Source organism: Leclercia sp. UBA7405, from assembly GCF_037152215.1.
Classification (GTDB): Bacteria; Pseudomonadota; Gammaproteobacteria; order Enterobacterales; family Enterobacteriaceae; genus Enterobacter; species Enterobacter pneumoniae.
Genome location: NZ_JBBCMR010000001.1, coordinates 630,040 through 687,710 on the forward strand (window position 1 = coordinate 630,040; position 57,671 = coordinate 687,710).

Sequence of the window (57,671 nt, forward strand, 5' to 3'; positions counted from 1 at the left end):
CCATCACGTCATAAGTACGGCCATAGAGCAGCTGCCCGTGCCCCATCACTTCCATCAGGGTAATGGTGTAGGCCAGAGAAGTACTCTTAAAGACCAGCACCACTTCGTTGGAATAGGAGGAGAGGGCGCGCTTAAAGGCGTACGGCAGCAAGATTGCCAGGGTGTCTTTTTTGCTCATCCCCAGCGCACCGCAAGATTGCCACTGGCCTTCCGGAATGGCGCGAATCGCCCCGTAAAACAGCTGGGTGGTATAGGCGGCGCTATTCAGCGACAGCGCAATCAGCGCACAGAGCCACGGCTCAGAGAGCAGATGCCAGATAACCGGATACTCCTGCAGCGTCGGGAACTGGCCCGGGCCGTAGTAAATCAGGAAGATCTGTACCAGCAGCGGCGTACCGGTAAACAACGTAATATAGCCGCGCACAATCCACACCAGCACCGGCGTTTTTAACGTCAGGACGATGGTGAAAATCAGCGCCAGGATCAGCGCCACAATAATGGAAGCGACCGTTAAGGTCAGGCTGGTGTGCAGCCCTTTCATCAGCTCGGGTAAGTAATCCAGCATCAGCCTGGTCTCCGTTCAAAACGCGTTGCACGCAGGTCAATACGCTTCAGGATGTACTGACTCAGCAACGTGATCACCAGGTAGATGGCCGCCGCCACGATATACCAGGTAAAAGGCTCCTGGGTGCGGGTGGCGATGCTTTTGGTTTGCAACATCAGGTCGTTAACGCTGATCAGGCTGACCAGTGCGGTGTCCTTTAACAGCACCAGCCACTGGTTACCCAGCCCAGGGAGCGCATGGCGCCACATCTGCGGCATTACCAGACGGAAGAAGATGGCGGTTTTCGACATCCCCAGCGCCTGGCCGGATTCCCACTGCCCCTGAGGCACCGCTTTCAGCGCACCGCGCAGAGTCTGCGAAGCGTAGGCGGAGTAGAGCAGGGAGAGGGCAATCACACCGCAGAGGAACGGGCTGACGTCGAAGTTCTCAATCTGCATCTGAATCGGGATCTCGACGATCCCCAGATTGAGGGTAAAGCCGTCAGACAGCGTTAACAGCAGCTGCGACGAGCCAAAGTAGATAAACAGCACCACCAGAATCTCTGGCAGACCGCGCAGTACGGTCACCAGCCCGGAGCCAATCCATGCGACGGGGCGCCATTTCGCTGACTCCCATACCGCAAAGATCATCGCCAGCACCAGGCCGATGAGCAGCGCACAAACGGCAAGGCCGACGGTCATCCCGGCGGCGCTTGCTAATGGAAACATTTCGTTCATCAGATCTTACTTCTGGAACCATTTTTTGTAGATGGTATCGTACGTGCCATCTTTCTTCACTTTTTCCAGCGCAGTATTAAATTTCTGCTGCAGCTCGGTGTTGCCCTGACGTACCGCGATACCCAGACCGGTACCGAAGTAGGCTTTGTCGGTCACGTTCTCGCCAACCGCCGCCAGCTTATCGTTCGTTTTCAGCCACTCGGTCACGACAGCGTTATCACCGAAGACGGCATCAATACGCCCATTCTGCAGATCCAGTTTGGCGTTCTGGTAGCTGTCGTACGCCACGGTGGTGATTTCCGGGTGTTTGTCAGTGATATATTTCTGGTGCGTGGTGCCGTTCTGTACGCCCACTTTCTTGCCTTTCAGCTGATCAACAGAGGTGTATTTTCCCTTCTGACCAATAAACAGCGCGGCGTTATCATAATATGGGGTAGAGAACAGAACCTGTTTTTCGCGCTCAGGGGTGATATCCATCCCCGCCATGACCGCATCAATGCGGCGGAATTTCAGGCTCGGGATCAGGCTGTCGAATGCCTGGTTCGTGAAAGTACAGGTCGCGTCCATCTCTTTACACAGCGCATTGGCCAAGTCTACGTCAAAGCCAACAATCTTGTTGTTCGCATCTACCGCTTCAAACGGAGGGTAAGAGGCTTCTGTCGCAAAACGAATGGTCTGAGCCGCGGCAGCGGAGAGGCTTACGCTTGCAAGCAGGGCGGCAATCACTAGTTTTTTCATTATCGTTCTCTCGATGTTAGTGAGACAGGTAGTTTCTGAAGGCGTCGGTCTGCGGCTCGGCAAAGCAGCGCGCATCCCCTTGCTCGACGATGTGACCGTTTTCCATATAGACCACGCGGCTGGCGGTTTTACGCGCCACTTCCACTTCGTGCGTCACGATCACCTGAGTAATATTGGTTTCCGCCAGTTCACGGATGATGCTCACAATCTGGGCGGTGATTTCCGGATCCAGCGCGGCGGTCGGCTCATCAAACAGCAGCACCTGAGGCTCCATCATCAGCGCGCGCGCAATGGCCACACGCTGCTGCTGGCCACCCGAAAGGTGCAGCGGATAGCGATCGCTGTAAGGCTTCAGGCGCAGGCGCTCGAGGAGTTTTTCTGCACGGGCTAACGCCTGCTCTTTGGTCAGGCCCAGCACGCGGCAGGGGGCTTCAATCAGGTTTTGCTGTACGGTGAGGTGCGGCCAAAGATTATATTGCTGGAAGACCATGCCGACATTTTGACGTAAATCGCGGATCGCTTTGTCCGACGGTGCCTTCGCGAAATCAAAGTGATTGCCGGCAATATCCAGGGTGCCTGAACGTGGCATTTCAAGCAGATTCAGCACGCGAAGCAGCGAGCTTTTACCCGCGCCGCTTGGGCCAAGCAGAACCAGCGTTTCGCCTTCTGGACAGTTCAGCGTGATATCGAACAGCGCCTGGTGTGCGCCGTAAAAGCAGTTAATGCCATTTAGTTGAATACTCATCGGGGCAGTCTTTACTCATCCAGGCAATCTATAGCAATTGAGGCCGCAGATAGTACCGTTGACAGAATAGTTATGCAATATTTATGCGTTAAAAGTTAAATATAAACCGTATTCAGTAGTAAACATAGCACAAAATAGCGAGAGGTCAGGGGGGTGAGAATAAATGTCGGCATTCCAGATGAAATGCCAGACATTTTACGGGGGTTAACGCTTTCCCGGGGCGCGGATAACCTGCTTTATTAGCGGTTTTCGATGGACTGGCGTAGCGTACCGGCAGAGGCGTGGACGCTGCCGCCCAGATAGCGCACATCATCAACGGCCCAGCACTGACCCTCGCGGATCATCAGCACTTCATCCTGCCAGGTCTGGCTACCCTGCGTCAGTTTCACCCGCAGCGGAATATTGCGCGCGTCAGTATTCGGAATGGTCGACGCGCTTTCCACCACGGCGCTATCCGGCAGGGTGCTCTGGCTGGAGAACGGATCGGATTTCAGCAGCGCGCTGTGCTGCGGGTCACGGCTGGCCTCGTTCAACTGTTGCGCCAGCCGATCGCTCAGATATGGGCGAAGGGCGGTAACATCGTTACGGCGGGTCGAGATGCGGGTGTCATAAAATTGTTGAGCGACGGCATCCGGGCCGCCTTCAATGCAGGGGCCGCTGCGGGTGCCAATATCCTTGAAAGCCGGTGTTACCGGCGTGGTGCAGGCGCTGAGCAGCAGCGCGCACGGCACTAAAAGCGTCATAGCGGAGTAGCGCATGTTCATTTCCTTTTGGCTAATAATTAACTCACCTTTCAATGATAGCGTAACGATCCGATAATGGTTTTGATCTTATACGCTTAGGCACAGAATGCGACGAGGATGAAACTGATGAAATATTCAACGACCCCAACCCTGGAAGGACAGCCGATCACCGAGTACTGCGGCGTGGTAACCGGCGAAGCTATTCTTGGCGCGAATATATTTCGCGACTTTTTTGCCGGCATTCGCGATATCGTCGGCGGTCGCTCGGGCGCTTATGAGTCAGAGCTCCGCAAAGCGCGGGAAATTGCGTTTAAAGAGCTGGGCGAGCAGGCGAAGGCGCTGGGGGCCGATGCGGTGGTGGGCATCGACATCGATTACGAAACCGTCGGTAAAGACAGCAGCATGCTGATGGTGAGCGTGAGCGGCACCGCGGTGAAAACCCGCTGATGCGGCGCGCAATTGCACTCGGCGTGCTGGCTTTACTGCTGGCAGGATGCAGCAGTAAAGAGAAGAAGGACGCCGGGCAGGTTATCGTCGATAAAGGCGCCTATGAGCTGGACGTCAGCCGCCAGGCCCAGGCGGCTTATCCCCGTATCAAGGTGCTGGTGATCCACTATACCGCCGACGATTTTGACCGCTCGCTCACCACGCTTACCGGCAAAGACGTCAGCTCGCACTACTTAATTCCGGCTATCCCCACCCTGCATAACGGCAAACCGCGTATCTCCCAGCTGGTACCCGAGCGCGATCTCGCATGGCATGCGGGGGTCAGTTTCTGGCGCGGGGCCACGCGCATTAACGACACCTCTATTGGCATCGAGCTGGAAAACCGCGGCTGGCAGAAAAGCGGCGGCGAAAAGTTCTTCACTCCGTTTGAGCCTACGCAGATCGCCGCCCTGATTCCGCTGGCGAAAGCCATTATCGCCCGCTATGACATCAAACCGCAGAACGTGGTGGCGCATTCGGATATCGCCCCGCAGCGAAAGGTCGATCCGGGGCCGCTCTTTCCCTGGCAGGCGTTGGCTGCGCAGGGAATTGGTGCCTGGCCGGATGCTCACCGGGTAGCGTTTTATCTGAACGGGCATTCCCCTCATGAACCCGTGCAGGCAAGGCAGCTTCTCGATCTGCTGGCCCGCTACGGCTACGAAAATGCCGTTAACGGCACGCCGGCGCAGCAGAAGCGGGTGATTATGGCCTTTCAGATGCACTTCCGCCCCCGGCTGTGGAACGGCTTCGCCGACCGCGAAACCATGGCTATTGCCGAAGCATTGCTGGAGAAATACGGACAGGGGTAATACTTTGGTATTACCCCAAACAGCATGATTCGTTTATTTTATTTAAGATTCATCTTAAGTGAATTGTGGATTCATTTTTAGTTAATTGACTTAAAAATCACCAGGTTTAATATGACTGCATAGCTTGCTAAGCAATGCCAGAAGAAAATTAATTATTTTCATTTTCCGTCAGGATGACACTTATCATTTAATTCAGGTTAAATTTATCTGAACCCACAATGATTTTATTTTTGTGGGCTATTGAAAACTTCAAATACCTTAGAGACAAAAAAATGTTAAGTATCTATGCAAGTAATTTGCGTCCTCAGCCTGAGGTCGATGCTATTGTGTCTGCAACAGCGTCTTTTCCTGAGCGTAATATAAAAAAGTGGCAGAAAATTCCTCTCTACGGCTCGGACTACGTCCATGTGCTGCACAGCGGTGAAATTGAATTACGCCGCACCTCGGACGATCTGAGCATGTTTACCATCAGGAAACAGCTTATTCTGGGCATTAGCGCTATGTTTTATGACAGTGAGCATACCTATGCCATCGCACGAACCAATGCCGTGATTTGTTCAATTAAAAAAGAGGACTTTATTCAGCTTATCACCGAAAAGAATCTCTGGCCGCAATTAACCAAAGTCCTTTCCTGGTATATTTGTGCCATGGGTAAACGTGACGATATTCTCATCGCCCGCAGCGCTTATTCTGTTGTGCGTGAATTTTTACTCGAGATCCATGAGCTGATGGCTAACCATAATCGTGATATTAATATCTACGATTATATTCAGGAATATACCAACCTCGCCCGCAGTACCATCATTAAAATTCTCTCCGACCTGAAAAAAGGTCACTATATCGTGGTTGAAAAAGGCAAATTAGTCTCTTTAAACTCTTTGCCGGAGCGCTATTGAGTCTCCTTCGTGACCTCATCACTGCTTTCATCGGGTGGTGAGGGAACCTTGCCTTGTGCATAGTCCTGTTCTTGCTCTTTCAAAGCCACCATAAAGCGTTCTTTTAACGACGTATCATTACTCTCTTCTTCTGCTCCCGGTAACGGTTGGGTTGAAAGATCGCCGTCGGGCGCCTGCTGCCAGTTGGCCTCGTTATCGACAACGGGCGACGCCATTTGCAGCGGCGGCAAGGTCACGGGTTTCGGTTCCGGGAAGGGCTTCGATATGTATACATAGTGCATCGCCGAAGGGCGGGCCTCGGGCTGAACCACCTTCGCCGGTTTTGGCGCCGGGGCCGGATGGCGAGCCTGCCAGAACATATGCGCATAAAGCCCGGCGATGACCAGCGCGCAGAGCCAGAATGCACCGCCCATCAGGCGGGTGAAGACCTGCCGGGGAGAAGGCAGTCGCCAGGAGAAGTAAACCGGTTCCTGGGTGTAATAGCTGCGCTGGGCAGCCAGACAAATCGTGGACATCTTACCGTTTTCCTTGTACTGACGCGGTGCTGACCGGCGTCAGGATCGCCGGGGTACTGTTATTCACGCGCATTAACGCCATCAACGTTTGTTCGCCGGCGAGGCCATCCACACGCAGCGCCGTCTGGCTCTGGAATGCGCGAGTACGCGCTGCCAGCGCAGCGGTCCAGGTTGTGGCATGGGTTTTCGGCTCATGCAGCGCTTCGCTGAGCTGGTCATCAAGCCAGCGCATCTCCTGCGAATCGCTGCTGGCGCCGATACGCTCTTTGCCCTCCGGCGTCAGGCGATGCAGCAGGGTATAGTTCCCGGTGGCATGCTGCGTATACCAGCTGCGGCTGACTTGCCAGGTGCGGTTATTCATCAGCAGATCGAGGGAATCTTTCCCGGCCCGGACCACGACCGCATAGTTCATATGGTTGCCGCTGTTCAGCTCGCCGATCCAGGGATAGCCCTCTTTTTCAAGGTCAGCGAGCGTGGCGTGGCCCTGTTTACAGGCCAGATTGACGCGGCCTGCGCTTTCGCAGCGATTCTCCTCCGTGGATGCGTCATACCCCCAGACGGTATAGAGCTGGTGCAGGGCATCCGGCTGATTCACCACTTCATTATTAATATCAGGCAGCGCCGGCGCGACCGGGGCAGGGGTATGCAGAGTCCAGCGTGCAGGCACCGACAGCTGAAGCGGGAGCTTCGCGTGAATGGCGGCGGTAAAATGCCAGCCGCAGGCGGCGAACAGCACGGAGGCAAACAGCCCCACCATTGCGTTACGCCGGGTATTGCGCTGGCGCGGCAGCAATTCCCCCGCGGCCAGGCGCAGGTGGCGTGCACCCACCTGCGGAGCGCGCTCTGTCCAGCTGGCGAGCAACGCCAGCTGCGCCAGGGCATTCAGTTTGCCAACGGATCCTTCGGTCAGGGCGTGCATACGGCGGATCCGGGCGGGAACAAAAGGCGAGGTCTCAGCCCCATGATGCGTTACTTGGGCCTGCACATAGCCGATGAATTCGCGGCAGGTGAGAGGACGCAGCGTATAACAGGTATGCAGACGCGATCCCAGAGCTGACGCCTGGCGCGCCCGCGCCTCTTGCTCGGGCGTACCGGTGATAACAATGCTCAGTGGGAAGGCTCTCTCCTGGGCTCGGGTCAGCAACATGCCCAGAACCTCCCAGCCGCCTTCACGCAGGGCCTGTACGGCGCTGATGGCCAGCACCATGCCCTTTTTGCCGCAGGCGGGGAAGGTGTCGAGCCACAGGCTCAGAATGGCATCGATAGCCTGCAGGCGATTTTTGTCCTCTTTTGCCTTCGGGTTTAGCTTATAGAGAAGCGCACTGGCGTTCAGCTTTGGAAAGGCGTCGAGGGTCACCATCGCTCTCTTCTGCAGCTGCAGCTCGGCAATAAAGGCGCCCAGCAGCGTATCGTCGTCAGAAAAGAGTCCCACCACGCCGGGCGCGCAGCTTTTCTCATCCAGCAAACCAAACACATCCTGGTGATAGGGCACCAGGAACTCACCTGGCGCGCGGGTCACCGTCCGGAATGGCTGGCACGTGAATTTGAAATGACTCAGATACATAACGACTCACCGAATAATGGCATTAATAAGGAATAGCGGCTGAAAATAAGGCAGGGGGCGGACGTAAGCAAAATATTCAGCGGAGAAAAATAACCACGCTTTGTCGCTAACATCTGGCTATTTTCGGGTCAACAGATTTCTCAATTAAAGTTAATAGCGAACCCGGTGGAGGTACGCGCAAGCGATATTTACTATTGCCGCCATTGGTACAGCGGCATGCTGTTATTTTTCTGCATATTAAAAGGCCCGTTAAAAATGAGGATGCAGCGTTTTTCCGGACTCTTCACCCCCGTCATCATGTTTATGGTGCTGCTATTTAGCGGGCACCAGGGTTATGTCGTGCTTAAAAACTACAAAAAGGCCAGCGATAACATGAGTGAAGCGGAACAAACGCCCGTCTCTTCTCCGGTCCAGCGTAGCGTATTTACCCTCTTTCAGCCGGCCGTGCAGCAGCGGGCTGAGCAGGCGATCGTCAAACAACCCTTAAACGTGGAAGTCGAAGGCATCATCAGTAGCGATGAGTCCTGGCTGTCGTTTGCCATGGTGAAAACCCCTTCCGGCGTCCAGAGTTATCGGGAGGGGGAGAGCCTGGTGGGGGTTAACGACGCGTGGATTGAAGAGATCAATACCGACAACATAGTCGTCAGTTATCAGGGGGTTGAGCAGAAGCTGGCTCTCAAGCGCCCCGACTACTTTAAAGGGGAGACAGGCACGAAGCCGCTGCCTCGTCCGGCTACCGATGCCGGGCTGGAGAATATCCATCTGAACGATGTTCTGGTTCTGAAACCCTATATCGACCACGGCCAACTCGAAGGCTATCAAATAAAGCCCAGAAATGCCTCCAGCTGGTTCCACGACGTGGGGCTGCAAAAAGGGGATGTGGTCGTAAAAATCAATTCCGTTGATATGACGAAAGAAGAACAGGCGAAAAATATGCTCGCCAGCTGGTCGAAATTAAGAGAGGCCAACGTGGTGGTTAAACGTCACGCTCACCTCGAAAATATTCGGGTTAATGTTATAAACAATTAACAAGTGTAAAGAGATGAAGAAATTTCCCTGGGCGTGTATTGCATTGACCGTCGCGTCACTCTATTCCGGTTCGTTGCTGGCCGCTAATTTTAGTGCCAGTTTTAAAAATACCGATATTCGCGAATTTATCGATACGGTCAGCCGTAATCTGAATAAAACGATTCTGGTCGATCCGTCCGTGCAGGGTACGGTGTCAGTTCGCACCTATAACGTGCTGACGGAAGACGAGTATTACCAGTTCTTCCTGAGCGTGCTGGATCTCTACGGTCTGTCGGTGATTCCTATGGACAACGGGATGGTGAAAGTGGTGCGTTCAAACGTTGCCCGTACCGCAGGTGCGCCGCTGGCGGACAGCAAAAACCCCGGCAAGGGGGATGAGATCATCACCCGCGTTGTGCGCATGGAGAATGTCCCGGTTCGCGAACTGGCGCCGCTGTTGCGCCAGCTGAACGATGCCACCGGCGTCGGCAACGTGGTGCATTTCGAACCCTCTAACGTGCTGCTGCTGACCGGAAGAGCCTCGGTGGTCAATCGGCTGGTGGACCTGGTGCAGCGCGTGGATAAAGAGGGCGTGCAGCGCCGCGAAATTGTGCCGCTGCGGTATGCCTCTGCCAGGGAGCTATCGGATATGTTGAACAACCTCAATAACGAAGAGCAAAAAGGGCAGAACGCGCCGCAGCTCGCCACCAAAGTGGTGGCCGATGATGAGACCAACAGTCTGGTGATCAGCGGGTCGGAAGATGCGCGGGCGCGCACCCGTGCGCTGGTGGGGCAGCTGGATCGTGAGCAGAATAACGAGGGCAACACCCGCGTCTTCTATCTGAAATATGCCAACGCCGCGAAGGTGGTGCCAGTTTTGACCGGCATTGGCGAGCAGCTGAAAGACAAAGCCAGTACGGCGAAAGTGAAAACCACCAGCAGCGCTAACGAGCTGAATATCACCGCAGACGAAGCGACAAACTCGCTGGTGATCACCGCCCAGCCTAACGTTATGAATTCTCTTGAGAAGGTCATCGATAAGCTCGATATCCGCAGACCGCAGGTGCTGGTGGAGGCCATCATTGCCGAAGTTCAGGACGGAAACGGTCTGGATCTCGGCGTGCAATGGACCGGCAAGCATGGTGGCGTACAGTTTGGTTCGACCGGGCTGCCTATCAGCCAGATCAAGAGCGGCACGATGAAGGGGGCCTCCTTCACCGGACTGGCGACCGGCTTCTTTAACGGTGATTTCGGCGCCCTGATGACGGCTCTCTCCACCGGCTCCAAAAACGACATCCTCTCCACGCCGAGCGTGGTGACGCTGGATAACAAAGAGGCCTCGTTCAACGTGGGTCAGGATGTGCCGGTACTGGCCGGTTCCCAGACCACCAGCGGCGACAACGTCTTTAACTCCGTCGAGCGTAAAACGGTGGGCACCAAGCTGAAAATTGTGCCGCAGATTAACGATGGCGACATGATCCATCTGAAGATTGAGCAGGAAGTCTCCAGCGTAGATGCCAACTCTACCGAAGACGCCAGCCTTGGCCCCACCTTCAACACCCGAACCATCAATAACGAAGTGATGGTGCACAGTGGGCAGACGGTGGTACTCGGCGGCCTGATGGAGAATGTCACCAAAGAGACCGTCTCTAAGGTGCCGCTGCTGGGGGATATTCCGCTGGTGGGCCAGCTGTTCCGCTACACCTCGGAAGATACGTCGAAGCGCAATCTGATGGTATTTATCCATACTACCGTGCTGCGCGACGACGATAACTACAGCGCCGCATCGAAGGAGAAATACGACCAGATCCGCGCCCGTCAGCAGCAGCGGATGGAAGAGAAAAAGCTGGGGATCGTCTCTAACGTGGATAATCCGGTGATGCCAGCATACCCGTCTGCGTCTGCCGCAAGCGCGGCCCCAGGCAGCACTAACGCCGCCACGTCACATAACCCCTTTAAAGAGTGAGGGGCAACGTGAACGAATTGACCCAATTTCTCTGCAGCAGCAGCTACGCAAAAGAGAACGGCGTGCTCTATTACCAGGATGAGGTGTATATCCGTGACGATGCCCCGGCCTTTGCGCTGCTGGAGATGCGCCGGGTACTCGGGCGCGCTTACGATCCCGCCATCCTGACGGCTGAGGCCTTTGAAGAGCTGCTGGCTAAAATCTGGCAGCAGAGCAGCGGCGTCTCGCAGCAGCTGGTTGACGATATGGACGCCGACATCGATCTGATGGCCTTAACCGAGGAGATCCCCGACAACGAGGATCTGCTGGATAACGACGAAAACTCGCCGGTGATCCGCCTGATCAACGCCATTCTCGGCGAGGCGGTGAAAGAGGGCGCCTCGGATATTCATATCGAAACTTTTGAACGTACGCTGAGCATCCGCTTTCGCGTGGACGGCGTACTGCGCCCGGTGTTGCAACCGGCGCGCAAGCTTGCGCCCCTGCTGGTGTCGCGAATTAAAGTCATGTCCAAACTGGATATTGCGGAGAAACGCCTGCCGCAGGATGGCCGTATCTCCCTGCGCATTGGCCGTAAGGCGATTGACGTGCGTGTCTCGACCATTCCGTCACAGTACGGCGAGCGGGTGGTGATGCGCTTGCTGGATAAAAGCAACCTGAAGCCGGATATCAACAAGCTCGGGCTGATTGATGAGGAGCTGGAAAAGTTAAAGGGGCTGATTGACCGCCCGCACGGCATTATCCTGGTCACCGGGCCGACAGGCTCCGGGAAAAGCACCACCCTGTACGCCATCCTGTCGGCGCTGAACGGCCACGAACGCAATATTCTGACCGTCGAAGATCCGATCGAATATGAGCTGGAAGGGGTAGGGCAGACGCAGGTGAACCCGCGCGTGGAGATGACCTTTGCCCGCGGCCTACGTGCGATCCTGCGTCAGGACCCGGACGTGGTGATGATCGGGGAAATTCGCGACGGCGAAACCGCGCAAATTGCGGTACAGGCCTCCCTCACCGGTCACCTGGTGATGTCGACGCTGCATACCAACAGCGCGGCAGGCGCCATTACGCGTCTGCGTGATATGGGGCTGGAATCCTTTTTGATTGGCTCATCGTTGCTCGGGGTCATTGCCCAGCGTCTGGTGCGGCGGCTCTGTACCCACTGCCGGACCACCAGCCCGCTGGATGCCAATGAAAAGGCGCTGTTCAGCTTTATGGCGACGCCGCCCAGGGCAATTTATCGCGCGGTAGGCTGTGAACATTGCCGCCAGAGCGGCTATCAGGGGCGGGCGGGGGTCCATGAATTCCTGGTGGTGGACACCGCCATGCGCCGGGCTATCCACGAAGATAAAGATGAAATGTCCCTCGAAACCCAGCTGTTTAAAGAGGCGTATAGCCTGCGTGAAAACGGCTTGCTGAAGGTGATAAGCGGCATTACCTCGCTGGAAGAGGTCATGCGCGTCACCGCCGAACGTGGAGGGGACGAATAATGGCTTTCTACGCCTGGACGGCGACCAACGCGGCGGGCAAAACCCAGCGCGGTACGATGCAGGCCGAGGGGCAAAAGCAGGTTCGCCAGTGGCTGCGGGAACAAAAGTTGCTGCCCGTGAGCATCAGCGAAACGCATCAAACCGCCGCCAGTGGGAAAGCAAAGACCGGGGCAAAACTCTCTACGCCGGTGCTGTCGATGTTTACCCGCCAGCTCTCTACGCTGGTGAACGCCGCGCTGCCGCTGGAGAGTGCGCTGAAGGCCATTTCGAAACAGACGGAAGATAAAAAGCTGGCGTCGATGGTGGTAGAGATCCGCGAGAAGGTGGTGGAGGGGCATACCCTCTTCGACGCCTTTAGCCAGTTTCCGCGCACCTTCGACAAGCTCTACTGCACCCTGGTGATGGCCGGTGAAAAGACGGGCCATCTGGGGGATGTGCTGGAAAAGCTGGCGGAATATAACGAGCAGCGCCAGAAGATGAAGAGCAAGCTGACGCAGGCGATGGTCTACCCCATCACCCTGACGGTGGTGGCTGTCGCGGTAATCAGCATTCTGCTGGTGGCGGTGGTGCCGCAGGTGATTGAACAGTTTACCCATATGAAGCAGCAGTTGCCGCTTACGACCCGTACATTGATTGCGGTCAGCGATTTTCTGCAGGCCTGGGGAATCTACATAGCGGGCGCGCTCGGCGGGGGGGTAATCGGCTTTAAGAGCTGGGTTCGCAACAGTAAAAATCGCTTTCGCTACCACAGCTGGCTGGTAAATCGCTCGCCGATTAAAAAGCTGGTGTGCGCCATCAACAGCGCCCGCTATATCCGCACGCTGAGTATCCTGCAGGCCAGTAGCGTGCCGCTGCTGGAGGGGATGTACATTGCGATGGACGGTATCGAAAACCTCTACGCGCGTCGGGTGCTTGAGCAGGCGGCCGATACCGTACGGCAGGGGGCAACCCTCTATGCCGCCCTGGAACAGGCGAAATTATTTCCGCCCACCATGCTTTATATGATCGCCTCCGGCGAAGAGAGCGGGGAATTAGGCAACTTAATGGATCGCGCGGCAGAAAATCAGGAGTCGGCCTTACAGCACCGAATTACCTTAACGCTGTCGGTATTTGAACCGGCGCTGGTGGTGAGTATGGCGACCATTGTTTTATTCATTGTGCTGTCAATATTACAACCGCTTCTGCAACTTAATAACATGGTAGGTTAATAAATGGCTATGAAACGTAAAAACCTGGCTCGCCAGGCGGGCTTCACGTTGCTCGAATTAATGGTGGTAATTGTTATTCTCGGCGTACTGGCGAGTATGGTGGTGCCCAATTTAATGGGGAATAAAGAAAAAGCCGACGCGCAAAAGGCAACCAGCGATATTGTCGCCCTCGAAGGCTCGCTGGATATGTATAAGCTGGATAACCACCGCTACCCCACCACAGAACAGGGTCTGCAGGCGCTGGTTACCAAACCTGAAATTGCGCCAATTCCAAACGGCTACCGCGCGGGGGGCTATATCCGCCGTCTGCCGCAGGACCCCTGGGGCAGTGATTATCTGATGGTAAGCCCCGGGGAACACGGCGCGATCGATCTCTTTTCGGCAGGACCGGATGGCGAAGCGAATACCGCCGATGACATCACCAACTGGTCTCTCGATAAAAAAGAGAAATAATGAAAAACCAACGCGGCTTTACGTTGCTGGAAATTATTCTGGCGCTGGTGATATTCGCCAGCTGCGCCATGATGGTGGTATCAACAATACCGTCACGCAGCGGCGCCGATATATTTGGCCAGCAATTAAAAGCCGTTGTTGATTATGGATCGGATCGCGCAGTGATGGACGGAAATATCGTTGGGTTAGTTATTACCGCCGAGAAATATCAGCTGGTCACGCTCGAAGATAAAAATGGCGAACGCCTGTGGGCGCCCTTATCCGCGGGCCGTATTACGACTCAGGGCGAATTTTCGCCAGCGATGCACGTCTCGCTCTCCCCCCAGCGGCTGGCCGCCACCACGGACGCCGAGCCGCAGATTGTCTTTCTGCCGGACGGTGAAATCAGCCGCTTCACGCTGGCGCTGCAAAGCGAAGATAAAACGCACGCGTTCCGGGTGGTATCGCAGGGCGCTGCCCCGGTATCGGTTGAAAACGATGAGTAACGGTACAGCAAAGCAGCAGGGGATGACCCTGCTGGAGGTGATGGTCGCGCTGGTGATCTTCTCCACGGCCGCGCTGGCGCTGATGAACTCTGTCACCCTGAACGTGCGCTTTACCCATGGCCTGGCCGATACGCTGCAGGCCAGTTGGGTAGCGGAAAACCAGCTGGCGGAAGCGCAGCTGGAGAAAACCGCGTTTCCTGACGCCGAAGCGCAGGGCAGCGAGATCATGGGGGGCCGCAGCTGGACCTGGCGCAAACAGCGGGTCAAAACGGCGAAAGCGGGCTGGGCCAGTGACATTCGCGTATATGCGGAGGGCGACGAAAGCCAGCCGGTGATTGCCCTGCACATCATTCCTCCAGGAGAGCTGAAGTGAAACCTATGCAGCGCCAGCGCGGCTTTACGCTGCTGGAGATCATGATTGCGCTAACGATCTTTGCGGTGATCAGCACGCTCGCCTGGCAGATTCTGGACGGGGCGATGCGCACCAGCTCGGCCACCGATGCCAGCGCGGCAAAACTGAACCAGCTACAGCGTGCCTGGAGCCTGCTGGAGCGTGACTTCTTCCAGCTGCAGGCGCGCGCGCCGCGCAATGAACCGGGGCGCTTTCGGGAAGAAGAAAATGCCCTTGAGCTGACCACCCTGAGCGGCGTGAGCGGCTCGGTACAGCTGGAGCGCGTGCGCTGGCGGCTGGAAGAGGGGCGGCTGTATCGCGATGTCTGGCCGGCGATCGACAGCCCGGCCGGCGTCGAACCGGACGAGGTGCCCATTGTCAGCGACGTGAAATCCCTGCAGTGGCGCTTTTATCGCGACGGATGGGTAAAAAGCTGGAGCGACAGCGATCATCAGCCCGACGGCGTGGAGTTGACGCTGACCATGAACAATGGCGAAAGCTGGCGCTGGGTTTTCACTACCCCGGGCGACCGGCCGGAAGTGGCAGAGGCGCCGAAACAGCAAGAGCAACCAGCGCCAGGATCGTTAACCCCGCCGCCTCCGGAGGCGACGCCCTCTCCTGACAAGGGAGCACAGCCATGAGGCAATTAGCGAAGCAGCGAGGCGTGGCCCTGCTGGTGGTCTTGATCCTGCTGGTGATGATGTCGGCGCTGGCGGCAAAAATGAGCCAGCAGTTTTGCCGCAACCTGCAAAAAACGCACTATCAGGTGAGTCAGCAGCAGCTGCGCTGGGCGATGCAGGCCCAGGAGAAAGAGGTGAAAACACGCCTGCAGGTGGATGCGAGCGGCGAAAGTAAACCGCTTGATCTCGAGGGGGAGTGGCACCAGCCGCTCCAGACGCGGGGGGAAGATTACACGGTCACCGGCCAGGTTGAGGACGCGCAGGACTGTTTTAACGTCAACAACCTGCTCGCAGACGCGCTGGCGGCGGGGCAACTGCCAGAAAAATCCCGGGCTGAGCAGAGCATGGAACAATTGCTAACTGACGGCGGCATCGGCCAGCACCAGGCGGAAGAGATTTACACCCAACTGATGGATTATCTCGATGGGGACAGCACCACCGTCAAAGGGGGGGCGGAGATCGATGCCTGGGCGGGCCTACAACCTGCCCGCCAGCCAGCGAACCAGATGATGAACAACATTGCGGAGATCAAACTTTTACCAGCATTCCCTGCCGCCGCCTGGCCAAAGGTGAGCAAACTGCTTTGCGCATTGCCGGACAGCGCCAGCAAGGTGGATGTGAATACGCTCCGCCCCGATCGGGCCGCGGTTCTGGCCGCACTGTTTCCCGGCAAGTTAACCGCCGATGACGCCGCGCGGGTGATCGCTGCCCGTCCCGAGGCGGGGTGGGAAAGTGGTGAAGCTTTCAGCCAGGCGCTGGAGCAACTTTTCCCGCAGTTAAAAGACGATCTGCCGCAGGTTGCCCAGCAGATCGCCGTAAATAGCCGCTATTTTCGCGTGAATTATACCGGCAATACCGACGCCCTGACGCTCAGAGTGGTGAGCCAGCTTCAGGTTAACCCTGAAGCGGGCGAGATTGTGACATGGCAGCGTCGTTACCGAATGATTGAATAACCAAAGTTGAACGTTATGAAACAGGTGCTTTTTATTCGTCCCGACCGGGATGAGGGCGGAAAAATAGGGTGGTGTGAATCCGGAAGCCAGCAGGTGGAGATGCTGGATGGTCCGGAGGCGCTGAGCACGCTGGCGGATCATCCTCTCGCCGGACGCGTTTGCGTGTTGTTGCCTGCCAGCGAGTTTATTTTCCGCCACTTTACACTGCCGAAAAAAATCGGTGCCAACGCCTCCGCCCCTTTCTCCTGGATGGCCGAGGAGACCTTGATCGGCGACGTGGACAATCTTCACTGGACGGTGATCGGGAAAAAGGGGCGCGAGGTGGATGCGGTGGCCATCGATGCGTCGCGGCTACGCCAGTGGCTGGCGCCGTTGTACGCGGCGGGGCTTACCCCCGTTCAGGTCTTGCCGGATGCCTGGCTGCTGCCGGCCACGCCGGGAGGCAGTACGGTGGCGGTACTGGAGGGCGAATACTGGGTCCGTTTCCCCTCAGGCGAGGCATCGGTACTGGACGCAGCCTTGCTACCGCTGGTGTTACAGCACGCGGGAGAGAGCGTGCTGCACAGTTATGGCGCGCTGCCTGCAGGGCTGACGGCGCAAGGATCCCTGCCCTGGCAACACCCTCTGGTGCTGATCCAGCCCCAGTGGCAACGCTGCCGGGTCAATTTGCTCCACGGAGCGTTTAGTCCGAAACCGCGTCACCTGGCCGCCAAAAAAGGGATGAGAACGGCGATGATCGCGGCGGGGTTGTTGTCCCTGGCGCTTCTGTTAGGGCCGCGTGCCGCGCTGGCGTGGAAGCTGGTACAGCAGGAGAACCGGGTGCAGGAAGATATTGTGCAGCTCTATCAGCACTACTTCCCCAGCCTGCGCCATCAGACCAACATCAAATACCATTTTGGTCAGAATCTTAAAAAGCAGAGCCGGGGCTTCTTCCTCCAGCTCGACGACCTTGAAGCCGTTAAAAAGGCGGTGCCTGCGATGGGTATTGATGTGCTGGAGTACGACGCCACTCACGACACCCTGACCCTGAGCGGCAGTGCGCAATCGCCCGAGGCGCTGCAGGCCTTTGTGAACCAGGCGAGTGCGAAATTTGATTTTACGCTGCAGCCTGTTTCAAAGGAGGCGCCCTATACCGCCATGATCACCGGAAAATATAAATGAAAGAACGCATCGCGCAATTGACATGCAAATATCAAAATTATAGCGCCAGAGAGAAAGCGATAATAAAACTGTGTGGCGCGGCGCTGTGCTGTGCCGCTGTTTATTATATGGCAATGGTTCCCCTGGATAATATTATTCAAACCGCGCAGTTAAAACTCGACAGACAAAAGGAGACATTAAACTGGATGCGTAACGAAATCGATATTAATCATCTTCAGGTCCAGCAAATTAAAACGGACAATCCCCGCAGCGTGGTTGAAAACAGCGCCCACGAAATCGAGTTACCCCTCAGTAATATACGTCAGGAGGGGCAGACCCTCTCTTTTGTGGTCGAGCGGGTCAACATTTATGTGCTGAAAAACTGGCTGCGAGAGATCAATATCACCTCTGGCGTGCGGCTGGAGAAAATGAACCTTACTCCGGTCGATCACCTGAGCGATGTGAAGGCTGAAATTCAGTTAACCTGGCGAAAAGCCGCGTGAATGGGCTCGCGCTTATACGCCAGAGTTATCCTCTGGCGTTCTGCGGGATGAGCGCGGTGCTGGGGGCGATTGTAGGCAGTTTTCTCGGGGTGATTGCAGAGCGTGTTCCGTCGATGGTGATGGAGGAAGAACACGATAAAAATTTGCTCTTTCCGGCATCGCACTGCGCCGTATGTCAGCATTCACTTCGTCCGTGGGAGAACGTTCCGCTTATTAGCTGGCTGGCGCTGCGCGGGCGCTGTAGCCAGTGCCAGGCCGCCATCCCCTTGCGCTTGTTTCTGCTGGAACTGCTTTGCGCCCTCTTTTATGGCTTCACCGCCGGGTGGGGGGCCGATATCCTCTCCCTGGCATCTCTTTGGCTGCTGATGGCGTTTCTGCTGCCGTTAGCATTGATAGACGCTGAGCATCAGTTGCTGCCCGACTGCCTGACGCAGCCGCTGCTGTGGGCCGGGTTAGTATGCCACGCTCTCGATCATCAGTTGCCCCTGTCGGACGCGCTCTATGGCGCGGTGGCGGGTTATCTGTCGCTCTGGCTGCTGTACTGGGCATTTCGCCTGGCGACCGGGCGTGAAGGGCTGGGCTACGGCGATTTTAAATTACTGGCGGCCCTGGGCGCCTGGTGTGGCTGGCAAGCCTTGCCCGCTATTGTGCTGGTGGCGGCGTTGTTGGGTATCAGCGGATATTTCATCTTTAACCGCCAAACGCATTCCGCCATTGCGTTTGGCCCGGCGTTAGCTTTGGCCGGGATCGCGTTCTATCTCGCACAATTCTTTCTTTAAAAGAAGCAAGTTTTTTTGGTGATTTTTTCGATGAAGGAAAGAAAGGAGATAATTTACCTTCGGCGTATGATCAAAAGATATCAATCTAACAGGAGTTTGGGTTGTCTCTTTTATTTGGAGGACGTGCAACACAGTTAATTTCGCGTAACGGGTTTTCTGTTTTATTACACACATTGCAATGAATGCTTTCAGCCCGATGGAAAGTATGGGCTGTCCCTATCTGAAAAATAAGTTGATCAGGAAATAACAATGAAGTTTATTAAGCCAAAATATCTGGCCCTTTTTGTTGCGGCAGCAACCAGTTCGGCATTTGCCGCGCTGCCGGGTACGCCTTCAATTACCACCGGCAATGACAAATTTGCCCTGGTGCAAGTAGACCAGACGGCCCAGGATTACAATAACCTTATTAAAGTTCACAAAGATGGCGTTGACGTTAAAGTCGAATGGACCGTCTGGAGCGGCGATGCCCCTACCTCGGCCAAAGTGCTGCTTGATGGCCAGACAGTCTGGACCGGCGCGGGTAGCACCGCAGGTAACGCGTCCTTCAAGGTCAAAAAAGGCGGACGCTATCAGGAGCAGGTGCAACTCTGTAACGATAGCGGGTGTTCAACCAGCGCCAGCAAGCTGATTATCGTGGCTGATACCGACGGAAGTCATCTGCTGCCAATGAACACGCCGCTGCTGGAAAATAATAAAACGTTCACGCAGCACACCGACAAGGTGGTGGGCGCCTATTTCCCGGAATGGGGCGTGTATGACCGTAACTTTACCGCCGATAAAATCCCGGTGGCTAACATCAACCATCTCCTGTACGGCTTTATTCCTATCTGTGGCGGCGACGGCATCAACGACAGCGCCAAAGCGTCAGGGGCGCTGGAAGCGCTGAAACGCGCCTGTCAGGGACGCCCGGATTATACCGTGGCCATCCATGACCCCTGGGCGGCCCTGCAGAAGCCTCAGCAGGGCGTAACCGGCTGGGACGAGCCTTACAAAGGTAACTACGGCCAGCTGATGGCGATGAAAAAGGCGCATCCGGATCTAAAGATCCTGCCTTCCGTAGGCGGCTGGACGCTGTCCGATCCGTTCTTCCAGATGAACAACCCGGAACTGCGCGCCCGCTTCGTCTCCTCGGTTAAAGAGTTCCTGCAAACCTGGAAAGTGTTCGACGGCGTCGATATCGACTGGGAATTCCCGGGCGGCGGCGGCGAGAACCCAGGGCTGGGTAACCCACAGACTGATAAAGCCACCTACACCGCGCTGATGCACGACCTGCGTCAGATGCTGAACGAGCTGTCCGCTGAAACGGGCCGGACTTACGAGCTGACCACCGCGATCGGCGCGGGCGGCGATAAGATTGAAGACGTGGACTACAACACCGCGCAGCAGTATCTCGACCACATCTTCCTGATGAGCTACGACTACTACGGCGGCTGGAGCAATACTGAACTGGGCCATCAGACGGCACTGTATGGCGCCTCCTGGAAGCCAGACACCAACTACACCACCGATAACGCGGTCAATGCGATGTTGGCTCAGGGCGTACAGCCAGGCAAAATCGTGGTCGGCGCGGCGATGTACGGTCGCGGCTGGAAAGAGGTGCACGGTTACACCGGCGATAACCCGTTCACCGGCACAGCAACAGGCCCTATTGCAGGCTCCTGGGAAGCGGGGATTATCGATTACCGCGACATCGTCAAGAATATGCTGGGCAAACCCGGCTGGGAATATAAGTACGACGCCGCGGCCGAGGCACCGTATCTGTTTAACCGCTCCACCGGCGAGCTGGTGAGCTACGACGATGCGCGCTCCGTCAAAGCGAAAGGCAACTACGTGCTGAATAAAAACCTCGGCGGGCTGTTCGCATGGTCCATCGAGTCTGATAACGGCGATATCCTGAATGCCATGAACGAAAGCCTGGTAAGCGGCGGCTCTGCGCCGGTGGATCCGGTGGTGACTAACCATGCGCCGGTAGCGTCAGCGACAGATATGAACGTGACAGGCCCGGCCTCCGTAACCCTGGACGGCTCTGCCTCTTCCGACCCGGATGGCGATGCGCTGACCTGGAAATGGACCCAGGTATCCGGCACGGCGGTGACCCTGGCCAACAGCACTCAGGCGATTGCTAACTTCAATCTTCCGGCTGTCGCCAGCGATCAGACTTTCGTCTTCCGCCTGACCGTGACCGACGCCAAAGGGCTGAGCAACCCGATTGATGTGCAGGTGGTGAATAAAGCGCCTAAAGCCAACCAGGCGCCGATCGTCAATGCGATGGAGCCGGTAACGGTTGAGGCGGGTGAAGCTGTCTCCCTGCATGCTCAGGCGACGGACCCGGATGGCGATGCGCTGACTTACAGCTGGAGCGTACCGGCAGATATGAATGCGACCGGAACAGATACCGCTAACGTGCGTATCACCGCCCCGGAAGTGAGCAATGCCTCGACCTATACCCTGAGCGTGATTGTTTCTGACGGGAAAACCAGCGTGCAGTCTAACGTCCCGGTGACGGTCAACCCGAAAGCGGCGCCAGCGCCAGCGGACGAAGAGTCCACGCCATCTGACGAAGGAACCACACCGGCAGACGAAGGGACAGCGACCGGCAACTGCGACGCCCCCGTTGATGCTAACGCCAGCCAATATGCGGCCTGGGCAGCGAATAAAGTCTATAACGCCGGCGATACCGTCAGCTTCGACAACCTGGTGTGGAAAGCGAAGTACTGGACGCAGGGCAATCAGCCTGGATTCGGCGCACAGGCCTGGGAGCTGGTCAGCCAGGTGAAATTCAACTGGCGCTCTGATGTGGTCTATAACGGCGGCGACACCACCACGTACGAAGGTAATCAATACCGTGCGAAATGGTGGACCCGCGGTGATAAACCGGGCAACAGCGATGTCTGGGTGAAAACCGGTCCGGCGTCAGATTGCAATTAATCTCTCTGTAGCACGCAACACCCCCCGGATGGGGGGTGTTTTTTTGTATGTCACCCGGCGCACTGATCTCACCCCAAAGCAGGTACTGATGAAAACGTTACTGCTCATTATGCTCCTCGTCAGCCAGGGCGCTTACGCCAACTGCTGGGACAAAGCCGCACAGGCCTACCACGTCGATCCCTATCTCCTGTACGCCATTGCGCACGTCGAATCCGGGATGAATCCCTGGGCGATTGGCAAAAATGCCGACGGTACCCGGGATGTCGGCCTAATGCAGATCAACAGCATCCACTTTCCGGCGCTGGAGAGTCGGGGAATTAGCGAATACCAACTGATATTAGAGCCCTGCACCTCGATTATGGTCGGCGCCTCTATTTTGTCCGGCATGATTAAGGTGTATGGCAATAACTGGGAGGCGGTCGGGGCCTACAACGCCGGGTTAAAAAAAGAGAATTACCCGCAGCGGATGCTGTATGCCCGAAAAGTCTGGCAAAAATATCAGCAGTTAAAGATGCCTGCCCGCCATAGCTGAGCGCCGCGACCCTTGCCGACGCATCAACGATGCAGCTTACCGTGATCCCGCAGCCATGCGGCCGTGCGCACAATACCCTCATCCAGCGTCACCACGGGCGCATACCCCAGCTCGCGTTCAGCGCGGCTAATATCCAGCGTAAAATCAAAGTTCAGCTTAGAGACGCCGTAGTGGGTGAGGGCGGGCTCTTTCGACGCTTTATTGCCAAGCCGCTCCATGCTGCGGGCAATGATATCCAGCATCGGATAGGGCACGGAGCGGATCCGACAGTGAATATTTAGCTCGTCTATCAGCCGCTGTACGATGCTGCGTAAGGAGCGAGGCTCGCCGTTGGTGATGTTATAGGCCCGTCCGGAGGGGAGAGCGTCGGCGCTGCTCTGACTCGCCAGCCACATGGCATGGACGGCATTTTCGTAATAGGTCATATCCACCAGCGCATCGCCGCCACGTGGCAGCAGCACGCTGCCGTAGTGGTGCATCATCTGCGCCAGGCGCGGAATAAAGACCTTATCGTGCGGCCCAAAGAGACTTTGCGGACGCAGTACCGTAAAGCGGGTGTGGGGATTCGACTGCGCCAACAGATCGATCACCTCTTCGCTGGCCGCTTTACTGCGGGCAAACTCGCAGGCGTAGCGCTGAGGACGAAAGTCCTCTTTAACATCCCGGTGATGGTGATAATCGAAATAGAGCGACGGCGAAGAGATATGAATGAAGTTACGCACGCCCCAGGCCACGGCCCACTCGCCCAGACGACGCGTGGCGCGCACGTTAGCAAGATCGAAGGCTTCCTGCGTGCCCCACGGAGAGGTAAAGCTGGAGCAGTGCCATAGGGTGTCAATTCCGGCCAGCATCACTTTGGCCTGCGAGGAGACCAGCTCCGTCAGGTCGGCATGGACAAACTCAGCCCCCATCTTCTGCAGCAGTTTACCCATCGCTTCGTTGCGACCGGTGGCCCTGACGCTAATGCCTTTGTTGCGCAGAAACTCGACCGCATTTCGACCTAAGCCGCTGGTGGCGCCGGTAACCAGTACCTTCATATCAATCCACTGTGTTGAAAAGAATTTCGTGCGCATTCTTCCGTGAAATACGCCACGATGCAATGGTAAAGGCGAAAGATTAAGAGTTTTATTTATACCCTTATCCGTCAGGCTGCCTGTGCCCTGGCTTTGTTATTCGGCCCGGTTCCGGGTCTGACCAGGCGCCTGGCGCGATGGCGTCAGGGCTGAGGTTTTTCCGCCAGGCGGGCAATACGTTTTGCCATGCCGCGAAAAATGAACAGATGCGCCGGAATCATCAACAGCCAGTAGAACAGACCCGGCATGCCGTGCGGGTGCCACCAGGCGCGGACGTCAAGCTCGCGGTGCTCGCCTCTGTCCTTCAGGGTAAAGCACAGCCGCCCCAGCCCGGGGGCCTTCATACCAAAGAGTAAGGCCAGCTGCTTTTCCGGCTCAACAATGATCACTTTCCAGCTATCTACCGCGTCGCCCACCTCCAGCATCGCCCGTGCCGGACGGCCCTTCGCCAGCCGGTGGCCCACCAGCAGATCCAGCGCGCCGCGGGTCTGCCAGAGCAGGTTGCCAAAGAAATAACGCTCTTTGCCGCCAATCTGATTCACCACCGCCCACAGATCGCTGAGGCTGGCGTCAGTTTTCACGGTACAGCCCGCCTGTTTAGGGAAGTAGCCATACTCCGGCCGCCAGCGGGCAAAGGCCTGCGCATCAAAGCCCCAGTCGCTGGAGTTGACCAGTTTCTCTTCTTCTTTCAACGTATTGCGAACCGCATCGTCAAACGGGATTAACGGCTGGGGGATCAACGCCCGCAGCGCAGCGTCGTCGGCCAGCAGATCGTGCTTCAGCCCCTGAATCAAGGCTTTGGCGGTTGTCGGGGGCACGGAAGTGATGACGTTTAAAAACCACACCGAAATCCAGCGGGTCGGGAAGGGGATAGGGATCAGCGGCCGGTGGCGACCGCTCACCCGCATAAAATGTTCAAACTGCTGTTGATAGCTGAGCACCTCTGGCCCGGCGGCCTCCAGAACCCGGTGGCGCTGCGCAGGATGGTTGAGCAGTTCCACCAGATAGTGCAGCAGATTTTCCAGCGCGATGGGCGTGGTACGCGAGCGCACCCAGCGCGGCGGCGTGAGCACCGGCAGGTTATAGACCATATCGCGCATCACTTCGAAGGCGGCAGAGCCCGCCCCAACGATAATCCCCGCCCGCAGTTCGGTAAGGGGAATATTCGCCCCGCGCAGGGTCTCGGCGGTGAGCTGGCGTGCGCGCAAGTGGTCTGACTGCTCCTGCTCCGGCACCTGTAATGAACTGAGGAAAATAATCTGCTTGACCGGCGTCGCCAGCAGGGCATCGCGCACGTTCATCGCTACCTGACGCTCGTGGGCAATAAAATCGCCCCCTTCGCCCATGCTGTGCACCAGATAATAGAGCGTATCCACTCCTTCCAGCAGCACGGACAACTCTTTCGGCCAGTTGAGATCGACGCTATGGCAGGAGACACCCGGCAGGTTCTGTTTTTGCAGCCGTTCAATGCTGCGTGCCACCGCCAGCACCCGATGCCCCTGCGTACTGAGGGCCGTGACCAGGTGTTGGCCGATATAGCCGCTGGCGCCCAGCACCAGAATTCGTTGTGGCACGCGGGGCTCCTTAGCGCTGCAGGAAGGCCTGCCAGTGGCTTACCACCTCGGCGAGCTGAGCGCGACTGACGTCAAGGTGCATCACCAGACGCACTACGCCGGAGGCGTTGATCAGCACCCCCCGGGCTTTCAGATACTCGCCCAGCGCGGCGGCACGCTCATCGCCCACCCGCACAAACAGCATGTTGGTGTCATGACGCATCACATCGGCCCCGATCTCGCGCAGTTGCGCGGCCATCCAGGCGGCGTTGTCGTGATCCTCTTTCAGGCGCTGGACGTTATTTTTCAGGGCGTACAAGCCCGCTGCCGCCAGGATCCCTGCCTGACGCATCCCGCCGCCGGTCATCTTGCGCCAGCGGTTGGCCCGTTTGATGTACTGGGCATCGCCCACAAGCAGCGAGCCAACGGGGGTGCCGAGACCTTTCGAGAGACAGATGGTAAAGGAGTCGCAGTACTGGGTGATGGCTTTCAGTTCGCAGCCATATTCCACCACCGCGTTGAAGATACGCGCCCCATCCACATGCAGGCCCAGCCCGCGCTCGCGGCTAAATTCCCACGCCGCTTTGAGATACTCGCGCGGCAGCACTTTACCGTTATGGGTATTTTCCAGGCTTAACAGTTTTGTGCGGGCGAAATGGATGTCGTCAGCTTTGATTTTGGCCGCCACTTTATCCAGCGGCAGGGAGCCGTCGGCGGCAGCGTCGATGGGCTGCGGCTGGATACTGCCCAGTACCGCGGCACCACCGGCTTCGTACAGGTAGTTATGCGCCCCCTGGCCGACAATGTACTCTTCGCCGCGTTCGCAGTGGCTAAGCAGGGCCACCAGGTTGGCCTGGGTGCCCGTAGGCAGGAACAGTGCAGCCTCTTTACCGCTCAGTTCAGCGGCGTAGCGCTGGAGTTCGTTAACGGTGGGGTCATCGCCGTAGACGTCGTCCCCGACCGGGGCGGCCATCATCTCTTCGAGCATGGCGCGCGACGGGCGGGTAACGGTATCACTACGTAAATCAATCATCTCACATCCCTATAGTTAGACAGGCAATGTGAGACATTTTTACCTGAGCCAGTTGGTTTTGGCTAGCTCCATCACCTCGTCGCCGCGACCACTAATAATCGCCCTCAGCATATACAGGCTAAAACCTTTCGCCTGCTCCAGCTTGATTTGCGGCGGGATCGCCAACTCCTCTTTGGCGACGACCACATCCACCAGCACCGGGCCGTCGATAGCGAACGCGCGCGTAAGCGCCTCGTTGACGTCGGAGGCCTTTTCAACGCGGATCCCGGGGATACCGCAGGCTTCGGCGATACGGGAAAAGTTGGTGTCATGCAGTTCGGTGCCGTCGGTCAGATATCCCCCTGCCTTCATCTCCATCGCCACAAAACCCAGCACGCTGTTGTTAAAGACCACAATTTTGACCGGCAGCTTCATCTGTACCACCGACAGGAAATCGCCCATCAGCATGCTAAACCCACCGTCGCCGCACATCGCCACGACCTGACGCTGCGGTTCGGTCGCCTGGGCGCCCAGCGCCTGCGGCATGGCGTTTGCCATCGAGCCGTGGTTAAACGAGCCGAGCAGACGACGCTTGCCGTTCATTTTCAGGTAGCGTGCGGCCCAGACGGTGGGCGTGCCCACATCACAAGTGAAAATTGCGTCCTCGGCGGCGAGATCGCTGATCTGCTGCGCCAGATATTGCGGGTGAATGGCTTTGTCGCTCGGTTTCGCCAGATCGTCCAGCCCTTTACGGGCGTCGCGATAGTCGCTTAGCGCTTTATCGAGGAACTTACGCTCGGTTTTCTCTTCCAGATGGGGCAGCAGCGCGGCGAGCGTCGCTTTAATATCCCCCACCAGGGCCATATCCACCTTACTGTGGGCACCGATGCTGCCAGGGTTAATATCAATCTGAATGATTTTTGCGTCGGTGGGGTAGAAGGCACGATAAGGGAACTGGGTACCCAGCAGGATCAGCGTGTCGGCATTCATCATCGTGTGGAAGCCGGATGAGAAGCCGATAAGGCCGGTCATCCCCACGTCATAGGGGTTGTCATACTCAACATGCTCTTTCCCGCGCAGGGCATGGACGATAGGCGCTTTTAGCTTTTCCGCAAAGGCCAGCAGTTCATCATGCGCCCCCGCGCAGCCGCTGCCGCACATCAGCGCGATATTGCTGGAGTATCGCAACACCTGCGCCAGCTTTTTCAGCTCTTCTTCTGCCGGGGTGACCACCGGCAATGGGGCGGGATACCAGTGGCTGCTGGCCGTTTCTGGCGCGGGCTTCAGGGCCACGTCGCCCGGCAGCACCACTACCGAAACGCCACGGTTCAGAATCGCTTTGCGCATGGCGATGGCCAGTACCTGCGGGATCTGCTCTGGGGAGGAGACCAGTTCGCAGTAGTGGCTACATTCCCGGAACAGCTCCTGAGGATGAGTCTCCTGGAAATAACCGCTGCCGATTTCGCTCGAGGGGATGTGAGCGGCGATGGCCAGCACCGGTACGTGGTTACGGTGGCAGTCAAACAGACCATTAATCAGGTGCAGGTTGCCCGGTCCGCAGGAGCCAGCGCACACGGCGAGCTCTCCCGTCAGCTGTGCTTCTGCCCCGGCGGCAAAGGCGGCCACCTCTTCATGGCGGGTGGGCATCCAGTCAATGGTCCCCATGCGGTTAAGGCTATCACTCAAGCCATTGAGGGAGTCACCGGTGACCCCCCAGATGCGTTTTACCCCTGCCTGTTCCAGCGTTTTTGCAACATATGCCGCCACGGTCTGTTTCATGGTGATCCAACTCCTTTTTGTGATATCGCTTACAAGCTTAGAAGAAAATTACCGCTCTGCCCCCCTGGTATCAGCTGCTATCCATTCGAAACAATTAGACATATTCTGGCTGCAGTTCAGATAAAACAGGAGTAATTTCAAATGGTTAAATCATTGTTAATTGCTGTTAATAAAACGCTAACACACGACGATATGGGCAAGCTGTTATTACGCCTTGCCGTGGGCGGGTTAATGCTCTTTCACGGCCTGCATAAGCTTTTCGGTGGCGTGGAGGGTATTAGCGGCATGCTGGTCGCCAAAGGTTTACCGGGATTTATCGCTTACGGGGTGTTGGTGGGGGAGGTGGTGGCACCGATCCTGATTATTCTGGGGATCCTGACTCGGCCGGCGGCGCTGGTTCTGGCGTTTACCATGGTCGTCGCGTGGTTAATGGTGGGAACAGGCAAAACCTTTGCGCTGGATACGGTAGGGGCCTGGGCCATTGAAAGCCTGGTCTACTTCTTCGTGGGGGCACTGGCGGTAGCGCTATTGGGAGCGGGTCGTTACGCCCTGGCAAGCCATCCGGCGTGGAAATGAGAGGAAAAACGCCCGGCGATGTCACCGGGCGTTTTTATCAGGCGAGGACTAAATCCCCCTGCGGATGGCAGGAGCAGGCCAGCACGTAACCGTCGGCGATTTCGGCGTCGGTCAGCGTCATGGTGCTGCTCACCGTATACTCGCCGGACACGATCTTCGTCTTACAGCAGCCGCACACGCCAGCGCGACAGGCCGCGGCTACCGGCACCTTGTTGCTTTCCAGCGCTTCCAGCAGCGTGGTGCCCACGCGGCCAAAGAAGGTTTGCGCAGGTTGCAGCTTAGTGAATTTGATCCCGCTGGTTGCCGCTTCGGCGACAGGGGTGAAGAACTGCTCTTTAAAGAAGCGGGTCACACCCAGCGCTTTAACCTCTTTTTCCACGATATCCATGTACGGCGCAGGCCCGCAGGTCATCACGGTGCGGGAGGCAATATCCGGCACGCTTTGCAACAATTCCCGGCTCAAACGACCCGAGACAAAACCGTGGGTAGCGTTATTTTCTGCCACCAGCGTGACCGGGTAGTTACGCCACTCCTCGGCAAAAATCACATCCTCTGGCGAGCGGACGCTGAAGATCACCTGCACGTCGGCCTGCGGGCGGTTTTTTGCCAGCCAGCGGCGCATTGACATTACGGGCGTCACGCCGCAGCCGGCGGCCAGCAGCAGGAATTTATCATCGGCCTTATCATCACAGGTAAACTCGCCCTGCGCGTCTGAAAGCCAGATGTAATCCCCACGTTTTACGTCACGGGTCAGCCATTCGGAACCTGCCCCTTCATCAATGCGACGGATGGTAAGCGTAATGTACTCGCTCACGCCCGGCGTGGAGGAGAGGGTGTAGGCGCGCAGGTTGTCCGCAGAGTTGCGGACGCTGACCAGCGCATACTGACCTGCACGGTACGGATAGTAGTCATGGCACAGCAGTGACAGCGTCCACACATCCGGCGTCTCCTGATGGATGTGATGGACCTGCATCCGCCACGGACATTGTGAGGTTGGCATGGTCATGAATCTCTCCTTACGCGCTCAGCAGCTCTTTCATATCTTCTTCAACGGTGGTCACGGAACGCAGACCAAATTTCTCGTTCAGCACGGCCAGCAGGTCCGGCGTCAGGAAGCCTGGCGCGGTCGGGCCGGTGACGATGTTGGTCACGCCCAGTGAGAGCAGGGTTAGCAGGATAACGATCGCTTTTTGCTCGAACCAGGAGAGCACCAGCGACAGCGGCAGGTCGTTCACGCCGCAGCCCAGTTTCTCCGCGAGGGTGACGGCCAGAATGATGGCTGAGTAGGCGTCGTTACACTGACCGGCATCGACCAGACGCGGCAGGCCTTCGATGTTGCCGAAGTCCAGCTTGTTGAAACGGTACTTCCCGCACGCCAGGGTCAGGATCAGGCAATCATCCGGTACGCTGGTGGCGAAATCGGTGAAGTAGTTACGCTCGCCGCGCGCGCCGTCGCAGCCGCCAATCAGGAAGATGTGACGCAGTTTTTCACGGCTCACCAGGTCGATGAGGGAATCCGCCGCACCCAGCAGGGTTTCGCGGCCAAAGCCCACGGTGATCAGATGTTCGATTTCGCTGTAAGGGAAGCCAGCCATCTGCTGCGCCTGGGCGATAACCGGGCCAAAATCGTCGCCTTCGAGGTGGCTCACGCCCGGCCAGCCGACGATGCTGCGGGTCCAGATGCGGTCATCATACGCGCCCACGGTAGGGTCGATGATGCAGTTAGAGGTCATCACGATGGGGCCAGGGAAGCGGGCAAATTCAACCTGCTGGTTCTGCCAGCCGCTGCCGTAGTTCCCGACCAGGTGTTTGAATTTACGCAGCTCCGGGTAACCGTGTGCAGGCAGCATTTCACCGTGGGTATAGACGTTAACGCCGGTGCCTTCGGTTTGCTTCAGCAGGTTGTAAAGATCTTTCAGGTCATGCCCGGAGATGAGGATACATTTGCCTTCGGTCGCTTTCACGTTGACCTGGGTCGGCGTTGGGTGGCCGTAGGTGCTGGTTTCACCGGCATCCAGAATGCTCATCACCCTGAAGTTCATCTGGCCGATTTCCATTGAGCACTCCAGCAGCGCGTTCATGTCGGAAGGCCAGGTGCCGAGCCATGCCATGATTTTGTGGTACTGGGCATAGATGTCGTTGTCGTACTGGCCGAGAACGTGCGCGTGTTCCATATAGGCCGCCGCACCTTTCAGGCCGTACAGGCAGAGCAGACGCAGGCCGAGAATGTTCTCGCCAATCGCCGCTTTGTCTTTGTTCGGGGTAAATTCCGCCGCCTGACGCTGCAGATCGCCGAGGTCGTCGCTGACAAGCTGCAGTTCGGCCATTGGGTTATCCACGCGCGCGCTGGCGTCGGCGTTCAGGCACTGCGCCTTTAACGCTTCACGCAGGGCAATGGCTTCGCGGGCATAGCCGACGATGCGAGGAGAATCAAAGTTAACGTTGGTCAGCGTGGAGAAAAAGGCGCGTGGCGCGAAGCTGTCGACGTAGTGGTCGATAATACCGTATTCGCGAGCTTTGAATGCCCATGCGGAAAGCCCTTGCAGGGAAGCGATCAGCAGATCCTGCAGGTCTGACGTCTCGGCGGTTTTGCCGCACATGCCCTGCGCGTAAGAGCAGCCATTGCCTGCCGGGGTACGGATGGTTTGTTCACATTGCACACAAAACATAATCACACCTGTTAAAGTTATATTTGATATACATGTTTAAGATTATGCTGGTGCCAGATCAGAGAAAAGCGCTTTCTGATACAAAATGGAGGGAGATTGATTTAGCGCAATTTTGGCGGCAGAGACCTACCGCCAGAGGGGTATCAGGCCGAGAAGAAGGCCATCAGAATGGGCACCAGCAGGCTAAGAACAAAGCCGTGAACAATGGCTGCCGGCACCAGCTCCAGGCCTCCAGAGCGTTGCAGGACGGGCAGGGTAAAGTCCATCGACGTGGCGCCGCACAGCCCCAGCGCCGTAGAGCGGCTGCGTCGTACCAGACCCGGAATCAACATAATGGCAATCAGCTCGCGGGCCAGATCGTTAAAGAAGGCGGCGCTGCCGATGACCGGGCCGAAAGATTCGGTCAACAGAATGCCGGAGAGGGAGTACCAGCCGAAGCCGGACGCCATCGCCAGTGCGGTGTTGAGCGGCAGGTCGAGGATAAAGGCATTAATGACCCCCGCCAGTAACGAGCTGCCGACCACCACGACCGCCACGATCATGCCGCGACGGTTCAGGACAATCTGTTTCAGGGTCATGCCGCTATTTCTCAGCTGAATACCGACCAGGAATAGCAGGAAGATAAGGGTATATTCACTGGCTTCGGTCGCGTGATGTAATACCGCCCATCCGGTGAGCCCAAGCAGAAAGCCGAGCACTACCACTCCGCATAATTTTAATGACTCCAGCGCCATCGCTATACGCGAGGGTAATTTTTCCTGCTGATGATGGTTTTTCCACGGAATAGTGCGCTCCAGCCATAACAGGGCGGCAATATTGCACAGTAAAATAACCACAACGGTGATGGAGGAGTAATAGAGTATCGCCAGTAAATTGGTCGCCAGGTTATCCAGAAAGGCGAGGCTGATGCCCATAAAAAAAAGAATGATGTAAACTATCCAGCTCAACAGGCGATTAATTAGCTTTAATGCAGCTGCGTGTCGGAGGGGGATAAAGTAGCCTGCTATCAGTGGTAGCAGAATGATTAATAATCCTGAAAACATGAACAACACAATCCTTATTGAGTAGCTGAATAGCGCCGATGACACTACCGAAATAGAGCTGCTCAGTAAAGGTGCAAATGGAAAACCGGGTAGCGCAGAGCCACCCGGTATTATTTTTAATCGCGTTTTTCCAGCAGTGTACGGTACAGCACGCCACCCAGGATACCGCCCACGATCGGCATCACCCAGAACAGCCACAGCTGCTCTAACGCCCAGCCACCCTGGAAGATCGCCACCGCGGTGCTGCGCGCCGGGTTAACGGAGGTGTTAGTCACCGGAATGCTGATCAGGTGAATAAGCGTCAGTGCCAGACCGATGGCAATCGGCGCGAAACCGGCCGGTGCGTGTTTGTCGGTAGCGCCATGAATGACCAACAGGAAGCCGGCGGTAAGCACGATTTCAATCACGATGGCTGACAGCATTGAGAAGCCGCCCGGTGAATGTTCGCCAAAACCGTTCGAGGCAAAACCGCTGGCCGCCGCATCAAAGCCTGCCTTACCGCTGGCAATCACATACAGAATAGCGGCGGCAATAATCCCGCCCACCACCTGGGCCACCACGTAGCCAATAATGTCTTTCGCCGGGAAACGTCCGCCCGCCCACAGGCCCAGCGTCACGGCCGGATTGAAATGGCCGCCGGAAATGTGCCCCACGGCGTAGGCCATGGTTAATACCGTCAAGCCGAAGGCCAGCGCAACGCCAGCGAAACCAATCCCTAATTCCGGAAATGCAGCTGCCAGAACAGCACTGCCGCAGCCACCCAATACCAGCCAGAATGTACCAAAACATTCCGCCGCTAATTTTCTGAACATAACCACCTCAATGTAAAAACGAGCTTTTTCCATCGCTCACAATTTATCGTCATAAAATATGACGATGTTTAACGGCGTTATTTTAAAAATGAACCGCATGGTTCACCAGTGAAATAAAACCCACAAATTTGATTCAGGGCAATGCGAGGTTATTCCTTTTTTAATTTTCGGGAGATAACGGGCGACGAATATTAATATCCGGCCTCTTTAAATTTCAAATGAAAGTGCCTTGTCATATTCTTAATTTTATATTTGCTGGCATAACTCTCCTGACAATATTCGACTGTCGGGCCGGAGTTCCTGGCGCTATACTGCTGATAACTTAAAGGAAAGAGTGTCATTATCCCGGAGGACCTATGCTGCTTGAACGGGTGGAAATCGTAGGGTTTCGCGGCATTAATCGCCTGTCGCTGATGCTGGAACAAAATAACGTCCTGATCGGGGAAAATGCCTGGGGTAAATCTAGCCTGCTGGACGCGCTCACGCTGCTGTTATCATCGGATGCCGAACTCTATCACTTCGTTCGCGATGACTTCTGGTTCCCACCGGGCGATATTCAGGGGCGGGAACACCATCTGCACATTGTTTTGACCTTCCGGGAAACCGATCCTGGCCGCCACAGGGTGCGTCGCTACCAGCCTCTTGCCGGGTGCTGGGTGCCTTGTCAGGATGGTTATCAGCGTATCTTTTACCGTCTGGAGGGCGAACTTGCGGACGATGAGAGCGTACTGACCCTGCGCAGTTTTATCGATGCGGAGGGTAATCCCCTGGAGAGGGACAATATCGACGAGCTGGCGTGTCATCTTATCCGTCTGGTGCCGGTGCTGCGCTTACGGGATGCCCGCTTTATGCGCCGCATCCGCACGGGGTCGGTGCCTGCTATGCCGGAGGTGGAAGTTACCGCCCGTGAGCTGGATTACCTGGCGCGCGAGCTGGTGGCGCGTCCGCAAAATCTTAGCGATGGCCAGATCCGTCAGGGCCTCTCTGCTATGGTGCAGTTGCTTGAACACTACTTTTCCGAGCAGGGCTCCTCGCCCGTGCGCAACCGGTTGATGCGCCGGCGGTCCCACGATGAGCAACGAAGCTGGCGTTATCTCGATATCATCAACCGGATGATCGACAAACCCGGCGGACGATCGCACCGGGTGATTCTGCTGGGACTTTTCTCTACCCTGCTGCAGGCAAAAGGGACCGTGCGACTGGATCGGGATGCCCGGCCGCTGTTGTTGGTTGAAGATCCGGAAACGCGCTTGCACCCCATCATGCTATCGGTGGCCTGGCATCTGCTGAATTTGCTGCCGTTACAGCGCATCACCACCACCAACTCGGGTGAACTACTGTCACTTACGCCGGTGGAGCAGGTTTGTCGGCTGGTGCGTGAGTCGGGACGCGTCTCGGCATTTCGCCTTGGACCGGGTGGAATGAACGCTGAAGAGAGTCGCCGCATCGCTTTTCATATCCGTTTTAACCGTGCCTCTTCGCTCTTTGCCCGCTGCTGGCTGCTGGTAGAGGGCGAAACCGAAACCTGGGTCATCAACGAGCTGGCCCGTCAGTGCGGGCACCATTTTGATGCTGAGGGCATTAAGGTCATTGAGTTCGCCCAGTCCGGCCTCAAGCCGCTGATTAAATTCGCCCGCCGGATGGGCATTGAGTGGCACGTCCTGGTGGATGGTGACGAGGCGGGGAGAAAATATGCCGCTACCGTCCGTGGGTTACTCAATCACGATAGGGATGAGGAACGCGATCATCTGACCGAACTGCCCGCGATGGATATGGAGCATTTCATGTACCGACAGGGTTTTGCCGATGTCTTCCACCGGGTGGCGATGATCCCCGCCGATGTTCCCATGAACATGCGGCGGGTCATTACTAAGGCGATTCACCGCTCATCCAAACCTGATCTGGCCATTGAAGTCGCGATGGAAGCAGGGCGCCGTGGGGTCGATTCGGTTCCCACCTTACTGCGAAAAATGTTCTCCCGCGTGCTCTGGCTGGCGCGCGGTCGGGCGGATTAACGAAACAGACCGCTCATTTGCGCCGGCACCGCATCCAGTAACTGATATCGGCGGCGATACTCAGCCCGTTTTTTACTGGCGATGTCAGCCTCGCTTTTACGGGGGATGACGCAAGGAATGTGATAATAGCCGCTGGCATCACACTCGCCGGCCACAGAGGCCCAGAAGGCGCTGTAGTCGGCGTGAATTTTATCTTTCTTATCGCGGTAGCGCAGGCTGCGATAGATATGGGTTTCGTTGCTGACTGCCAGGATCTGGTTGATGTTAAACGCCTGGGCAAACTGACAGACGGCTTCCATAACCAGACGTTTCGGGAAGAGACCATGACAGGCCTTGGTCGCTTTCTGAATCTCTTCGTGCGGCAATTCGCGTTTGCCCCCCTGTAACCCGCCGATGAACAGCGTGGGTTGATTCTGGTATTCACAGAGCGTAAAGGTCATCTCTGCCAGCGTCTCTCCGCTGCTGTTACGCATTAAAATCGTGCTGTCGCCCTCTTTATCCAGCGAGATCATCATCGTGAACTCCAGGGTGTAAGTGTCGCCATCTTTGCCCTGCAGCTGCGCCAGCACCAGGCCGTTGCCGCGCAGATAGTTGCGCAGCTCTTCAGGGGAGAGGGTGGCGTAGAGGCGGCCGTAGTGATAACGAACGGCGTCCAGCTTCTGCTTACGGGTTAAGTTGGCCGCCAGATAGGGGCGATGCAGGCGCACGGGCAGGCGGGGCTGGCGGATCAACAGCTGATTGAGCTCCGGCAACTGGGCCAGAACGTTCATCCACTCCAGACTTAAACGTGGCATCATTAACGAGCGCAGCAGAAATTTGCGGCGGAAGCTGCGCTGGTGCCAGAATTTACCCGGCCGCCATTTTCCGCTGAGCAGGTCAAAAAACAGTCCCAGGCGAGTGAGGGGCCGAGAAGGCGTGAGCGCGTTATCAGTAAGCTGCGACATAGTGAAACCATCCATTATTATTGATGGGGTGATTTCATCATTTGTTAACTTAACGAATTATCAATAACTCTGGTACTCTCATCACTATTCAAACCTTGTTTAACCCCAGTTGATATTAGCCTTCTCATTTTGATGGAACATTCGAAGGAACCAGGATCGTTATGAAGATCAGAAGTAAGCTCAAAAAGCGGTATATCCTTGCTGCGATTATTATTTTCGTTGCGCTGATTGCTGTCTGGAAGACGCTAAATAAACCCACTCCTCTCTACCAGACGCTTATTGTCCGCCCGGGCGAGCTGCAACAAAGCGTATTAGCTACCGGTAAACTTGATGCACTGCGTAAAGTCGACGTGGGCGCACAGGTGAGCGGGCAGCTGAAAACGCTGTCGGTTGAAATTGGGGATAAAGTGAAAAAAGGGGAACTGCTGGGGGTGATCGATCCTGAGCAGGCTGAGAACCAGATCAAAGAGGTGGAAGCGACCCTGATGGAGCTGCGCGCCCAGCGCGGGCAAGCCGAAGCAGAGCGTAAACTGGCCCAGGTGACGCTGGCGCGCCAGCAGCAACTGGCCAAAACCCAGGCCATCTCTCGTCAGGATCTGGATACAGCGGCCACAGAACTGGCGGTGAAGCAGGCGCAGATTGGCACCATTGATGCGCAAATCAAACGCAATCAGGCCAGCCTCGACAGCGCCAAAACGAACCTCGAGTATACCCGCATCGTCGCGCCGATGGCCGGTGAGGTGACGCAAATCACTACCCTGCAAGGGCAGACGGTGATTGCCGCTCAGCAGGCTCCAAACATTCTGACCCTCGCAGACATGAGCACCATGCTGGTGAAAGCCCAAGTCTCCGAGGCGGACGTTATCCACCTTAAACCCGGTCAAAAAGCCTGGTTTACCGTATTGGGTGACCCGCAAACCCGCTATGAAGGGGTGCTGAAAGATATCCTGCCAACGCCGGAAAAGGTCAACGACGCCATTTTCTACCATGCCCGCTTTGAAGTCCCGAACCCAAAAGGGGTGTTGCGTCTGGAGATGACCGCGCAGGTGCATATCCAGCTTACCGGCGAAAAAAATGTGCTGACCGTACCGCTGGCGGCGCTGGGCGAATCGACCGGAGATAACCGCTATAAAGTCAAAGTGCTGCGTAACGGCGAGACCCGTGAGCGTGAAGTCAGCCTCGGCTCGCGCAATGACACGGATGTGGTGGTTGTGAAAGGGCTGGAAGAGGGGGATGAGGTCGTCGTCAGTGAGACCCTGCCGGGAGCGGGTAAATGACCGCTTTGCTTGAACTGAATGCAATTCGCCGGAGTTACCCTTCGGGGGATGGCGAGGTGGAGGTGCTGAAAGGCATCTCTCTGCAGGTTGAAGCGGGGGAGATGGTCGCCATCGTCGGTGCCTCGGGCTCCGGTAAATCCACCCTGATGAACATTCTCGGCTGTCTGGATAAACCCACCAGCGGCACCTACCGCGTGGCGGGCACCGACGTGTCGACCCTCAGTGGGGATGCCCTGGCCAAACTGCGCCGCGAGCACTTCGGGTTTATCTTTCAGCGTTATCACCTGCTCTCGCATCTGAGCGCCGTACAGAACGTCGAAGTGCCTGCCGTTTACGCGGGCGTAGAGCGCCGCAAACGGCTGGAGCGGGCACAGGCGCTCTTAACCCGGCTGGGGCTGGGCGAGCGCGTCGATTATCAACCCTCGCAGCTTTCCGGCGGTCAACAGCAGCGCGTCAGTATCGCGCGTGCTCTGATGAACGGCGGGCAGGTGATCCTCGCTGACGAACCCACCGGGGCGCTCGACAGCCACTCTGGCGAAGAGGTGATGGCAATCCTGCACCAACTCCGCGATCAGGGGCATACGGTGATCATTGTCACCCACGATCCCCAGGTTGCGGCCCAGGCAGAGCGCATCGTGGAGATCCGGGATGGCGAACTGGTCAGCAATCCTCCGGCAAAGCAGGGCCAAACACGCAGTCAGCAGGTGGCGCTACCGCCCCCCTCCGGCTGGCGCCAGTTTGCCAGCAGTTTTCGTGAGGCACTGACCATGGCCTGGCTGGCGATGGCCGCCAATAAAATGCGAACCCTGCTGACGATGCTAGGCATCATTATCGGTATCGCTTCGGTGGTCTCGATTGTCGTAGTCGGTGATGCGGCCAAGCAGCTGGTGTTGGCCGACATTCGTGCTATCGGGACCAACACCATTGATGTCTATCCCGGTAAGGATTTTGGCGATGACGAGCCGCAGTTCCAGCAGGCGTTGAAGTATGACGATCTGGCCGCGATCCAGAAGCAGCCGTGGGTCAACTCGGCCACGCCGGCGGTGTCGCAAAACTTACGCCTGCGCTACGGCAATATTGATGTGGCGGCCAGCGCTAACGGGGTGAGCGGCGACTATTTCAACGTTTACGGCATGACCTTTAGCGAGGGGGCGACCTTCAACGCTGAGCAGCTTGCCGGGCGCGCGCAGGTGGTGATTCTGGATGCCAATTCACGTCGTCAGCTCTTCCCGAATAAGGCGAAGGTGGTAGGCGAGGTGATTCTGGTGGGCAACATGCCCGCAACGGTTATCGGCGTCGCTGAAGAGAAGCAGTCAATGTTTGGCAGCAGTAAGATCCTCCGCGTCTGGTTGCCTTATACCACTATCTCCGGGCGTATTATGGGGCAGTCGTGGCTGAACTCCATCACCGTGCGCGTGAAAGAGGGATACGATAGCACCCAGGCCGAGCAGCAGCTTGCACGCCTGTTAACGCTGCGGCATGGCAAGAAAGATTTCTTTACCTGGAACATGGACGGCCTCTTGAAAACGGCGGAAAAGACCACACGTACTCTTCAGCTGTTCCTGACGCTGGTGGCGGTCATTTCACTGGTGGTGGGTGGCATCGGGGTGATGAATATCATGCTGGTGTCGGTCACGGAGCGAACCCGGGAGATTGGCATCCGCATGGCGGTGGGCGCCCGGGCCAGCGATGTGCTTCAGCAGTTTTTAATCGAGGCGGTGCTGGTTTGTCTTGTGGGCGGTGCGCTGGGCATCTCCCTCTCGCTGTTAATTGCGTTTACGTTGCAGCTCTTTTTACCGGGCTGGGAAATTGGCTTTTCGCCGATGGCGCTGATGACCGCTTTCTTGTGCTCAACCTTCACCGGCATTTTGTTCGGCTGGTTGCCTGCACGCAATGCGGCAAGGCTGGATCCGGTGGATGCGCTAGCGCGAGAATAAGCGAAATAAAAATGCCAGCCGATCGGGCTGGCATTTTGACTGCATGATGTACACAATGAAGCAGAGAGCTAGGCGGTCGCCTCGACTTCGTAGGGCACAATCACACTTGCGTGATTGCCTTTTGGCCCTTGATGTACATCGAACCGGACCGACTGCCCGGCTTTTAACGTTCTGTAACCATCCATTTGAATGGTGGAATAGTGAGCGAAAATATCTTCGCCGCCGCCTTCAGGGCAGATGAAACCAAACCCTTTGGCGTTGTTGAACCACTTAACAGTACCCGTTTCCATGCTTCGACATCCTTCGTAAGTCTTATTAATTAAGATGGAATGAACCGGTGGCGGAGCGGGGGCTGTTCAAAACCTCGCCAACTCTCGCCAGTCTAATTTAGATAAACCAAACAGATCGTCAAGCGTTTGCCGGCGGGGGAAGGGGAAAAATGAACCAAAATTTGAAGCAGTTAACGCTATTGCCGGGTATTGTGACAGACATCGCGGATGGCAATAATAGATGAGAGTTATCTGACAACTGGGGTAGATTGAAGTTATGTATGATCCTCAGTCAGGGCAGCGTACAACGATGATGATGACTGACAATGGGTAAGACGAACGACTGGCTAGATTTCGACAAGCTGGCGGAAGATGAACTGCGCGACGCGCTAAAACCGCCATCTATGTATAAAGTTATGTTAATGAACGATGACTACACGCCAATGGAATTTGTTATTGACGTGCTACAAAAGTTCTTTTCTTATGATGTAGAACGTGCAACGCAACTGATGCTTGCCGTTCACTATCACGGCAAAGCCATCTGCGGGGTATTTACCGCAGAAGTCGCAGAGACGAAGGTGGCGATGGTGAACAAGTATGCGAGGGAGAACGAGCATCCGTTGCTGTGTACGCTGGAAAAAGCCTGATTCAGGCATGAAAATTGGGGGAGGTGCCTATGCTCAATCAAGAACTGGAACTCAGTTTAAATATGGCTTTCGCCAGAGCGCGTGAGCACCGACATGAGTTTATGACCGTCGAGCACTTGCTGCTCGCACTGCTTAGCAACCCATCCGCCCGCGAGGCGCTCGAAGCCTGCTCGGTGGACCTGGTGGCGCTGCGTCAGGAACTCGAAGCCTTCATCGAACAAACCACACCGGTCCTGCCCGTGAGTGAAGAGGAGCGCGACACGCAGCCGACGCTCAGCTTCCAGCGCGTCTTGCAGCGTGCGGTGTTCCATGTCCAGTCCTCCGGACGTAGCGAAGTGACGGGCGCCAACGTACTGGTCGCTATCTTCAGCGAGCAGGAGTCGCAGGCTGCGTATCTGCTGCGCAAACATGAAGTCAGCCGCCTCGATGTGGTGAACTTTATCTCTCACGGAACGCGTAAAGACGAGCCGAATCAGCCATCGGATCCCAGCAACCAGGTCAATAACGAAGAGCAAGCAGGCGGGGAGGAACGTATGGAAAACTTCACCACCAATCTTAATCAGCTTGCTCGCGTTGGCGGTATCGATCCGCTGATTGGCCGCGATAAAGAGCTGGAGCGCGCTATCCAGGTACTGTGCCGTCGCCGTAAAAATAACCCGCTGCTGGTGGGTGAGTCGGGCGTGGGTAAAACCGCGATTGCCGAAGGGCTCGCCTGGCGTATTGTGCAGGGCGACGTTCCGGAAATCATGGCCGATTGCACCATCTATTCGTTGGATATCGGCTCTCTGCTGGCGGGTACCAAATATCGCGGTGATTTCGAAAAACGCTTTAAAGCCTTGCTGAAACAGCTGGAGCAGGACACCAGCAGTATCCTGTTTATCGATGAGATCCACACTATCATCGGCGCAGGTGCGGCCTCCGGCGGCCAGGTGGATGCAGCCAACCTGATTAAACCGCTGCTCTCCAGCGGTAAAATCCGCGTGATGGGCTCTACCACCTATCAGGAGTTCAGCAACATTTTCGAGAAAGACCGTGCTCTGGCACGTCGTTTCCAGAAAATCGACATTACCGAGCCGTCGGTTGAAGAGACCGTGCAGATCATCAATGGTCTGAAAACGAAATACGAAGCGCACCACGATGTGCGTTATACCGCGAAGGCGGTGCGTGCGGCGGTAGAGTTGGCGGTGAAATACATTAACGATCGTCATCTGCCGGATAAAGCGATTGACGTGATCGACGAAGCGGGCGCTCGCGCTCGCCTGATGCCGGTCAGCAAGCGTAAGAAAACCGTCAATGTGGCGGATATCGAGTCCGTGGTGGCACGTATTGCGCGTATCCCTGAGAAGAGCGTTTCTCAGAGCGACCGTGACACGCTGCGTAACCTGGGCGATCGTCTGAAAATGTTGGTCTTCGGACAGGATAAAGCCATTGAGGCCTTAACCGAAGCCATCAAGATGGCGCGCGCCGGGCTGGGGCATGACCACAAACCTGTCGGTTCCTTCCTCTTCGCCGGCCCAACCGGGGTAGGGAAAACCGAGGTGACGGTACAGCTCTCCAAAGCGCTGGGTATCGAGCTGCTGCGCTTTGATATGTCCGAGTATATGGAGCGTCACACCGTGAGCCGTTTGATCGGTGCGCCTCCGGGCTATGTAGGCTTTGACCAGGGCGGTCTGCTCACTGACGCGGTGATCAAGCATCCGCACGCGGTACTGCTGCTTGATGAGATCGAAAAAGCGCACCCGGACGTGTTCAACATCCTGCTGCAGGTGATGGATAACGGGACGCTGACAGATAACAACGGGCGCAAGGCGGACTTCCGCAACGTGGTGCTGGTGATGACTACCAACGCCGGTGTACGTGAAACTGAGCGTAAGTCTATCGGCCTGATCCACCAGGATAACAGCACCGATGCGATGGAAGAGATCAAGAAGATCTTTACGCCGGAGTTCCGTAACCGCCTGGACAACATTATCTGGTTCGATCACCTCTCTACCGATGTGATCCATCAGGTGGTGGATAAGTTCATCGTCGAGCTGCAGGTTCAGCTGGATCAGAAAGGCGTGTCGCTGGAAGTGAGTCAGGAGGCCCGCAACTGGCTGGCCGAGAAAGGCTACGACCGTGCGATGGGTGCCCGTCCGATGGCGCGTGTGATTCAGGATAACCTGAAGAAACCGCTGGCCAACGAACTGCTGTTTGGTTCGCTGGTGGATGGCGGTCAGGTGACCGTTGCGTTGGATCAGGCGAAAAATGAGCTGACGTACGATTTCCAAAGTGCGCAGAAGCACAAGCCGGAAGCGGCACACTAACGTCACTGAAAAGTAACAAGCCGGGTTAAAAACCCGGCTTTTTTTTGCCCTCAACCGCTCAAGGCTGGAATTTTGCGAGGCGCTTTCCAGAATAATGAACAGAATATGGCTGGATATAATTACAGTGGTAAAGTGTTTTTATACCGGTATAAGTGGCGTCCTGAGAGTGCGGATAGACATGCGTTAAGGAGGATGAATGGACAGTAACACCCCTTTGGTTTATCCCTACAGCGAGCTAGCGCGTTATCCGGATCTGGCGACCCTTACGGAACGATGCACTCTGCTGACCGAAATTCTGCTCGACAGCTCGTCGCTGCCGCAAATTCAGCCGGTTTGCCGTTGTCTGGGGGCTTATCTTGCAAGGGTAAAAGAGACGCTAGAAGGCGCAATGCGCGATTATCAGACTGTAGCGTTCGATGAAGAGTTGGTTCAGTATCTGCCAGAGGGGTGGCGACTGAAAGAGACCGAGGGCCGGTGTGATTACTGCCGGGCACTAAACCATGTGCTACTGGTTTCCCATTTCGACCGCGATATGCTGCCCTATCTGACCCGCTTGCTGCACGATATGACGCTGTCTATGCGTGATGGCCTCGCGCTGCGCGAGCACTGCCTTGTGTTCAAGGTTACTCACTAATAAAACAGTATGACTGTTCTCCTCACCAGTCCTCTCAATCTCATCGTGTGGGATCCCGATGCCGGGAAGTGAGTAGTGGCTGAGAAGCCTCTTTTTTGACCCTCTCCCCACCGCATCAGCGAGGGCGTCGGAAATTTCTTTTATAGTACCCCTTTTAAGGTTCCTCTGAGGAAAGGGGGAGGCGCAGGCAATAAAAAAGGCCGGGAATAATCCCGGCCTTTTTCAATATTCATCTGCCTTAGCAGGCAATAACAATTAGCGACTACGGAAGACAATGCGACCTTTGCTCAGGTCGTACGGGGTCAACTCAACAGTCACTTTGTCGCCCGTCAGAATGCGGATGTAGTTTTTGCGCATTTTACCGGAGATGTGTGCAGTCACCACGTGACCGTTTTCCAGTTCTACGCGAAACATGGTGTTAGGCAACGTATCAAGTACGGTACCCTGCATTTCAATATTGTCTTCTTTGGCCATCTAATCCTCTGGGGTATCACTACCAAGTTTTGAACCGGCAAGATAATGCCGAAATTCATCAATTAAGTAAAGAATTGTGCGGTTAAAACGCAACAAAGCAGCTTCGGCGCATTGCCCGACGTGACGGTACGACCGTACGAAAAGCGCATACGTAAAGGGGAGAAGACAGGATAAACGCCAGGACGTTATCTGATGCAAGCTATTCCCAAACGGCGGCGGGGCAACAGGCAGAACCTACTCTGCGGCACCAATTATAGCACCATGATAAAAAAATATGCGCAAAACATTTATCCCCGAGGCATAAATAACGTAGTGGGCACCCAAAAGTTTTGCGGTAATTTTTGCGGACGCATTGTTTCAAGATGCTGTAAATATTCGCGGCGGGTAATCTCCACGGCGCCCAATGACGCGGTGTGGTCATTCAGCACCTGGCAATCCAGCAGCTGACCGCCGTTTTGCACAAAATGTTCGCAAAATACCAGCAGGGCCGTTTTTGACGCATTCACCGCGCGACTGAACATCGACTCGCCACAGAACAGGGACCCCTGAGCGACGCCGTACATCCCCCCGACCAGCAAGTCTCCCTGCCATACCTCGATAGAGTGGGCATAACCCAGCTCATGCAGACGATGATAGGCATCAATCACTTCACGGGTGATCCAGGTCCCTTCATGCCGATCGTTAGCACAGCCCTCGATCACCTTGCCAAACGCGTGATTAAGCGTGACGCGATAGGGGGAGCGGCTATGGAAGCGCTTCATGCTGCGGCTGAGATGAAACTCCGTGGGCCAGAGTACCGCCCGGGGATCGGGTGACCACCACAATATAGGATCGCCTGGAGAGAACCAGGGAAAGATCCCCCGCTGGTAAGCCATTAACAGACGCGACGGGCCTAAATCGCCGCCGAGAGCCAACAGGCCGTTAGGTTCACGCAATGCTCCCTCCGGAGAAGGGAACGCAAGAGAGTGGCGAGAAAGCTGGACCAGGCGCATGACAGCAAAACTCCAGTACGCGAGTAAGGATCGGTTCAAATATAAACCCAAATACTTCGCGTTGCAGGAGAGCGGCATAGGCGCAATTCTCCGGTGACTCGCTCAGCAAGTCACTGGAGTGAGCGACGAATCTGCCGGGAGCAGATTTGAACGCTGCTCGCAGCGCCACCGCAGAACCAGACCCAGCGATGGATCCGGTCACAAAGCCAACGTACCTGCAGCTCGAAGTATGACGGGTGTAGACTACAGACGTTGTTTAAACTGGTAGTAGCGACCCTGTTTCGCCAACAGCTCTGCGTGACTACCTTGCTCAATAATATGTCCGTTGTCCATCACAATTATTTGATCCAGTGCAGCCAGTCCACGCAGGCGATGGGTCACCATCACCAGGGTTTTTCCGCGCATCTCTTCGGCCAGCAAATCGAGAATTTGGCTCTCTGTCGTCGCGTCCAGTCCTTCGGTAGGTTCATCCAGTAGCATAAGCGGTGCGTCATGGAGCAACGCGCGGGCAATCGCCAGACGTCGCAGTTCGCCGCCGGAAAGTTGACGTCCCCCTTCACCGAGCCAGCTGTTCAGCCCTTCATCTTCCAGCAGCTTATGCAGGCCCACTTTTTCCAGCATGACACAGAGCCTTTCATCGCTTGCGGCAGGGGCCGCAAGCAGCAGGTTATCGCGCAGCGTGGCGCTAAACAGATGAACACGCTGGGGCACAACGCTCACGGCGTTACGCAGCGCAGCTTCGCTGAACTGGGGCAGGGGGGTGTCATTAAAGCGAATAACCCCCTCCTGCGGATCCCAGGCGCGAGTGAGCAACTGCAGCAACGTCGATTTTCCGCAGCCGGTTCGCCCCAGCACCGCAACGTGTGCACCCGCGGGAATGTTCAGATTCAGACTATCCAGCGCTTTTTGCGCTTTATCGTCGTAGCTAAAACTGACATTTTCGAGCGTGAGCGATAGCCGGGCAGGACACTCACAGGATGTTTCGCTAAAGCGCACTTCCGGCGTCTGTCCGGTGATTTCGGTGATGCGCAGCGCAGAGGCGATAACCTGGCCCAGATGCTGGAACGCACCCGTGACCGGGGCCAGCGCTTCAAAAGCGGCCAGCGCACAGAAGACAAAGAGCGCAATCAGTGCGCCGGGCTGAGTGTTATCACCCACGCCGCCTGCGGCCAGCCACAGCATTGCAACCACGGCAACGCCACCAATCAACAGCATCAGCGCTTGTGAAAGGGCCGTCAGTTCGGACTGCTTGCGCTGGGCTTCGTGCCAGTTAAGTTCGGTATTCTCCATCTGATAACGATAACGCTGGCTGGCGCCAAATACGGTTAATTCTGCCTGCCCCTGCAGCCACGCTGTCAGTTGCTGGCGATACTCGCCACGCAGATGGGTCAGGTTTTGCCCGGTTGTTTTCCCGGCACGATAAAACAGCGGGGGCAGTAAAAACAGCGTCAGCAGCATGATCCCGCCCAGCACCAGCGCAAGGTGTATATCAAGCAGGCTCAGCCCCAGCGTCACGACCACAATCACGACAAACGCGCCCACTAATGGCGAAATCACCCGAAGATAGAGGTGATCGAGCGTGTCCACATCCGCCACCACGCGATTAAGCAATTCGCCCTGGCGATAACGCGCCAGCCCAGCGGGGGAGAGGGGAAGGAGTTTGCTGAAGGTATCGACGCGCAGGTGTTGCAACACGCGGAAGGTGGCATCGTGGCTCACCAGACGTTCGAAGTAGCGGCCGGCGGTACGGGTGATGGCGGTGCCGCGGACCCCGGCAGCGGGCAGCATATAGTTAAAGCTGTAAAGCCCCGCAAAGCCAGCTACGGCGGACGCTGAGAGGAACCAGCCGGAAAGGGTAAGCAGGCCAATACTGGCTAACAGGGTAAGAATCGCCAGAGCGACGCCCAGGGTTAGCATCCATTTATGACGCTTATAAAGCGCAAGATAAGGCAATAACGCGCGCATCAAATATCCTCCTGACGATTGGCCAGCAGGGCGGCAAAGGGCCCCTGCGCCGTAGCGAGCGTGGCGTAATCTCCCTGCTCGACAAGACGGCCATTTTCCATCACCCAGATCTGGTCCCATCCGGCAATGCCTTCCAGCTGGTGCGTCACCATTAACGTGGTTTGCTGCAACGAGGCCGTATCCAGCGCGGACATCACCCGCTGTTCGCTATGCGCATCCAGGCTGGCGCCCGGTTCATCAAGCAGTAAAAGCTGACAGGGGTTGAGCAGGGCGCGGGCGACGGCGATACGTTGCGCCTGGCCTACCGAGAGCCCGGCAGACTGGTCACCCACCCGGGTATCCACCCCGTTGGGTAACAGCGGCAAGAATTCGCTGACCCAGGCGCGATCGAGCACCGATTTCAGCTCCTCTTCGCTGGCATCCGGGCGCGCCAGAAGGACATTTTCGCGCAGCGTGGCGGCAGGCAGCTGCGGGTTTTGCCCAACCCAACTCAGATGGGCACGCCACTCGTCGGGATCCAGTGCCGAAAGTTCGGTCTGGTTAACGCGCAGTGAACCGCTGTAGGCCATAAAACCGGAGAGCGCATTTAACAGCGAGCTCTTGCCAGAACCACTGGTACCCACAAGCACTACGCGTTGACCCGCGTGCAGGGTGAAATTCAGCGGTCCTGCCAGCACTTTACCTTCAGGTGATAATACGCAGAAATCCTCAGCCTGAATGACTACCGGCTGTGTTGTATTTAGCGTGACATCGCCGCGCTGCGGATGCGCAAGCGGCGTCTCCAGGAAGGTTTTGAGGCTGTCGGCGGCACCCACGGCCTGCGCTTTGGCGTGATAGAAGGTTCCCAGATCGCGAAGCGGCTGGAAAAATTCCGGTGCCAGAATCAGGGCCAGGAAACCTGCAGAGAGCGTAACGGCCGTGCCGTAGTGACCAAAATCAAGGGCGCCGAGATAAGAGAAGCCAAAATAGACCGCTACCAGCGCAATGGAGAGGGAGGTAAAGAACTCCAGTACGCCGGAAGAGAGGAAGGCGAGACGTAAAACTTCCATGGTGCGCTGACGGAAATCCTGTGAGGCCAGGCGAATATTTTCGATTTCCGCATCGCCCCGGCCGAACACCCGCAGCGTCTCCATACCCCGTAGACGATCGAGGAAATGCCCGCTCAGACGGCCCAGCGCCAGAAAATTACGGCGGTTTGCATCGGCCGCACCCATGCCTACCATCGCCATAAATAGCGGAATAAGCGGGGCAGTACAGAGCAGAATCAGGGCCGCGACCCAGTTATAGGGGAAGATCGCGATAACAATGAGCAGCGGTACGCAGGCGGCGAGCGCCATCTGTGGAAGATAGCGAGCATAGTAGTCGTGCATATCGTCAATTTGCTCAAGGATGAGGGTCGCCCAGCTCCCGGCCGGCTTGCCCTGAATCCAGGCGGGGCCCGCCTGCTGAAGTCTGTCCAGCACCTGGCGGCGAATCTCATAGCGTATATGCTGCCCCGCATGAAACCCCACCCGCTCACGCAGCCAGACGACCCACGCACGCAGAATAAAGACCAGCATCAGCACGACAAAGGGCAATAACAGCGCCTCGCGCGGTATGTTCTCCATTATCATCATGTTAAGAATGCGGGCCAGCAGCCAGGCCTGACCGACAATCAACAGGCCGCTGATAAAACCCAGAAGTCGGGAAATATTCAGCCAGCGGCGGGAAATAACGCTTTGCTGTTTCAGCCAGCGAGTTAACTCTTGTTGACGGGTTTTTTCCATTGCGTGCTTTGCAGGTGAAGTTATCAGAAATTAGGCACGGCAATGTTACACGCCAGGAAAAATAAAGGCGACCTATGGCCGCCTTTATTTACGTTTGTTACTGACTTGTAAAGATTATTTGCTCTGTTCAGCCAGCCCATCAAGGTAACGTTCTGCATCCAGCGCAGCCATACAGCCGGTGCCCGCAGAAGTGATTGCCTGACGATAAATGTGGTCCATCACGTCACCTGCGGCGAACACGCCCGGGATGCTGGTCTGGGTCGCATTACCGTGAATACCGGACTGCACTTTGATGTAGCCATTTTCCAGCTCAAGCTGTCCTTCGAAGATGCCGGTGTTTGGGCTGTGGCCGATGGCAACAAACAGGCCCGCCACTTCCAGCGACTCTACGTTATCGGTGTTCTGAGTATCGCGGATACGCAGGCCAGCAACGCCCATCTGGTCGCCAGTCACCTCTTCCAGCGTGCGGTTAGTGTGCAGCACGATGTTGCCGCTGGCCACTTTATCCATCAGACGCTTGATCAGGATTTTTTCCGCGCGGAAGGTTTCACGACGGTGGATCAGATGCACTTCCGAAGCAATATTTGCCAGATAAAGCGCCTCTTCCACGGCAGTATTGCCGCCGCCGATGACCGCCACTTTCTGATTGCGGTAGAAGAATCCGTCGCAGGTGGCGCAGGCGGATACGCCGCGTCCTTTGAAGGCCTCTTCTGAAGGCAGGCCCAGATAGCGAGCAGAAGCCCCCGTAGCGATGATCAGCGCATCACAAGTGTAAACACCACTATCACCGGTCAGCGTGAACGGACGGTTTTGCAGATCGACCTTGTTGATGTGGTCGAACAGAATTTCGGTTTCGAACTTGGTCGCGTGCTCGTGCATACGTTCCATCAGCAGCGGCCCGGTCAGGTCATTCGGATCGCCTGGCCAGTTTTCCACTTCGGTTGTGGTGGTCAACTGACCGCCTTTTTCCATGCCCGTGATCAGTACCGGTTGCAGGTTAGCGCGTGCAGCATAGACCGCTGCGGTGTATCCCGCAGGTCCAGAACCAAGGATTAGCAGCTTACTGTGTTTGGCCGTGCCCATGAGATCCCCATTGTTGTTGGCAGACATTTCCCGCGATTGTAGGGAATTTGTCGCTTTAAAAAAAGGGCACAGCGATTTTGTTAACGATATGTGCAATAGCAACCAGCAATCAATCGGCCCCGCAATTACCTTTTTGAGCGAACAACGCATGAACAATCGGTCGAAAGTAAGGCGATAAAATGAGGATTAATGCCCGGTCGTAATGAATATCCGGCATGTTGTACTAAAAATCGATGTTTTGCTTTGACAATCCCCTGCGCTTTTGCGAAAACATTCAAGGAAGAAAAAAATGCGGTCTTTGTGTAGCGCATAGTCATGCACATAATCGCCATTTTTATCCGGTCAGCGAAATCTACGCATGGTGTGGACAGACGCCATACGTGATGTTGATGACAGCCCACGGGCAACGGTCTTCTTACCACATAACCCCAATTGCTATCGCGCAAACTACAAAACAGGCGATGCGATTAACGACGGGTATAGACTCTGAACAGTGAAGTGCACAGGGTCCTGGCAGGAGTTAGGGAAGGAATACAGAGAGACAATAACAATGGTAGATAGCAAGAAGCGCCCTGGCAAAGATCTCGACCGTATCGATCGTAACATTCTTAATGAATTGCAAAAGGATGGGCGTATTTCCAACGTCGAGCTTTCAAAACGTGTGGGACTTTCCCCGACGCCGTGCCTCGAGCGAGTGCGCCGACTGGAAAGACAGGGTTTCATTCAGGGCTATACGGCTCTGCTTAACCCGCATTATCTGGATGCCTCACTTCTGGTATTTGTTGAGATTACTCTGAATCGTGGCGCGCCGGATGTGTTTGAACAGTTTAACGCTGCTGTGCAAAAACTGGAAGAAATTCAAGAGTGTCACCTGGTTTCCGGTGATTTCGACTACTTGTTGAAAACCCGTGTACCTGACATGTCTGCTTACCGTAAGCTGCTGGGTGAAACCCTGCTGCGTCTGCCTGGCGTGAACGACACCCGTACTTACGTGGTGATGGAAGAAGTCAAGCAGAGCAATCGTCTGGTTATCAAGACGCGCTAACACGGAACAGGTGCAAAATCAGCGTACTTTGGTTACACTCCTGTTAATCCATACAGCAACAGTGTCGGTTTACCGGCACTGTTGTCCGTTTTAGCAAACAGGCAGGAAATGCCTGGTACCTGGAGAGCCTTTCTTGAGCCAGGAATATACTGAAGACAAAGAAGTCAATTTATCTAAGCTAAGCAGTGGGCGCCGACTCCTTGAAGCGTTACTGATTGTTACTGCCCTTTTTGCCATCTGGCTAATGGCAGCCTTACTCAGCTTCAACCCTTCCGATCCCAGCTGGTCACAAACCGCGTGGCATGAGCCTATTCATAATCTGGGCGGTATACCCGGTGCCTGGCTTGCGGATACCCTGTTCTTCATTTTTGGCGTAATGGCCTACACCATCCCGGTGATTATCATCGGTGGATGCTGGTTCGCCTGGCGTCATCGTCAGAACGATGAGTACATCGACTATTTTGCGGTCTCGCTGCGCCTGATTGGGGCGCTAGCGCTGATTCTCACCTCCTGTGGACTGGCGGCGATTAACGCCGACGATATCTGGTATTTTGCCTCTGGCGGGGTGATCGGCAGTCTGCTAAGCACCGCGCTGCAGCCGATGCTGCACAGCAGCGGCGGTACGCTGGCGTTGCTCTGTATCTGGGCCGCAGGCCTGACGCTGTTTACAGGCTGGTCATGGGTGAGCATTGCCGAGAAGATTGGCAGCCTGATTCTGAACATTCTCACCTTCGCCAGTAATCGTACGCGTCGTGACGATACGTGGGTCGATGAAGATGAGTACGAAGACGATTACGAAGAGGCCGAAGAGCACGCCGAGCAGCGTGAGTCGCGTCGCGCACGCATCATGCGTGGGGCATTGGCCCGTCGTAAACGTGTCGCCGAAAAATTCAGCAACCCGTTAGCCCGCAAGACCGACGCGGCGCTCTTCTCCGGTAAACGGATGGATGACGACGAGCAGGTTGCATACAGCGCGGGCGGCGCAGCCGTTGACCCTGACGATGTGCTCTTTTCTGGCCATCGTGCGACGCCGGGCGATTACGATGAATACGATCCACTGCTCAATGGCCATTCCGTGACTGAACCTGTAGCGGCCGCCGCGGTTGCGACCACCGCAGCGCAAGCCTGGGCCGCGCCAGTGGAGGCGGTTACACCTTCTGCGCCCGTACCGGCACCCGAATCAGCAGTGCAGCAGCCGCTGGTTGACTGGCAAACTGCCCCTGGCGTTCATACCCCTGAGCCGACAATTGCCCCTGAGCCGCAGAGCTATGTGCCGGTTCAACAGGAGCCGTGGCAGCAACCTTATCAGCCAGAGCCGGTTTACGAGCCGCAACCTTATCAAGACTATGAACAACCCGTTGCTCAGCCGTATCAAGAGCCGGTCGCGCCGCAGCAACCGTTAGCGACTGAACAACCGTACGTTGCGCCGCAACCCGAGCCTGAAGTGGAAGAGAGCAAGCCGGCTCGTCCGCCTATGTACTATTTCGAAGAGGTCGAAGAGCGCCGTGCTCGCGAACGCGAACAGCTTGCAGCCTGGTATCAACCGGTGCCGGAGCCAAATTCTGCACCAGTCTCTTCGCAACCCGTTTCTGCACCGGCGATGCCAGAGGTTGATCCGACGGCCTCCGTTTCACCGGCGGCAGCCGGCGTGAAGCAGGCTACTGTTTCAGCAACCGCAGCCGCAGCGGCCGCTGCACCTGTCTTTAGCCTCGCCACAGGCGGATCCGGTGCGCCGCGCGCCCAGGTGAAAGAGGGCATTGGCCCGCAACTGCCTCGCCCGAACCGCGTCCGCGTCCCAACCCGGCGTGAGCTGGCTTCCGCCTCTTTCGGGATTAAGATCCCCTCTCAGCAGCGTCAGCCAGAAGAAAAAAGGGTGGATGCGGAATACGATGAGGCTGATGAGTTGCATCAGGATGAGCTGGCTCGCCAGTTTGCTGCGCAACAACAGCAGCGCTATGGCGAAGAGTACCAGACTGAGGAGCAGCCTTACGCGTCTCAGAACGAAGAAGATGACGCTGCCGAAGCAGAACTGGCTCGCCAGTTTGCTGCCTCTCAAGAGCAGCGCTATTCAGGCGAGCAGCCGTCAGGCGCGAATCCCTTCTCGTTGTCGGACTTTGAATTTTCACCAATGAAAGATCTGGTGAATGACACCCCGAGCGAGCCGCTGTTTACGCCGAGCGTTATGCCGGAGGCGGAACCGCCTCGTCAACAGTATGCGCCAGCGCCTCAGCAGCAGCCTGTGGCACCGCAACAATATGCGCCAGCGCCTCAGCAGCAGCCTGTGGTACCGCAACAGTTTGCGCCAGCACCTCAGCAGCAGCCTGTGGCACCGCAACAGTATGCGCCAGCGCCTCAGCAGCAGCCTGTGGCTCCGCAGCAGTATGCGCCAGCGCCTCAGCAGCAGCCTGTGGCACCGCAGCAGTATGCGCCAGCGCCTCAGCAGCAGCCTGTGGCTCCACAGCAGTATGCGCCAGCGCCTCAGCAGCAGCCTGTGGCACCGCAGCAGTTTGCGCCAGCGCCCCAGCAGCCTGTGGCACCGCAACAACAGCCGCAAGACAGTCTGATCCATCCTTTATTAATGCGTAATGGTGACAGCCGTCCAGTTCAGCGTCCAACCACGCCGCTGCCGTCGCTCGATCTGTTAACGCCGCCACCGTCTGAAGTGGAGCCGGTTGATACCTTCGCTCTCGAGCAGATGGCTCGCCTGGTTGAAGCGCGTCTGGCCGATTTCCGCATCAAAGCCGATGTCGTGAACTACTCGCCAGGCCCGGTCATTACCCGTTTTGAACTCAACCTGGCACCAGGCGTGAAAGCGGCCCGAATTTCTAACCTGTCCCGTGACCTGGCTCGCTCGCTGTCGACCGTTGCGGTGCGTGTGGTGGAAGTTATTCCCGGCAAGCCGTATGTCGGCCTGGAACTGCCGAACAAGAAGCGTCAGACCGTTTACCTGCGCGAAGTGCTGGATAACACCAAGTTCCGTGACAATCCCTCTCCACTGACGGTGGTACTGGGTAAAGATATCGCAGGCGATCCGGTGGTTGCCGATCTGGCGAAAATGCCTCACCTGCTGGTTGCGGGGACCACCGGTTCCGGTAAATCGGTGGGTGTCAACGCCATGATCCTGAGCATGCTCTACAAGGCACAGCCGGAAGATGTCCGCTTTATCATGATTGACCCTAAAATGCTTGAATTGTCAGTTTATGAAGGCATTCCGCATTTGCTGACCGAAGTGGTCACCGACATGAAAGATGCGGCCAACGCCCTGCGCTGGAGCGTCAATGAGATGGAGCGTCGCTACAAGCTGATGTCTGCCCTCGGCGTGCGTAATCTGGCGGGTTATAACGAGAAGATTGCTGAGGCCGCGCGGATGGGCCGTCCGATTCCGGATCCTTACTGGAAGCCGGGCGATAGCATGGACGCACAACATCCGGTACTGGAAAAGCTGCCTTATATCGTCGTTCTGGTGGATGAATTCGCCGACCTGATGATGACCGTGGGTAAGAAAGTGGAAGAGCTGATTGCCCGTCTGGCGCAAAAAGCGCGTGCCGCCGGTATCCACCTCGTTCTGGCGACCCAGCGGCCTTCCGTAGATGTCATTACGGGTCTTATCAAAGCGAATATCCCGACCCGTATCGCCTTTACCGTGTCGAGTAAAATTGACTCCCGTACCATCCTCGATCAGGGGGGCGCGGAGTCGCTTCTGGGGATGGGCGATATGCTCTACTCCGGCCCGAACTCTACCTCGCCGGTCCGTGTTCATGGTGCCTTTGTCCGCGACCAGGAAGTGCATGCCGTAGTGCAGGACTGGAAAGCGCGTGGCCGTCCGCAGTATGTGGATGGCATTACCTCCGATAGCGAGAGCGAAGGCGGTGGTGCAGGTGGTTTCGATGGTGGAGAAGAGCTGGATCAGCTGTTTGACCAGGCTGTTAACTTCGTTACCGAAAAGCGTAAAGCCTCTATTTCGGGCGTGCAGCGTCAGTTCCGTATCGGCTACAACCGGGCAGCCCGTATTATCGAGCAGATGGAAGCGCAGGGCATTGTGAGTGAAGCCGGGCATAACGGTAACCGCGAAGTGCTGGCGCCGCCTCCCTTTGAGTAATGCGGCTGCTTATTGCAAAGATGCGTAAAGCAGCTAAATTTAAGCATTTTCTTCTGTCACCTGCCTGCGGGCAGGTCCAGAATAGTGGACAAAGAGCGCCCATTCCGGGACGACGTTTTTGAAGGACTAACAATGAAAAAAATCGCAATCGCCTGTGCATTACTGAGTAGCCTTGTCACCAGCAGCGTCTGGGCTGATGCCGCCAGCGACCTGAAAAGCCGTCTGGATAAAGTGAGCAGCTTCCATGCCAGCTTTACGCAGAAAGTCACCGACGGTAGCGGGAACGCGGTACAGGAAGGTCAAGGTGACCTGTGGGTTAAACGTCCTAACCTGTTTAACTGGCATATGACCCAGCCGGATGAAAGCATCCTGGTCTCCGACGGTAAAACCTTGTGGTTCTTTAACCCGTTTGTTGAGCAGGCCACGGCGACCTGGCTGAAAGATGCCACCAGCAATACGCCCTTCATGCTGATTGCGCGTAACCAGTCCAGCGACTGGCAGCAGTACAACATTAAGCAGAATGGCGATGAATTTGTCCTGACCCCAAAAGGGAACAATGGCAACCTGAAGCAGTTCACCATCAACGTGAGCAGCAACGGCACCATCAATCAATTTGGTGCGGTTGAGCAAGACGACCAGCGCAGCAGCTATCAGCTCAAATCCCAGCAAAATGGCGCTGTAGACGCATCAAAATTCACCTTTACCCCGCCGCAGGGCGTAACGGTGGATGACCAACGTAATAAGTAAGAGGCGTGAGTGGGCAATCTGTCGCTCGATTTTTCAGATAATGCGTTTCAACCTCTGGCCGCCCGTATGCGGCCAGAAAATTTAGCGCAGTACATCGGCCAGCAACATCTGCTGGCTGCGGGTAAACCGCTGCCACGAGCGATTGAGGCCGGGCAACTGCATTCAATGATCCTTTGGGGGCCGCCGGGTACGGGTAAAACGACCCTCGCTGAAGTCATTGCCCGCTATGCCAATGCAGATGTCGAGCGTATCTCTGCAGTGACCTCCGGCGTTAAGGAGATCCGCGAAGCGATAGAACGCGCTCGGCAGAACCGTAACGCCGGGCGTCGCACCATTCTTTTTGTTGATGAAGTTCATCGCTTCAACAAAAGCCAGCAAGATGCTTTTCTGCCGCATATCGAAGATGGCACCATCACCTTTATTGGTGCGACCACCGAAAACCCCTCTTTTGAATTGAACTCGGCGCTGTTGTCCCGTGCGCGCGTCTATCTGCTGAAATCCCTTACAACCGAGGATATTGAGCAGGTGCTGACGCAGGCGATGGAGGACAAAGCGCGGGGCTATGGTGGTCAGGATATCGTTTTGCCCGATGAGACGCGTCGTGCCATTGCCGAGCTGGTGAACGGCGATGCGCGTCGGGCGCTAAACACCCTGGAAATGATGGCCGATATGGCCGAGCTGGACGGGGCCAGTAAGCGGGTGTTGAAGCCCGAATTACTGACGGAGATTGCCGGAGAGCGCAGCGCCCGCTTCGATAACAAAGGCGATCGGTTTTATGACCTTATCTCCGCTCTGCACAAATCGGTGCGCGGTAGCGCGCCGGATGCGGCGCTTTACTGGTATGCCCGTATCATCAGCGCAGGCGGCGACCCACTGTATGTGGCGCGGCGCTGTCTGGCGATTGCCTCGGAAGATGTAGGCAACGCCGATCCGCGTGCGATGCAGGTGGCTCTCTCAGCCTGGGATTGCTTCACGCGGGTGGGGCCAGCAGAGGGCGAGCGCGCCATTGCGCAGGCCATTGTCTATCTGGCTTGCGCCCCCAAAAGTAACGCTGTTTATACGGCCTTCAAAGCCGCGATGGCGGATGCTCGCGAACGGCCAGACTACGACGTGCCGGTGCATTTACGCAACGCCCCAACCAAGTTGATGAAGGAGATGGGCTACGGGCAGGCGTATCGCTATGCCCATGATGAGCCCAACGCATACGCTGCCGGTGAGGAGTACTTCCCGCAGGAAATGGCACAAACGCGCTATTATCACCCCACAAACAGAGGTCTTGAAGGCAAGATTGGCGAAAAGCTCGCCTGGCTGGCCGGACAGGATCAAAATAGCCCTATAAAACGCTACCGTTAGGTCCATCGTTGCGGTAATGTTGGCACTGTACACCCGCTCGACTTCAAGCTGCATGTGCATTGGCTGCGCTTGCTTGCCGCCTTCGCGCAGCTTGAATTATCCAGGGTCTATTACTGTGACCGCAGGCTGTGGTTACTTTTTCCTCTTTTAATTCGATAAGCACAGGATAAGCATGCTCGATCCCAATCTGCTGCGTAATGAGCCAGACGCAGTCGCTGAAAAACTGGCACGCCGGGGCTTTAAGCTGGATGTAGATAAGCTGCGCGCTCTTGAAGAGCGTCGTAAAGTTCTGCAGGTACAAACTGAAAATCTGCAGGCTGAACGCAACTCTCGATCGAAATCCATCGGCCAGGCGAAAGCGCGCGGGGAAGACATTGAGCCATTACGCCTGGAAGTGAACAAACTGGGTGAAGAGCTGGATCAGGCGAAAGCTGAACTGGACGTTCTTCAGACCGAAATTCGTGATATTGCCCTGGCTATCCCGAACATTCCTGACGACAGCGTCCCTGTCGGCAAAGACGAAAATGACAACGTTGAAGTGAAACGCTGGGGTACGCCTCGCGAGTTCGACTTTGAGGTTCGCGATCATGTGACCTTAGGCGAGATGCACGCGGGGCTGGATTTTGCCGCTGCGGTTAAGCTGACCGGTTCTCGTTTTGTGGTGATGAAAGGTCAAATCGCACATCTGCACCGCGCGCTGGCGCAGTTCATGCTGGATCTGCACACAGAACAGCACGGCTATAGCGAAACCTACGTTCCGTATCTGGTAAACCACGATACGCTGTACGGTACAGGTCAGCTGCCGAAGTTTGCGGGCGATCTGTTCCATACCCGTCCGCTGGACGAAGAGGCTGATAGCAGCAACTACGCGCTGATCCCAACCGCAGAAGTGCCGCTGACTAACCTGGTGCGCGACGAAATCATCGATGAGGACGATCTGCCGATTAAGCTGACCGCTCACTCACCGTGCTTCCGTTCTGAAGCGGGCTCCTACGGTCGTGATACTCGCGGTCTGATCCGTATGCACCAGTTCGACAAAGTGGAGATGGTGCAGATTGTGCGTCCTGAAAACTCCATGGATGCGCTGGAAGAGATGACCGGCCACGCTGAAAAAGTGCTGGAGCTGCTGGGCCTGCCGTACCGTCGTATGGCGCTCTGTACCGGTGATATGGGCTTTGGTGCGTGTAAAACCTTCGACCTCGAAGTGTGGGTGCCGGCGCAAAATACCTATCGCGAAATCTCATCCTGCTCCAACGTCTGGGATTTCCAGGCGCGCCGCATGCAGGCACGCTGCCGCAGCAAGTCTGACAA

At 56.4% G+C, this 57,671-nt stretch carries 51 protein-coding genes (2 of these 51 only partly in view); 29 read left to right on the plus strand and 22 right to left on the minus strand.

Going from position 1 to position 57,671, the window contains the following annotated elements; translation table 11 throughout:
- The 5 genes from artM to WFN75_RS03070 form a co-directional block, all read right to left on the minus strand.
- Positions 1 to 565: the 5' portion of an arginine ABC transporter permease ArtM gene (gene artM, locus WFN75_RS03050; RefSeq protein WP_040076386.1), read on the minus strand. Its footprint begins 104 nt before the window's first position; 565 of the gene's 669 nt are visible here — the first part of the coding sequence; it begins with the start codon at positions 563 to 565; the stop codon falls past the left edge of the window.
- Positions 565 to 1,281, minus strand: a complete 717-nt coding sequence (gene artQ / locus WFN75_RS03055) for an arginine ABC transporter permease ArtQ (protein ID WP_040076385.1) — start codon at positions 1,279 to 1,281, stop codon at positions 565 to 567. The genes artM and artQ overlap by 1 nt, the downstream gene beginning before the upstream one ends.
- 6 nt (positions 1,282 to 1,287) lie before the next feature.
- The gene (artI, locus tag WFN75_RS03060) at positions 1,288 to 2,019 is read right to left on the minus strand and encodes an arginine ABC transporter substrate-binding protein ArtI (protein WP_040076384.1); all 732 of its coding nucleotides are present in this window, start codon (positions 2,017 to 2,019) and stop codon (positions 1,288 to 1,290) included.
- A gap of 16 nt (positions 2,020 to 2,035) precedes the next feature.
- Positions 2,036 to 2,764 carry an arginine ABC transporter ATP-binding protein ArtP gene (artP, locus tag WFN75_RS03065; protein ID WP_040076383.1) on the minus strand — a complete coding sequence of 243 codons (729 nt, stop codon included), beginning with the start codon at positions 2,762 to 2,764 and terminating at the stop codon, positions 2,036 to 2,038.
- 239 nt (positions 2,765 to 3,003) lie between these two features.
- Positions 3,004 to 3,522: a lipoprotein gene (locus WFN75_RS03070; protein ID WP_207293330.1), complete on the minus strand. Its 519-nt coding sequence runs from the start codon at positions 3,520 to 3,522 to the stop codon at positions 3,004 to 3,006.
- Between the two features lie 111 nt (positions 3,523 to 3,633).
- On the opposite strand from WFN75_RS03070, the gene WFN75_RS03075 reads away from it, so the two are divergent.
- The 3 genes from WFN75_RS03075 (at position 3,634) to WFN75_RS03085 (ending at position 5,698) form a co-directional block, all read left to right on the plus strand.
- Positions 3,634 to 3,954 (plus strand): heavy metal-binding domain-containing protein, encoded by a 321-nt coding sequence (locus WFN75_RS03075; protein WP_040078541.1) that lies wholly within the window; start codon positions 3,634 to 3,636, stop codon positions 3,952 to 3,954.
- Positions 3,954 to 4,802, plus strand: coding sequence for an N-acetylmuramoyl-L-alanine amidase (locus WFN75_RS03080; protein WP_336995602.1), 849 nt, complete (start codon positions 3,954 to 3,956; stop codon positions 4,800 to 4,802). Before WFN75_RS03075 ends, WFN75_RS03080 begins: the two co-directional genes overlap by 1 nt.
- Before the next feature lie 272 nt (positions 4,803 to 5,074).
- Positions 5,075 to 5,698: a helix-turn-helix domain-containing protein gene (locus tag WFN75_RS03085; protein WP_336995603.1), complete on the plus strand. Its 624-nt coding sequence runs from the start codon at positions 5,075 to 5,077 to the stop codon at positions 5,696 to 5,698.
- On the opposite strand, the gene WFN75_RS03090 is transcribed toward WFN75_RS03085, so the two are convergent.
- Both WFN75_RS03090 and WFN75_RS03095 read right to left on the minus strand, forming a co-directional pair.
- Positions 5,692 to 6,213, minus strand: a complete 522-nt coding sequence (locus WFN75_RS03090; RefSeq protein WP_336995604.1) for a hypothetical protein — start codon at positions 6,211 to 6,213, stop codon at positions 5,692 to 5,694. The two genes, WFN75_RS03085 and WFN75_RS03090, sit on opposite strands and share 7 nt — an antisense overlap.
- Position 6,214: 1 nt before the next feature.
- On the minus strand, positions 6,215 to 7,777 hold the full coding sequence (locus WFN75_RS03095) for a peptidoglycan-binding protein (RefSeq protein WP_336995605.1): 1,563 nt from the start codon (positions 7,775 to 7,777) through the stop codon (positions 6,215 to 6,217).
- A 255-nt stretch (positions 7,778 to 8,032) separates the two neighbouring features.
- On the opposite strand from WFN75_RS03095, the gene gspC reads away from it, so the two are divergent.
- The 14 genes from gspC (at position 8,033) to iagB (ending at position 22,290) form a co-directional block, all read left to right on the plus strand.
- Positions 8,033 to 8,806, plus strand: a complete 774-nt coding sequence (gene gspC, locus WFN75_RS03100) for a type II secretion system protein GspC (RefSeq protein WP_249220357.1) — start codon at positions 8,033 to 8,035, stop codon at positions 8,804 to 8,806.
- 13 nt (positions 8,807 to 8,819) lie between these two features.
- Positions 8,820 to 10,751: a type II secretion system secretin GspD gene (gspD, locus tag WFN75_RS03105; protein ID WP_336995606.1), complete on the plus strand. Its 1,932-nt coding sequence runs from the start codon at positions 8,820 to 8,822 to the stop codon at positions 10,749 to 10,751.
- A gap of 8 nt (positions 10,752 to 10,759) precedes the next feature.
- The gene (gene gspE / locus WFN75_RS03110; RefSeq protein WP_336995607.1) at positions 10,760 to 12,238 is read left to right on the plus strand and encodes a type II secretion system ATPase GspE; all 1,479 of its coding nucleotides are present in this window, start codon (positions 10,760 to 10,762) and stop codon (positions 12,236 to 12,238) included.
- Positions 12,238 to 13,446 (plus strand): type II secretion system inner membrane protein GspF, encoded by a 1,209-nt coding sequence (gspF, locus tag WFN75_RS03115; RefSeq protein ID WP_336995608.1) that lies wholly within the window; start codon positions 12,238 to 12,240, stop codon positions 13,444 to 13,446. Before gspE ends, gspF begins: the two co-directional genes overlap by 1 nt.
- Before the next feature lie 3 nt (positions 13,447 to 13,449).
- Positions 13,450 to 13,899 (plus strand): type II secretion system major pseudopilin GspG, encoded by a 450-nt coding sequence (gene gspG / locus WFN75_RS03120; RefSeq protein ID WP_046886865.1) that lies wholly within the window; start codon positions 13,450 to 13,452, stop codon positions 13,897 to 13,899.
- A complete protein-coding gene (gene gspH, locus WFN75_RS03125) occupies positions 13,899 to 14,384 on the plus strand; it encodes a type II secretion system minor pseudopilin GspH (RefSeq protein ID WP_336995609.1) in 486 nt (161 codons plus the stop codon). The genes gspG and gspH overlap by 1 nt, the downstream gene beginning before the upstream one ends.
- Positions 14,377 to 14,757 carry a type II secretion system minor pseudopilin GspI gene (gspI, locus tag WFN75_RS03130; protein WP_233801378.1) on the plus strand — a complete coding sequence of 127 codons (381 nt, stop codon included), beginning with the start codon at positions 14,377 to 14,379 and terminating at the stop codon, positions 14,755 to 14,757. Before gspH ends, gspI begins: the two co-directional genes overlap by 8 nt.
- Positions 14,754 to 15,416: a type II secretion system minor pseudopilin GspJ gene (gspJ, locus tag WFN75_RS03135; protein WP_336995610.1), complete on the plus strand. Its 663-nt coding sequence runs from the start codon at positions 14,754 to 14,756 to the stop codon at positions 15,414 to 15,416. The genes gspI and gspJ overlap by 4 nt, the downstream gene beginning before the upstream one ends.
- Complete coding sequence (gene gspK, locus WFN75_RS03140; protein ID WP_336995611.1) at positions 15,413 to 16,408, plus strand: type II secretion system minor pseudopilin GspK; 996 nt, start codon at positions 15,413 to 15,415, stop codon at positions 16,406 to 16,408. The genes gspJ and gspK overlap by 4 nt, the downstream gene beginning before the upstream one ends.
- A 15-nt stretch (positions 16,409 to 16,423) precedes the next feature.
- Entirely contained in the window at positions 16,424 to 17,569 is a 1,146-nt protein-coding gene (gene gspL, locus WFN75_RS03145) for a type II secretion system protein GspL (RefSeq protein ID WP_336995612.1), read from the plus strand.
- Positions 17,566 to 18,051 (plus strand): type II secretion system protein GspM, encoded by a 486-nt coding sequence (gene gspM / locus WFN75_RS03150; protein WP_046886859.1) that lies wholly within the window; start codon positions 17,566 to 17,568, stop codon positions 18,049 to 18,051. Before gspL ends, gspM begins: the two co-directional genes overlap by 4 nt.
- Positions 18,048 to 18,830, plus strand: a complete 783-nt coding sequence (locus WFN75_RS03155) for a prepilin peptidase (RefSeq protein WP_336995613.1) — start codon at positions 18,048 to 18,050, stop codon at positions 18,828 to 18,830. Before gspM ends, WFN75_RS03155 begins: the two co-directional genes overlap by 4 nt.
- A gap of 249 nt (positions 18,831 to 19,079) precedes the next feature.
- Complete coding sequence (locus WFN75_RS03160) at positions 19,080 to 21,758, plus strand: glycosyl hydrolase family 18 protein (RefSeq protein ID WP_336995614.1); 2,679 nt, start codon at positions 19,080 to 19,082, stop codon at positions 21,756 to 21,758.
- 88 nt (positions 21,759 to 21,846) lie between these two features.
- Entirely contained in the window at positions 21,847 to 22,290 is a 444-nt protein-coding gene (gene iagB, locus WFN75_RS03165) for a type III secretion system invasion protein IagB (RefSeq protein WP_040076365.1), read from the plus strand.
- Between the two features lie 23 nt (positions 22,291 to 22,313).
- On the opposite strand, the gene WFN75_RS03170 is transcribed toward iagB, so the two are convergent.
- From WFN75_RS03170 to poxB, 4 genes are all read right to left on the minus strand, one after another.
- A complete protein-coding gene (locus WFN75_RS03170; protein ID WP_046886977.1) occupies positions 22,314 to 23,327 on the minus strand; it encodes an NAD-dependent epimerase/dehydratase family protein in 1,014 nt (337 codons plus the stop codon).
- Between the two features lie 179 nt (positions 23,328 to 23,506).
- Positions 23,507 to 24,937: an SDR family oxidoreductase gene (locus WFN75_RS03175; protein WP_336995615.1), complete on the minus strand. Its 1,431-nt coding sequence runs from the start codon at positions 24,935 to 24,937 to the stop codon at positions 23,507 to 23,509.
- Positions 24,938 to 24,947: 10 nt separating this feature from the next.
- A complete protein-coding gene (gene ltaE, locus WFN75_RS03180; protein ID WP_046886855.1) occupies positions 24,948 to 25,949 on the minus strand; it encodes a low-specificity L-threonine aldolase in 1,002 nt (333 codons plus the stop codon).
- A gap of 39 nt (positions 25,950 to 25,988) precedes the next feature.
- Complete coding sequence (gene poxB / locus WFN75_RS03185) at positions 25,989 to 27,707, minus strand: ubiquinone-dependent pyruvate dehydrogenase (RefSeq protein WP_336995616.1); 1,719 nt, start codon at positions 27,705 to 27,707, stop codon at positions 25,989 to 25,991.
- A 141-nt stretch (positions 27,708 to 27,848) separates the two neighbouring features.
- Between poxB and WFN75_RS03190 the strand changes: the two genes are divergently transcribed.
- Positions 27,849 to 28,283, plus strand: coding sequence for a DoxX family protein (locus tag WFN75_RS03190; protein ID WP_263617165.1), 435 nt, complete (start codon positions 27,849 to 27,851; stop codon positions 28,281 to 28,283).
- A 37-nt stretch (positions 28,284 to 28,320) separates the two neighbouring features.
- Here WFN75_RS03190 and hcr read toward each other — a convergent pair whose 3' ends face one another.
- From hcr to aqpZ, 4 genes are all read right to left on the minus strand, one after another.
- Positions 28,321 to 29,289 carry an NADH oxidoreductase gene (hcr, locus tag WFN75_RS03195; RefSeq protein WP_263617166.1) on the minus strand — a complete coding sequence of 323 codons (969 nt, stop codon included), beginning with the start codon at positions 29,287 to 29,289 and terminating at the stop codon, positions 28,321 to 28,323.
- A 10-nt stretch (positions 29,290 to 29,299) separates the two neighbouring features.
- A complete protein-coding gene (gene hcp / locus WFN75_RS03200; RefSeq protein ID WP_046886853.1) occupies positions 29,300 to 30,952 on the minus strand; it encodes a hydroxylamine reductase in 1,653 nt (550 codons plus the stop codon).
- Positions 30,953 to 31,095: 143 nt separating this feature from the next.
- On the minus strand, positions 31,096 to 31,995 hold the full coding sequence (locus tag WFN75_RS03205; protein WP_263617167.1) for a lysine exporter LysO family protein: 900 nt from the start codon (positions 31,993 to 31,995) through the stop codon (positions 31,096 to 31,098).
- Positions 31,996 to 32,111: 116 nt separating this feature from the next.
- Positions 32,112 to 32,807: an aquaporin Z gene (aqpZ, locus tag WFN75_RS03210; RefSeq protein ID WP_040078538.1), complete on the minus strand. Its 696-nt coding sequence runs from the start codon at positions 32,805 to 32,807 to the stop codon at positions 32,112 to 32,114.
- 356 nt (positions 32,808 to 33,163) lie between these two features.
- Here aqpZ and WFN75_RS03215 point away from each other — a divergent pair, with 356 nt between their 5' ends.
- Complete coding sequence (locus WFN75_RS03215) at positions 33,164 to 34,822, plus strand: ATP-dependent endonuclease (protein WP_263617168.1); 1,659 nt, start codon at positions 33,164 to 33,166, stop codon at positions 34,820 to 34,822.
- On the opposite strand, the gene WFN75_RS03220 is transcribed toward WFN75_RS03215, so the two are convergent.
- A complete protein-coding gene (locus WFN75_RS03220; RefSeq protein WP_263617169.1) occupies positions 34,819 to 35,766 on the minus strand; it encodes a VirK/YbjX family protein in 948 nt (315 codons plus the stop codon). The two genes, WFN75_RS03215 and WFN75_RS03220, sit on opposite strands and share 4 nt — an antisense overlap.
- A gap of 161 nt (positions 35,767 to 35,927) precedes the next feature.
- On the opposite strand from WFN75_RS03220, the gene macA reads away from it, so the two are divergent.
- A complete protein-coding gene (macA, locus tag WFN75_RS03225) occupies positions 35,928 to 37,043 on the plus strand; it encodes a macrolide transporter subunit MacA (protein WP_040076355.1) in 1,116 nt (371 codons plus the stop codon).
- The gene (gene macB, locus WFN75_RS03230) at positions 37,040 to 38,980 is read left to right on the plus strand and encodes a macrolide ABC transporter ATP-binding protein/permease MacB (RefSeq protein WP_040076354.1); all 1,941 of its coding nucleotides are present in this window, start codon (positions 37,040 to 37,042) and stop codon (positions 38,978 to 38,980) included. The genes macA and macB overlap by 4 nt, the downstream gene beginning before the upstream one ends.
- 68 nt (positions 38,981 to 39,048) lie before the next feature.
- Here the strand turns inward: macB and cspD are convergent, their stop codons facing one another.
- On the minus strand, positions 39,049 to 39,270 hold the full coding sequence (cspD, locus tag WFN75_RS03235; protein WP_040076353.1) for a cold shock-like protein CspD: 222 nt from the start codon (positions 39,268 to 39,270) through the stop codon (positions 39,049 to 39,051).
- A 305-nt stretch (positions 39,271 to 39,575) separates the two neighbouring features.
- Here cspD and clpS point away from each other — a divergent pair, with 305 nt between their 5' ends.
- The 3 genes from clpS to WFN75_RS03250 all read left to right on the plus strand — a co-directional run bounded on the left by clpS (position 39,576) and on the right by WFN75_RS03250 (position 42,836).
- On the plus strand, positions 39,576 to 39,896 hold the full coding sequence (gene clpS, locus WFN75_RS03240) for an ATP-dependent Clp protease adapter ClpS (protein WP_263617170.1): 321 nt from the start codon (positions 39,576 to 39,578) through the stop codon (positions 39,894 to 39,896).
- A gap of 29 nt (positions 39,897 to 39,925) precedes the next feature.
- A complete protein-coding gene (clpA, locus tag WFN75_RS03245; RefSeq protein WP_040076351.1) occupies positions 39,926 to 42,202 on the plus strand; it encodes an ATP-dependent Clp protease ATP-binding subunit ClpA in 2,277 nt (758 codons plus the stop codon).
- 196 nt (positions 42,203 to 42,398) lie between these two features.
- The gene (locus WFN75_RS03250) at positions 42,399 to 42,836 is read left to right on the plus strand and encodes a hypothetical protein (protein WP_263617171.1); all 438 of its coding nucleotides are present in this window, start codon (positions 42,399 to 42,401) and stop codon (positions 42,834 to 42,836) included.
- 255 nt (positions 42,837 to 43,091) lie between these two features.
- On the opposite strand, the gene infA is transcribed toward WFN75_RS03250, so the two are convergent.
- From infA to trxB, 5 genes are all read right to left on the minus strand, one after another.
- A complete protein-coding gene (gene infA, locus WFN75_RS03255; protein WP_002211347.1) occupies positions 43,092 to 43,310 on the minus strand; it encodes a translation initiation factor IF-1 in 219 nt (72 codons plus the stop codon).
- 287 nt (positions 43,311 to 43,597) lie between these two features.
- Positions 43,598 to 44,302 carry a leucyl/phenylalanyl-tRNA--protein transferase gene (aat, locus tag WFN75_RS03260; protein ID WP_212477490.1) on the minus strand — a complete coding sequence of 235 codons (705 nt, stop codon included), beginning with the start codon at positions 44,300 to 44,302 and terminating at the stop codon, positions 43,598 to 43,600.
- 243 nt (positions 44,303 to 44,545) lie between these two features.
- The gene (gene cydC, locus WFN75_RS03265; protein WP_263617172.1) at positions 44,546 to 46,267 is read right to left on the minus strand and encodes a heme ABC transporter ATP-binding protein/permease CydC; all 1,722 of its coding nucleotides are present in this window, start codon (positions 46,265 to 46,267) and stop codon (positions 44,546 to 44,548) included.
- A complete protein-coding gene (cydD, locus tag WFN75_RS03270) occupies positions 46,267 to 48,033 on the minus strand; it encodes a heme ABC transporter permease/ATP-binding protein CydD (protein WP_263617173.1) in 1,767 nt (588 codons plus the stop codon). The genes cydC and cydD overlap by 1 nt, the downstream gene beginning before the upstream one ends.
- A 114-nt stretch (positions 48,034 to 48,147) precedes the next feature.
- Positions 48,148 to 49,116, minus strand: a complete 969-nt coding sequence (gene trxB, locus WFN75_RS03275; RefSeq protein WP_072039526.1) for a thioredoxin-disulfide reductase — start codon at positions 49,114 to 49,116, stop codon at positions 48,148 to 48,150.
- A 550-nt stretch (positions 49,117 to 49,666) separates the two neighbouring features.
- Between trxB and lrp the strand changes: the two genes are divergently transcribed.
- From lrp to serS, 5 genes are all read left to right on the plus strand, one after another.
- Entirely contained in the window at positions 49,667 to 50,161 is a 495-nt protein-coding gene (gene lrp, locus WFN75_RS03280) for a leucine-responsive transcriptional regulator Lrp (protein ID WP_000228469.1), read from the plus strand.
- 133 nt (positions 50,162 to 50,294) lie between these two features.
- Positions 50,295 to 54,260 (plus strand): DNA translocase FtsK, encoded by a 3,966-nt coding sequence (gene ftsK, locus WFN75_RS03285; protein ID WP_327061697.1) that lies wholly within the window; start codon positions 50,295 to 50,297, stop codon positions 54,258 to 54,260.
- Between the two features lie 132 nt (positions 54,261 to 54,392).
- Complete coding sequence (gene lolA / locus WFN75_RS03290; protein ID WP_040076344.1) at positions 54,393 to 55,007, plus strand: outer membrane lipoprotein chaperone LolA; 615 nt, start codon at positions 54,393 to 54,395, stop codon at positions 55,005 to 55,007.
- A 9-nt stretch (positions 55,008 to 55,016) separates the two neighbouring features.
- A complete protein-coding gene (gene rarA, locus WFN75_RS03295; RefSeq protein ID WP_263617655.1) occupies positions 55,017 to 56,360 on the plus strand; it encodes a replication-associated recombination protein RarA in 1,344 nt (447 codons plus the stop codon).
- A 172-nt stretch (positions 56,361 to 56,532) separates the two neighbouring features.
- Positions 56,533 to 57,671: the 5' portion of a serine--tRNA ligase gene (gene serS / locus WFN75_RS03300; RefSeq protein ID WP_040076342.1), read on the plus strand. Its footprint extends 154 nt past the window's final position; 1,139 of the gene's 1,293 nt are visible here — the first part of the coding sequence; the start codon lies at positions 56,533 to 56,535; its stop codon lies off the right edge, out of view.

Excerpts from the sequence above, each read along its gene's own strand:
- hcp (WP_046886853.1), bottom strand. The coding sequence starts at position 30,952 with ATGTTTTGTGTGCAATGTGAACAAACCATCCGTACCCCGGCAGGCAAT.
- cydD (WP_263617173.1), bottom strand. The coding sequence starts at position 48,033 with ATGGAAAAAACCCGTCAACAAGAGTTAACTCGCTGGCTGAAACAGCAA.
- gspF (WP_336995608.1), top strand. The coding sequence starts at position 12,238 with ATGGCTTTCTACGCCTGGACGGCGACCAACGCGGCGGGCAAAACCCAG.
- WFN75_RS03250 (WP_263617171.1), top strand. The coding sequence starts at position 42,399 with ATGGACAGTAACACCCCTTTGGTTTATCCCTACAGCGAGCTAGCGCGT.
- infA (WP_002211347.1), bottom strand. The coding sequence starts at position 43,310 with ATGGCCAAAGAAGACAATATTGAAATGCAGGGTACCGTACTTGATACG.
- clpS (WP_263617170.1), top strand. The coding sequence starts at position 39,576 with ATGGGTAAGACGAACGACTGGCTAGATTTCGACAAGCTGGCGGAAGAT.
- WFN75_RS03090 (WP_336995604.1), bottom strand. The coding sequence starts at position 6,213 with ATGTCCACGATTTGTCTGGCTGCCCAGCGCAGCTATTACACCCAGGAA.
- ltaE (WP_046886855.1), bottom strand. The coding sequence starts at position 25,949 with ATGATTGATTTACGTAGTGATACCGTTACCCGCCCGTCGCGCGCCATG.
- gspI (WP_233801378.1), top strand. The coding sequence starts at position 14,377 with ATGAGTAACGGTACAGCAAAGCAGCAGGGGATGACCCTGCTGGAGGTG.
- aat (WP_212477490.1), bottom strand. The coding sequence starts at position 44,302 with ATGCGCCTGGTCCAGCTTTCTCGCCACTCTCTTGCGTTCCCTTCTCCG.
- WFN75_RS03070 (WP_207293330.1), bottom strand. The coding sequence starts at position 3,522 with ATGCGCTACTCCGCTATGACGCTTTTAGTGCCGTGCGCGCTGCTGCTC.
- gspH (WP_336995609.1), top strand. The coding sequence starts at position 13,899 with ATGAAAAACCAACGCGGCTTTACGTTGCTGGAAATTATTCTGGCGCTG.
- gspM (WP_046886859.1), top strand. The coding sequence starts at position 17,566 with ATGAAAGAACGCATCGCGCAATTGACATGCAAATATCAAAATTATAGC.
- gspC (WP_249220357.1), top strand. The coding sequence starts at position 8,033 with ATGAGGATGCAGCGTTTTTCCGGACTCTTCACCCCCGTCATCATGTTT.
- gspD (WP_336995606.1), top strand. The coding sequence starts at position 8,820 with ATGAAGAAATTTCCCTGGGCGTGTATTGCATTGACCGTCGCGTCACTC.
- WFN75_RS03190 (WP_263617165.1), top strand. The coding sequence starts at position 27,849 with ATGGTTAAATCATTGTTAATTGCTGTTAATAAAACGCTAACACACGAC.
- iagB (WP_040076365.1), top strand. The coding sequence starts at position 21,847 with ATGAAAACGTTACTGCTCATTATGCTCCTCGTCAGCCAGGGCGCTTAC.
- macB (WP_040076354.1), top strand. The coding sequence starts at position 37,040 with ATGACCGCTTTGCTTGAACTGAATGCAATTCGCCGGAGTTACCCTTCG.
- clpA (WP_040076351.1), top strand. The coding sequence starts at position 39,926 with ATGCTCAATCAAGAACTGGAACTCAGTTTAAATATGGCTTTCGCCAGA.
- artP (WP_040076383.1), bottom strand. The coding sequence starts at position 2,764 with ATGAGTATTCAACTAAATGGCATTAACTGCTTTTACGGCGCACACCAG.
- gspL (WP_336995612.1), top strand. The coding sequence starts at position 16,424 with ATGAAACAGGTGCTTTTTATTCGTCCCGACCGGGATGAGGGCGGAAAA.
- lrp (WP_000228469.1), top strand. The coding sequence starts at position 49,667 with ATGGTAGATAGCAAGAAGCGCCCTGGCAAAGATCTCGACCGTATCGAT.
- cspD (WP_040076353.1), bottom strand. The coding sequence starts at position 39,270 with ATGGAAACGGGTACTGTTAAGTGGTTCAACAACGCCAAAGGGTTTGGT.
- lolA (WP_040076344.1), top strand. The coding sequence starts at position 54,393 with ATGAAAAAAATCGCAATCGCCTGTGCATTACTGAGTAGCCTTGTCACC.
- WFN75_RS03220 (WP_263617169.1), bottom strand. The coding sequence starts at position 35,766 with ATGTCGCAGCTTACTGATAACGCGCTCACGCCTTCTCGGCCCCTCACT.
- WFN75_RS03080 (WP_336995602.1), top strand. The coding sequence starts at position 3,954 with ATGCGGCGCGCAATTGCACTCGGCGTGCTGGCTTTACTGCTGGCAGGA.
- WFN75_RS03075 (WP_040078541.1), top strand. The coding sequence starts at position 3,634 with ATGAAATATTCAACGACCCCAACCCTGGAAGGACAGCCGATCACCGAG.
- gspK (WP_336995611.1), top strand. The coding sequence starts at position 15,413 with ATGAGGCAATTAGCGAAGCAGCGAGGCGTGGCCCTGCTGGTGGTCTTG.
- cydC (WP_263617172.1), bottom strand. The coding sequence starts at position 46,267 with ATGCGCGCGTTATTGCCTTATCTTGCGCTTTATAAGCGTCATAAATGG.
- WFN75_RS03160 (WP_336995614.1), top strand. The coding sequence starts at position 19,080 with ATGAAGTTTATTAAGCCAAAATATCTGGCCCTTTTTGTTGCGGCAGCA.
- artI (WP_040076384.1), bottom strand. The coding sequence starts at position 2,019 with ATGAAAAAACTAGTGATTGCCGCCCTGCTTGCAAGCGTAAGCCTCTCC.
- poxB (WP_336995616.1), bottom strand. The coding sequence starts at position 27,707 with ATGAAACAGACCGTGGCGGCATATGTTGCAAAAACGCTGGAACAGGCA.
- WFN75_RS03095 (WP_336995605.1), bottom strand. The coding sequence starts at position 7,777 with ATGTATCTGAGTCATTTCAAATTCACGTGCCAGCCATTCCGGACGGTG.
- WFN75_RS03215 (WP_263617168.1), top strand. The coding sequence starts at position 33,164 with ATGCTGCTTGAACGGGTGGAAATCGTAGGGTTTCGCGGCATTAATCGC.
- hcr (WP_263617166.1), bottom strand. The coding sequence starts at position 29,289 with ATGACCATGCCAACCTCACAATGTCCGTGGCGGATGCAGGTCCATCAC.
- WFN75_RS03085 (WP_336995603.1), top strand. The coding sequence starts at position 5,075 with ATGTTAAGTATCTATGCAAGTAATTTGCGTCCTCAGCCTGAGGTCGAT.
- macA (WP_040076355.1), top strand. The coding sequence starts at position 35,928 with ATGAAGATCAGAAGTAAGCTCAAAAAGCGGTATATCCTTGCTGCGATT.
- WFN75_RS03205 (WP_263617167.1), bottom strand. The coding sequence starts at position 31,995 with ATGTTTTCAGGATTATTAATCATTCTGCTACCACTGATAGCAGGCTAC.
- gspG (WP_046886865.1), top strand. The coding sequence starts at position 13,450 with ATGGCTATGAAACGTAAAAACCTGGCTCGCCAGGCGGGCTTCACGTTG.
- trxB (WP_072039526.1), bottom strand. The coding sequence starts at position 49,116 with ATGGGCACGGCCAAACACAGTAAGCTGCTAATCCTTGGTTCTGGACCT.
- aqpZ (WP_040078538.1), bottom strand. The coding sequence starts at position 32,807 with ATGTTCAGAAAATTAGCGGCGGAATGTTTTGGTACATTCTGGCTGGTA.
- WFN75_RS03170 (WP_046886977.1), bottom strand. The coding sequence starts at position 23,327 with ATGAAGGTACTGGTTACCGGCGCCACCAGCGGCTTAGGTCGAAATGCG.
- artQ (WP_040076385.1), bottom strand. The coding sequence starts at position 1,281 with ATGAACGAAATGTTTCCATTAGCAAGCGCCGCCGGGATGACCGTCGGC.